The sequence below is a fragment of the Microbacterium sp. Mcb102 genome, from assembly GCF_024519805.1.
Classification (GTDB): domain Bacteria; phylum Actinomycetota; class Actinomycetes; order Actinomycetales; family Microbacteriaceae; genus Microbacterium.
The window spans coordinates 112349-169889 of sequence record NZ_JALJRG010000002.1; the positions used below are offsets into that span (position 1 = coordinate 112349).

Sequence of the window (57541 nt, forward strand, 5' to 3'; positions counted from 1 at the left end):
TTGACGGTGTGCGGGGTCGCGGAGCCCTTGGGGACGCCTGCGGCCTTCTTGATGAGCTCCGCCGCCGGCGGGGTCTTCAGGACGAAGGTGAAGCTGCGGTCCTCGTAGACGGTGATCTCGACGGGGATGACGTTGCCGCGCTGCGACTCGGTCGCGGCGTTGTACGCCTTGCAGAACTCCATGATGTTGACGCCATGCTGACCGAGCGCGGGGCCGATCGGCGGCGCCGGGTTGGCTGCACCGGCGTTGATCTGAAGCTTGATCAGGCCGGTCACCTTCTTCTTCGGTGCCATTCTCTTTCCTTTCATCGAATCGGATGCCGGAGCATCCGCTTCTCCCACAGATCCGGCGTTTCCGGATCGTGGTCGTCTCTGCGCACGCCGTAGCGGCACACAAACCACACAAGTCTACCTGATGCTGCCGCACAGCACGAACGCCGCGTCATGCCGAGCCGAGGAGCCAAGACACGCCGCAATCGCCCGACGTGCTGCGGCGTGTTCTGGCCCCTCGCAAGAAGGGAGCGAACGCAAGAACGGCCGCCCCGAAAGGGACGGCCGCTCTCAGGATGTGTGTCAGACCATCTTGGTGACCTGGTCGAACGACAGCTCGACCGGGGTCTCACGCTCGAAGAGCGAGACGAGGACCGTGAGCTTGCCGCTCTCGGGCTTGATCTCGCTGATCGAACCGGGAAGACCCGCGAACGAGCCCTCCTTGATCGTGATGGTCTCGCCGACCTCGAAGTCGACCTCGGCCGGCAGCGGACGAGCGACGGCGACGCCGCCCTTCGACGCGATGTTCTTGGCCGTGGGGACGTCCTTGACCTCGACGAGCGACTTCAGCATGTTGAAGGCCTCTTCGAAGCGCAGCGGCGTCGGGTTGTGGGCGTTGCCCACGAAGCCGGTGACACCCGGGGTGTGACGCACGACCGACCAGGTGTCTTCCGTGAGCTCCATGCGCACCAGCACGTAGCCGGGGATGCGCACGCGGGTGACCATCTTGCGCTGGCCGTTCTTGATCTCGACCACGTCTTCCATCGGGACCTCGATCTGGTAGATCTCGTCCTCGACCTCGAGCGTCGACTTGCGCTGCTCGATGTTCGCCTTCACCTTGCGCTCGAAGCCGGCGTAGGAGTGGATGACATACCACTTGCCCGGGAGCATGCGGAGGTCCATGCGGAAGGCCTCGTACGGGTCTTCCTCGGCGTCCTCGTCAACTTCATCGGCGGAGGAGTCCTCGTCGCCCTGCACGTCGTCCGCACCGAGCTCGGGGCCGTCGTACGGGGTGACCTCGTCGGCCGCAGCCGCGTCGAGGTCGGCGGCCTCTTCGGCCACAGATTCGTTGAGGACCTCAGCGGCAGCCTCAGACTCAGCCGCTTCGTCCAGGTTCAGAGCGTCGTTCACGATCGCGTCCGCCTCCGGGTCGTCGATGTCGATGTCGATGTCAGCCGTGTCATCCTCTTCGCCGTCCTCGTCTTCGACGTGAACCGCGATGTGCTCGGCCGGGGTGGCCGAGAGCTCTTCCTCAGCGAGGACGTTGCCCTCCTGGGCTTCGTCTTCCTCGCTGGACTGCTCTGCGGCGGTCGCCCAGTCGGCGTCGTCGGAATATCGTTCAGACACGTTGTTTCTTCTCCATAGCTGCGGCGCGAGCCGCGGGGGTCATCAGCCAGGGATTCCGAACACCCAGTGCGTCAAGAACGCGAACAGCGTGTCCAAGCCGTAGACGATGCCCATGACGATCAGAACGAAGACGAGCACCACCAGGGTGAACTTGAACAGCTCCTTGCGAGTCGGGGTGACGACCTTGCGGAGCTCGGCGATGACCTGGCGGATGAACAGGGCGATACCCCCGAAGAACCGTGAGAAGGGGTTGCCCTTCTTCTCGCGGGTGGCGCCGGCCGCGACGACCTCGCCGCGCGGTTCGTCCTGATCCATCCTGAATGTACCTTTCGTGTGTCAGCGTTGCGCTGACGCGCAGGGCGGACAGGAATCGAACCTGCAACCTGCGGTTTTGGAGACCGCTGCTCTGCCAATTGAGCTACCGCCCTAGAGACCGGGAGGTCTCGGGGTTCTCTCTCCACTCTGCCACCGTGACTGTGATCGGGAGACCCCAGGCATGGCGAAAGAATGCAGAGAACAACTGCCCCACAAGCATACGGCATCGATCCGGTGGCGCCGAACCGGGATCGCGAAGGCGTGTTCTTGTTAGGCTCAGCGAGCGTATGCAGGAGGAGGGAGCGCCGGTGAGCGCTGAGGTGCAGCAGTTCCAGGTGGATCTGCGCGGAGTGGTCGATCTGCTCAGCAGACACATCTACTCCAGTCCACGGGTGTACCTGCGGGAACTCCTGCAGAACGCCCGCGACGCGATCACTGCACGCCGCGAGGTCGACGGCGGCGGCGGACGCATCCGGATCACCCCGCTGACCGCGGAGAACGGCGAGTTCGTCCTGCGCGACGACGGCGTGGGCCTGACGGTCACCGAGGTGGCCGATCTGCTGGCCACCGTCGGGCGCAGCTCCAAGCGCGACATCTTCGACCTCCCGCGCAGCGACTACCTCGGTCAGTTCGGCATCGGTCTGCTCAGCTGCTTCATGGTCGCCGACACCATCGTCATCCGCTCCCGCAGCGCCCGGGGCGGCGCCTCGGTCGAGTGGACGGGAAGCGCCGACGGAACGTTCCAGGTGGCGGAGATCGACGAGGAGCTCCCCATCGGCACCAGCGTGCACCTCGTGCCGCGCTTCGACGCCGACGATCTGCTGCGTCCCACCGCCGTGCACGAGCTCGCGACGACGTTCGGCGAGTTCCTGCCCGTGCGGGTCACGATCGACACCGCCGGCGGCGACATCGACATCACCAGGGACGCGCCGTTCCTCGACGCCACCCAGGACCCGGAGTCCGCCGTGCAGTACGGGCGCGACCTCCTCGGAGCGAGTCCGCTCGACGTGATCGAGCTGAGCGAGCCCGCCACCGGCACCCGCGGCCTCGCCTACGTGCTGCCCTACGCTCCGCCGCCGGGCGCACGTCAGGCGACGCGCATGTATCTGGGACGGATGCTGCTCTCCGAGCGCGTCGACGACGTCCTCCCCGAATGGGCGTTCTTCGTCCGCGCCGTGGTCGACTCCACCGGGCTCGCCCCCACCGCGAGCAGGGAGTCGCTCGTCGACGACGCGGCGCTCGAGCGGGTCCGCGCGCAGCTCGGCGCCGGCATCCGCCGTTGGGTCCTGGAGCTGGGGCTGAGCGAGCCGCATCGCCTCGCTCAGTTCGTCGCCGTGCACGAGGTCGGACTCAAGTCCCTCGTACGCCACGACGAGGAGCTGGCACACTTCATCTCCCGCTGGCTGACGGTCGAGACCACGCACGGCACGGTGCGGGTCGGCGACCTCGTCGAGCGATACCCGCACATCCGCTATGCGCAGACCGTCGACGAGTTCCGTCAGGTGGCCGGCATCTCCCCCGCCGGAGAGGTGCTCGTCAACGGTGGATACCTGTACGACGCCGACCTGATCCGGATGCTGCCCGACCTGTACCCGCACGTCACCGTCGAGCAGGTCGACGTCACCGGAGAGCTCGACCGCCTCGATCCGCCCCCACTCGACGACCGCGACGCCGCCGTGGCGCTGGAGACGCGCGCGGGCGCCGTGCTCGCCGCATCCGACTGCTCCGTGGTCGTGCGCTCGATCGACCGCGCCGATCTCGCCGGGCTCTACGTCGCCGACCCGGAGGTGCTGCGCGCGATCGACCGCGGCCGCACCAAGGGTGTCACCGGCGCACTGTGGGGCGGCGTGCTGGACCGCATCGACAAGACCCTGTCCGCGGCCCGCGACGACGACCTCCGCGCGCGCCTGTGCCTGAACTGGTCGAACCGGGTGGTCCGCGCCCTGGTGCGCGTGCAGGACGACGCCGTCTTCGCCCGCACCGTGCAGCTCCTGTACATCCAGGCGCTGCTCGCCGGACACCATCCGCTCGCCGACGCCGATCGTGCGCTGATGACCAGCGCGCTCGCCGACCTCGTCTCCCTCTCAGCCGGCATCGAAGGGGACCAGATCCCCTTCGGCGACGTCCGCTGACACATCCCACCGAAGGGTTCCCCATGGCACGTCCGAAGAAGCGCTTCCAGCAGCTGATCGAGGAGATCGACCGCACCCCGTGGGGGCCCGCCGAGCAGGCCCTGGTCTCGGAGGCGGTGGCGCTGGCCGTGGAGATCGGCGACGAGCGACTCGAGTACGAGGCGCGGATGCGGCAGACGGCCTCGGCGAACATGGGCGGCGCGACCGATGTGATGCTGAACTCGTTCGCCTGGTGCCTCGCGCACCACGAGGCCGACCCGCAGCGGTTCCCCGCCGACCTCGACAACGGCGGCGCCGACCTGATGTGGCAGTTCAAGTGGATGGCGGCGTCTCTGCGCTCCTCGCCGGCGTTCTCCCAGGACCAGATCGCCGCCGTGCTCGACGACATGGAGAAGCACTACCGCGCCGGTGGCCTCGGCCTGAGCGGTGTGCTCACCGCCCGTTTCGAGGACGCCTGGGATGCCGGACGCATGGACGAAGCCGAGACGCTGCGGGTGCAGCTGGAAGCCACACCGCGCGACGACCACAGCCACTGCGACGCCTGCGGTCGGAGCCAGATCGCGGGCTTCTTCGCGGACACCGACCGCGACGCGGAGGCCATCGTCCTGGTGGAAGAGATGATCGAGGGCGGCTTCTCCTGCGGAGAGGAGCCTGAGCACGCCCTCTCCCGCGTGCTCCTCCCCTACCTCCGCGCCGGGCGCTTCGACGAGGCGAAGACCGCGCACCTGCGCAGTTACCGGTTGGCCAAGGACAACCCCGACAACCTGCGCATCGTCGCCAACAACATCGTCTTCGCGGCGCTCACCGGGAACGAGGCCCGTGCGCTCGCACTCGTCGAGAAGCACATCGCCTGGCTCGCCCACGACGGGCTGAACGTCGACGCGCACTTCGCCGCCCTCGCCGCCCTCGCCGTCGCGCTCGACCGCGTCACGGCTGCCGGCCACGGCGACACCCCGGTACGCGGAGCGGATTCGCCGGCGCTCGTGCCGTTCTTCGGCGAGCATGAGGGCCGCTGGAGCGCCGCCCAACTCGCGGCGTCCGCCTGGACGGCCGCAGACCGCATCGCCACCGCGTTCGACGAGCGCGACGGCACCGACGGCCACGCACGCAGCCTGGGGCGCATGCGTGCGCTCTCCGACGAGCAGTACGACGTGCCGATCCGCTCGGATGCGTTCGTGGCCCCTGCCCCCTCGACAGCTCCGGTGGACGCCGACGGGTGGTTCGAGCGCGCCATGCAGCTCGCCCAGTTCGGTGCGGAGCACGAGACCCTCGACGCCCTCCCCCGCGCCCTCGAGGTCGAGGACCCGTACAAGCGCGCCCAGCTGCTCTCCATGCGCCTCGGGATCCTCATCGCCCTCGAACGCGCCGACGAAGCCCTGGAGCTGCTTCCCCAGCGCATCGCCGCGCTCCGCGCCGCCGGGCGCGATGAGCAGGCCGCGCTGGAGGAACGTCTGGGCCTCGCAACCTTCGGGATCGACACACCAGAGGCGACGGCCGACCTCGAGGACGCGATCGCCGACGCCGCGTCGCTGCCCGCCTGGTCGCGCGGCGACCTGGCCCTCAGCCGCGCCGCACTTCACCTGCAGGCCGGGGAGGCGGACGCCGCGCTGGACCTCGCCGAGCTCGCCGCGCGCTCCTTCGCGGAGGCGGAGGACACGCGGCTCGCGAACACGACGACTCTGGTGGCGATCTCGGCCGTGCTGCGCAAGGGCGACATGGAGGCGGCGACCGCATTGCTCGACCGTTTCCTCTCGCAGGACGACCTCAGCACCGGGCATCGCGCGCAGGCCCTGCAGACCAGGGCTCGCGTGCGCGGCGGCGGCAACAGCTATGCCGAGGGCGCTGCCGACGCCGACGAGGTATGCCGGCTGCTCGCGGAACTGGGCGCGACCCGCGCTCTCGGCGATGCGCACCTGCTCGCCGGGGCGCTCTGGGAAGACGCGGACGAACCGGAGAAGGCCGTCTCCCGCTACCGTCTCGCCGCGCACATCGCAAGCGAAGGCGACGGCGACTCGACCGGCGTGGACTTCCGACTCGCCAGGGTCATGCTGCGCGCCGGCGACGCCGAAGAGGCCGCAGAGCTGTTCGGCGACGTCCTGCAGCGCGAGGAGGAAGCGGAAGTGGCCGCCGGCTCGCGCGCGATGACCGCCTCGATGCTGGCACGGTCACTGAGCGCGGCCGGTGAGTTCGGCCAGGCCGTCGGTGCTCACAGCTACGCCTCCGAGCTCTTCGGACAGGCAGAGGAACACGCCGACCAGGCGATGTCCATGACCGAGCAGGCCAAGATCCTCGCCCGCTTCGACGAGCACGACGACGCGATCGAACTGCTCGAGTCCGCCGCCGAAACCGTGCGGCGCGCACCCGAGGCCGTGGGGGCGCTGAGCGAAGTGCTGCACAGCCTCGGCCAGGCGTACGGCGGACGCGGCGACGAACGCGCGTTCGCGCTCTTCGACGAGGTCGCCGCCCTCGCACAGCAGCACGAGGCCGAGTGGCTCCTCGCCGACGTCACCGATTCCCGCGGACGTGCGTTGGCCGAGCTCGGCCGGATCGACGAAGCGGTTGCCGCCGCCCTCACCGCGGCCGACGGGTTCGCCGCGCTCGGCGACCTCGGCTCGGCCGGCGGCTCCGAGCTCTTCGCCGCCCGCGTGCTGGCAGGGAACGGCCGCGCAGCCGATGCCGTACCCCTCTACCGCAGCACCATCGACCACGCCGCCGACCACCCTCCGCTGCTCCAGGTCGCAGCCCTCGAGCTCGGCAACGTGCTCGAGTCGCTCGGGCGGCACGGTGAGGCGGCCGAGGTGCGGGCCCTCGTGCAGAGCTGACCTGCGGGTCAGAAGAGCTGGCGCCAGTTGGCCTTCGCGAGGTCGAGGAGCTCGTCGCCGCGGCCGGACATCACCGTGCGGATCGCATAGAGCGCGAACCCCTTGACCTGCGCGGCCTCGATCGCCGGCGGCATGGAGAGTTCCTGCCGCTCGGTGACGACGTCGAGCAGGGCCGGGCCGTCGTGCGCGAGCACCTCGCGGACAGCATCAGGGAGGTCTTCGCTGCGTTCCACACGACGCGCGAAGATCCCCATGGCTTCGGCGATCGCGGCGAAGCTCGGGTTCTCCAGCCCGGTGCCGTACGTGACGAAGCCCGCCGCCTTCATCTCGAGCTCGACGAAGTTCAGCGAGGAGTTGTTGACCACGATCGTCTTCACCGGCAGTTTGTTCTGCGTGAGCGTGAGGAGCTCGCCGAGCATCATCGCGAGCCCGCCGTCGCCGGCCAGCGCGACCACCTGACGGTCGGGATGCGCGACCTGCGCGCCGATGCCGTGCATCAGGGCGTTCGCCATCGAGCCGTGTGTGAAGGAGCCGATCAGGCGACGCTGCTCCGTCATCGAGAGGTAGCGCGCCGCCCACACGGTCGGTGATCCCACGTCGGCGGTGAAGATCGCGTCGTCGGCAGCATGCTCGTCCAGGAGTCGGGCCAGGTACTGGGGGTGGATGGGGCGCTTTCCCTTGGCGGGGACGGCGAGCTCGTCGAGCTTCTTCCTCGTCTTGCGGTAGTGCGCGATCGCGTCATCGAGATGGCCGCGGTCGTCCTTCCTCGCCACTCGCGGCAGCAGCGCGTCGGCCGTCGCACGCACGTCGCCGACCAGCCCCAGATCGAGCGGATGCCGTTTGCCGAGCTGCGCGCCGCGGATGTCGACCTGGATGGTCTTGGCGTGGTCCGGGTAGAACTGCTCATACGGGAAGTCGCTGCCCAGCACCAGCAGGGCGTCGGCGGCCTCCATGGCGCGGAAGCCGGAGGCGAAGCCCAGCAGGCCCGTCATCCCGACATCGAAGGGGTTGTCGTACTCGATGAACTCCTTGCCGCGGAGCGCGTGCACGATGGGAGCGCCCAACTTGTCGGCGAGGGCGATGACCTCGTCGTGCGCACCCTCGACACCGGCACCGGCGAGGATCGTCACGTTCTTCGCGGCGTTCAGCAGAGTGGCTGCCCTCTCGAGCTCTGCCGGGTTGGGTACCACCACAGGCAGCGCGCGCTCGATCACGACGGCGCGGTCGTCGGCGATGTCGGCGAGGGCGACGTCGCCCGGGATCACGAGCACCGCGACGCCGCGCTCCTCGATGGCCGCGCGCATGGCGATCTCGAGCAGTCTCGGCATCTGCTTCGGGTCGGCGACGTACTCGACGTAGACGCTGCACTCGCGGAAGAGCTCCTGCGGATGCGTCTCCTGGAAGTACCCGGTGCCGATCTCGGTGGTGGGGATATGCGCGGCGATCGCGAGCACGGGCACGCGCGAGCGGTTGGCGTCGTAGAGGCCGTTGATGAGGTGCAGGTTGCCCGGACCACACGAGCCGGCGACGACCGCGAGCTCTCCCGTGGTGGCGGCATCCGCGGCGGCCGCGAAGGCGGCGGATTCTTCGTGCCGCACGTGCACCCAGCGGATCGTGCCGTCTTTGCGCAGCGCGTCCGTGAAGCCGTTCAGCGAGTCGCCCGGGATGCCGTAAACGCGGTCGATCCCGTTGGCGTGCAGAGTCTTGACGATGTTCTCAGCGACGTTGGCCATGCTTCGACCCTACGCCCGAGCAGCGACGGCGGCTCGGGCGTTGACAGGAGGACGCACCACCTCTCCGAGGTCGCACGAAAGGAAGGAGATCTCACGGTGTGAAGGAGTGGATGCGGCATCCGCTCCTTCATTCCGCGAGATCTCCTTCCGGGCGCGAGCCCCCGACCTGCTCGCGTCAGCCGATGCGGATCAGCTTCTTGTTGACGAACTCGTCGGCGGCCAGGTGGCCCAGCTCACGGGCCGTGCCGCTGCGCTTGACGCCACCGAAAGGCAGCTCGGGGCTGTCGGCCAGCACGAGGTTGACATAGACCATGCCCGCCTCGATCTTGTCGGCGACGCGCTCGGCCTGTTCGGCATCCGTCGTGAAGACGTAGGAGCCGAGGCCGAAGGTGGTGTCGTTCGCGAGCTGGACCGCCGCGTCCTCGTCCGCCACACGGTAGACGACGGCTGCGGGACCGAAGAGCTCCTCGCGGTACACGTTCATCTCGGGCGTCACGTCGGTGAGCACGGTCGGCGCGAAGAACGCTCCGTCGCGGGTGCCGCCGGTGAGCAGCGTCGCGCCCTGCTCGACGGCCTGATCGATCTGCTTCTGCAGGTTCTCGGCCGCGGCTTCGGAGGCCACCGGTCCGAGGACCGTGTCGTCGAGCGTCGGATCCGTCGCCTCGACGGCGGCCATCTTCTCCGTGAACTTCTCGACGAACGCGTCGTACAGCCCGTCGACGATGATGAAACGCTTGGCGCCGTTGCACGCCTGACCGTTGTTGTCGAGGCGCGCGTCGACGCCGGCCTGCACCGTCGCGTCGAGGTCGTCTGTCGAGAGCACGATGAACGGGTCGGACCCGCCCAGCTCGAGGGCGACCTTCTTGAGGTTGCGACCGGCGATCTCGGCGACGGCGGCCCCGGCACGCTCGGACCCGGTGAGCGAGACGCCCTGCACGCGCGGGTCGGCGATCATCGTCGCGATCTGCTCGTTCGTGGCGAGCACGTTCTGGTAGGCACCCTTCGGGAAGCCGGCATCGTGGTAGATCGCCTCGATCGCGGACGAGGACTCCGGGCACTGCGGCGCGGGCTTGAGCAGGATCGTGTTGCCCACGATCAGGTTCGGAGCCGCGAAGCGCACGATCTGGTACGCCGGGAAGTTCCACGGCATGATGCCGACGAGCGGGCCGAGCGAGGAGCGGCGGATGATGGCCGACCCCTCCCCCAGGATCGCGATCGGCTGGTCGGCCATGATCGACTCCGCCTGGTCGGCGTAGTACTCGGCGATGTCGGCGGCGAAGTCGACCTCCCCGAGGGCGGCCTCGCGGGGCTTGCCCATCTCGCGCACGAAGATGTCGGCGAGCTCCTCCCGACGCTCGCGGTGCAGCTCGGCCGCGCGGCGGACGAGGGCTGCACGCTCAGCGACGGTCGACGAACGGGACCACTCGCGGTGGGCCTCGTCGGCGGCGGCGACCGCCTCCTCGATCTGAGCGTCGGTGAAGGTGTCGAAGGACGCCAGCGTCTCTCCGGTGGCGGGGTTGATGACGGCGTAGTCGGTCATGTTCTCTCCTCCTCTGGCTGCTCGGTCAGGAGACCGGGATCAGCGTGTACTTGGTGGACAGGTACTCGTGGATGCCCTCGAACCCGCCCTCGCGTCCGACGCCGGACTGCTTCACTCCGCCGAAGGGTGCGGCGGCGTTGGAGACGACGCCCACGTTGAGACCCATCATGCCCGTCTCGAGCTTGTCGATCATCCGCTGGCCGCGCTGCAGGTTCTCGGTGAACACGTACGAGACGAGCCCGTACTCGGTGTCGTTCGCCAGGTGTACGGCCTCGTCCTCGGTCTCGAAGGTCGCGATCGCGAGCACCGGGCCGAAGATCTCCTCGCGGAGGATCGCGCTGCCGGCGACGACGTCGGTGAGCACGGTGGGCTCGTAGAACGTGCCGGTGCCCTCGACGGCCTTGCCACCGGCGAGCAGAGTCGCACCGCGACCGACGGCCTCGTCGACGAGCTCGCCCGCCTTGGCGACGGCATCCGCGTCGATGAGCGGTCCGATCGCCACACCTTCCTCGGTACCGCGACCGATCTTCATGCCGTTGACGCGCTCGGTGACACGCTTGGCGAACTCACCCGCGACGTCCTTGTGCACGATGAAGCGGTTGGCTGCGGTGCAGGCCTGGCCGATGTTGCGGAACTTCGCGGCGAGCGCGCCCTCCACGGCCTTGTCCAGGTCGGCGTCGTCGAACACCACGAACGGCGCGTTGCCGCCGAGCTCCATCGACACCCGCAGCACGCCCTCGGCCGCCTGGGCGATGAGCTTGCGCCCCACCTCGGTCGATCCGGTGAAGGAGAGCTTGCGCAGCCGCGGGTCGGCGATGATCGGCGCCGACAGCGCGCTGGACTTCGACGTCTGCACGACGTTGACGACGCCCGCCGGGAGCCCTGCCTTCTCGAGCAGCGAGACGAAGAAGATCGTCGTCAAGGGAGTCAGCGCCGGGGGCTTGATGACGACCGTGCACCCGGCCGCGAGTGCCGGAGCGATCTTGCGGGTGGCCATCGCGAAGGGGAAGTTCCATGGCGTCACGAAGAACGACGGTCCGACCGGACGCTGCGACACGACCATGTGGCCGGTGCCCTCGGGGTTGATGCCGTAGCGACCGCTGATGCGCACGGCCTCCTCGCTGAACCAGCGCAGGAACTCGCCGCCGTAGACGACCTCGCCACGGGCCTCGGCGAGGGGCTTGCCCATCTCGAGCGTCATGAGCAGCGCCAGGTCCTCCTTGTGCTCCTGCACGAGGTCGAACGCCGTGCGGAGGATCTCGCTGCGCACGCGCGGGGCGGTGGCCGCCCACTCGTCCTGAGCGGCGACCGCGGCGTCGAGGGCACGGATGCCGTCGGCCGGCGTCGCGTCGGCGATCGTCCGGATCACCGTGCCGGTCGCCGGGTCCTGCACGTCGAAGGTGCCGCCGGTCTCGCCGTCGATCCACTGCCCGCCGATGAAGAGGCCGGTGGGGATGCTGTCGAGGAGCGCCTGTTCGGTCTGAGTGCTCATGATTCTCTTTCTGTGAGGAGGGCTATGCGCGCTTGCGTCGGCTGGGCGGTGCGTCGATGCCCAGCGTCTCGCCGCGGAAGAAGGCGGGCCGGCGGACCGCGTTCCAGATCATGACCGCGATGCCGACGACGATGATCAGCATCCCGAGGATGAAGACGATGCCGACCCCGCCGATCTGCGATCCGGAACCGTATTCCGGGTCCATCGAGTCGATCAGCGTCGTGAAGAACAGCACCGCGAGGATCGCGCCACCGACGAGCGGGAAGAGGAACGTGAAGAAGACGTTCCTCGTCGAGTCGAACCACTGCTTGCGGAAGTACCACACGCACGCGAACGCGGTGATCCCGTAGTAGAAGCAGATCATCATGCCGAGCGTGAGGATCGTGTCCCACAGCGTGTCTTCGCTGACGACGCGCATGACGGCGTAGAACGCGGAGGCCACGATCGCCGAGATGATGGTCGCGTACCCCGGCGTGAAGAAGCGGGGGCTGACCTTCGCGAACGCCTTCGGCAGGGCACCGTAGTGCCCCATGGCCAGCAGTGTGCGCGCCGGGCCCACGAACGTGGACTGCAGCGACGACGCGGAGCTGGTCAGAACGGCCAGCGACACCAGGAACGCGAGCGGCCCCAGGATCGGGCCGGAGAGGTGGAAGAACACGTTCTCCTGGATGTCCGCGTTGCCGAGCCCCAGCGCCCCGGTGCCGACGCCGGCGAACATGATCATCGCGACCGCGAGCAGCAGGTACAGCGACACGATCGTGAGCACCGTGACGGTGGCCGCGCGACCCGGTGTCCTCTCCGGATCCTTGGTCTCCTCGTTCATGGTGAGGGTGACATCCCAGCCCCAGAAGATGAAGATCGAGAGCGAGAGGCCCGCGGCGACCGCGCTGAAGGAGGAGATCGCGAACGGGTTGAACCAGTTCAGGTCGAACGGCTGGTAGTCGAAGCCGTTGCCGTTCACCGCCTGCACGATGGCCGCGACGGCGAAGAACACCAGCACCAGGATCTGGAAGCTGACGAGCCAGTACTGCAGCTTCTGCGTCGTCTGCATATCGCGATACGAGATCCACGTCGCACCGAGCATGAACAGCAGGCAGACACCGATGTTGATCCAGGTGACACCGGCGAGGTCGCCGATCTCCGGGTTCCCGGTGATCTGCGACAGCAGCAGGAAGAGGAAGTCGACCGCGACCCCGGCGAGGTTCGACAGCACCAGGATCGTCGCGACGACCAGACCCCAGCCGGCCATCCAGCCGACCCACGGTCCGAACGCTCGGGCCGCCCAGGTGAACGACGTGCCGGAGTCCGGCATCCGATTGTTGAGCTCGCGGTAGCCGAAGGCGACGAGGAGCATCGGGATGAAGCCGACGAGGATGATGGCCGGGATCTGCGCCCCGACCTCGGATGCCGTGGGGCCGACGGCGGCGGTGAAGGTGTACGCGGGGGCGATGCACGAGATGCCGATCACGACCGCGCCGATCAGGCCGACCGTTCCGGCGCTCAGGCCCTTGGTGGAGATGCCGGTCGTGACACCGGATTCGGGCTCCGTCGCCCGGTTCGTGCTGCTCATCAGCGGTCTCCTGCTTCGTTGCGGGTACGCGGGACGACGATCATGGGAACGGGCAGTTCGTGCAGCATCTTCGCTGCCGTGGAGCCCAGGAACAGACGACGCGGTTGCGCCAGCCGGCTGGAGCCGACCAGGACGACCTCGCCGGGAAGCCAGGAGAGATGGGCGACGGCGTCTTCGACCGAGTCGCCCGGTGCCCTCTCGACCGCGGCCGTGCGACCGTCCGGCAGCAACTCGGCGGCGACGGCGAGCACCTCCTGACCGTGGGTGTCGCCGACCGTGCGGATCGCTCCGGTGTCGAGTCCGGGGGGAACGTCGAACGGAACGAGGGATACGAGCCGGAGGTCGACACCGCTGTCTCCGGCGAGCGCGACGGCCTCGTCGAGGAGGGCGTCGGCACCGGGTCGGGATCCGACGGCGACCGTCACGCGCGGCAGGACGTGATCGTCCTGCTGGGCGGCGCCCACGGGCGCGAGCGCCACCGGAATGGTCGACGAGTGCAGCAGCTCGGAGGCGACGCTGCCGAGACGGTGGCGTCCGAAGATGCCGCCCCCGGCCGCGCCGATCACGATCACCCTGGCGCCGAATTCCTCGCCGGCGGCGATCAGGCCCTCGGCGAACGATTCGGAGAAGCGCACGTGACCGCTGCGGGTCAGCTCCTGCGGGAGCCGGACCACGGCGTCTTTGAGCCACTGCCGCGCCTGCGCCTTGATGTGCTCCTCGTACGCGCGCTCCGGTGGGACTGCCGCGCTGCGCGTGCCCTCGTTCGGCAGCACGATCACCAGGTGCAGGGTCGCACCGAGGCTGCGAGCGAGCCGGGCGCCGAGTGCCGCGGCATCCGCTCCCGCGTCCGTCGCCGTGTATCCGACGACGACCGAGCCGGTCATCAGCTGCCGCTCTCGACAGCGCCGGCGTCGCGACTCGCGTCGACGATGTTCGATGCGACGAGGTGGCCCATGCGGATCGCCCCGTCGACGTGCTGGTACCCGGCGCCGGCCATGTCGCTGCACGCGAAGTGGATCGGGCCGACCGCCGTGCGGAGGTCCGCGCCGTAGCGGTGCAGGCCCCCCATATCGAAGCTCGCGGCGTAGGCGCCGCGCGTCCACTCCTCGCTGCCCCAGTCGCTCTCGTAGTAGACGACCGGGTTCTTGGCCTCGGGTCCGTAGTAGTGCGACAGCGACTCGAGGATGCGCTCCTTGCGCTCCTCGGCCGACAGCTCGAACACGCCGTCGGCGTTGGCGTCGGAGACGAAGCCGACCAGGGTGCCGCGCTCGTCGCCGTGGTTGGTGTTGTCATAAGCCTCGTGCGAGAGCTCGTACGGGCTGAAGGCGGTGCCGCTGAGGCCCTGCTCGCGCCAGAACGGCCGGTCGTACACGGCGTGCACCTTGATGACGAAGCCCATCGACAGGTGTTGGTGCAGCTGATGCTGTCGGCGCGGCAGCGGAGGGTCGAACGCGATGCGGCTGTAGAGCACCGGCGCGTGCGCGAGGATCGCGTGGCGGGCGCGCACCGTGTGCTGATCGGTGGTGGCGACGACACCCGTGTCGGACCATTCGAGGCCGCGCACTGGCTGGTTCAGCAGCACGTCGTCGCCCAGGCGCTCAGCGAGGCGCAGCGGAACCTGCTGCAGACCGCCGACCACTCGCTTGTCGAGGATGAAGTCGGCGTCGACGAGGTTCGAGTAGGAACCTGCGGACGCGGCCATCAGCAGCGACTGCAGCAGTGAGAAGGCGTGAGTGGGCTTGGTGAGCATCGCGGAACCGGTGGCGAAGGCCAGGTTGCGCACGGCCTCGTCGTCGTCGGTCTGCGAGCGCAGCCAGGCGTCCCAGGTGATCGTGTCCCAGTCCTCGGCGCTGGGGTGGGCCCAGGGACGGTCCGGGTCGATCTCGGCGACCAGTGCGTCGAGGATCTCGGTGACCCTGGCGATCTCGGCCTCGGTCTCCGGCGCCACCGGGAACATCTCGCCCGTGAAGCGGTGTGCCTTCCCGTCGGGGCCGACATAGACGCTGTCGCCTTCGCGGTAGCGGCTGTAGGTCTCGAGCCCCAGCTCCTCGATCGTGTCCTTGAGCGCGTCCTGGTCGGGCGACACCCACTGGCCGCCGATCTCGAGCATGGCGCCCTCGATCACGTCGGTCCACAGGCGCCCGCCGACGCGGTCACGGGCCTCCAGCACGGCGACCGAGAGGCCGGCCTTGCGGAGGTCGTTCGCCGCCGTGAGCCCTGCGGCTCCGGCACCGATGATCAGTACGTCGCGTGTGATCTCAGCCATCTGCAACTCCTTCGTTGGGTGAAACAGTGCCGGTCGCGACCCGAAATCCCCCGATCGGGGTCGCGACCGGACAGGGGTGTCAGGCCGCGGCGAGCGCCGCAGCGACGATGTCGAGTCCTTCGTTCAGCAGATCGTCGCCGATCGAGAGCGGGGGAAGGAAGCGGATGACGTTCCCGTAGGTTCCGCAGGTGAGGACGACGACGCCCTGGGCGATGCACGCCTTCGCGACGGCGGCCGTGAGAGCGGCATCCGGGGCCTGCGTCTCGGGGTCGACGAACTCAGCGGCGATCATCGCACCGTGGCCGCGCACGTCGCCGACGCGCGGGTCGTTCTGCTGGATCGCGGTGAGACGCTGCGTGAGGGTCGCCCCGATCTCACGGGCACGCTCGATCACGCCGTCGTTCTCGAACACATCGATCGAGGCGAGGGCGGCGGCGCAGGCGATCGGGTTGCCGCCGTAGGTACCTCCGAGGCCGCCGGAGTGCGAGGCGTCCATGATCTCGGCGCGACCGGTGACGGCCGCGAGCGGGAGACCGCCGGCGATGCCCTTGGCCGTGGTGATCAGGTCGGGCTCGATGCCGAAGATCTCGCTCGCGAACATGTGCCCGGTGCGGGCGAATCCGGTCTGCACCTCGTCCGCGATGAAGACGACGCCGTTCGCGCGGCACCAGTCGACGATCGCCGGCAGGAAACCGTCGGCCGGGACGATGAAGCCGCCCTCGCCCTGGATCGGCTCGATGATGACCGCGGCGAGGTTGTCGGCGCCGATCTGCTTCTCGAGCTGGAGGATGACGCGGGCCGCGGCCTCGTTTCCGTCGAGCCCATCGCGGAACGGGTACGACATCGGAGCGCGGTACACCTCCGGGGCGAACGGACCGAAGCCGCTCTTGTACGGCATCGACTTGGCGGTGAGCGCCATGGTCAGGTTCGTGCGGCCGTGGTAGCCGTGATCGAAGGCGACGACCGCCTGACGTCCGGTGTGCTTGCGGGCGATCTTGATCGCGTTCTCGACGGCCTCCGCACCCGAGTTGAACAGGGCACTCTTCTTCGCGAAGTCGCCGGGGGTGACGCGGTTGAGGGCCTCGGCGACGCCGACGTACGACTCGTAGGGCGAGATCATGAAGCAGGTGTGCGTGAACTGCGCGGCCTGCGCGGCTACGGCTGCGGCGACCTTGGGGTGCGCGTTGCCGACCGTGGTCACGGCGATACCGGAGCCGAGGTCGATGAGCGAGTTGCCGTCCGCGTCGACGATCACTCCGCCGCCGGCTGCCACGGCCGCGATCGGCACGGTGTGCCCCACACCGGCCGCGACGGCATCCGCCTTGCGCGCGAGGATCTCGGCCGAGCGAGGTCCGGGGAGGTCCGTGACCAGGCGACGCTCCTGCGGGAGGTCGGGTCCGCCGAGAGGGACTGCGGGGGCTGCGGTGTCGAGGAGTGCCATGTTCGCGAGCGTACGGCGGCAACGGAGGCCGCCGCACTAGACAACTTGTACAATCTAGGCGAAGGGTTCGCCCGACTGTACAGCGGAAAGGTTCCTCATGGCCGCCACCGAACCGGAGCAGCCGACTCTGCGGGCGCTGCTGCGCCGTCGGGACCTCGGGCTCGCACTCGTACCGCTCGAGGAGGACCTGCCCGAGGGTGCTCTCGACCGCCCGCTGCGTTGGGTGCACAGTTCCGACCTCGCAGACCCGACCCCCTTCCTCTCCGAGGACCTGGCATTGCTGACCACGGGTACGCAGTTCGACCGGGCGATCGATATCGACACCTACGTGGGACGCCTCGCCGACCGGGGCGTCCTCGGGCTCGGCTTCGGCACCGAGGTCCATCGATCGGGCATTCCGGAGGAGCTCGTCGCCTCGTGCGCCACACACGGGATGCCACTGTTCGCGGTGCCGTATCGCACGCCGTTCATCGCTGTGGCCCGCGCCCACTCCGAGGCGATCGCCGCTCAGGCGTACGCCCGGCGCTCCTGGGCGCTCGACACCCAGCGCGCCCTCGCCCTCGCAGCTCTCCGCCCCAGCGGGCTCGAGGCGACCATCGCGGAACTCGGACGACGCCTCGACGTCTGGGCGGGGATGTTCGATGCCGCGGGCGCGGTCGTCGCCGCCCACCCGCGCGACCGCCTCCATGCCGAGCTACTCGACGCCCTGAGCGGGCGGGTGATGGAGATCCTCACGCGCGGATTGGAAGCGAGTCAGTCGCTCACCCTCGGCGAGCACGCGTTCATGCTGTTCACCGTGGGCCGCGGAGGGCATCTGCGAGGGGTGATCGCGCTGGCACTCGATGCGCTCGATCCCGAAGCCCGGTCGGTCGTGACGTCGGTGATCGCGATGGCAGGTCTCGCGATGGAGCAGAGCGAGCAGCTCGCACGGAGCCGGCGGCGCCTGCACGCCCAGCTCCTCGGCTCCCTGCTCGCCGACGATCCCACGCTGGCGAGGAGAGTGCTCGGCGGCCTGCCCCCCGCTCCGGTGATCGTGGCCGTCGCCGCGGATGCCCCGGCCGGTCCGCTGGGCGAATGGTGGGAGCGGCATCGCTCCGAGCACGGCACTCCCGTCTTCCTCGCCGAATCCGAGGACGGCGTGACCATGTGCGTCTCCGCCGGCGAGGAAGCACTGCTCGACGAGGTCGCCACGCGCTTCGGCATCCGCATCGGCGTCTCCGATCCCGACGGGTACGACTCGTTCGCCCGGGCGCACGCGCAAGCACTGACGGCTCTTCGCCAGCAGGGAACGCACGGGGCGGCACGATACTCCGAGACGGTGGGCTCCAGCATCCTCACCGCGCTGGCGACCGATGAGGCCCGCCTGGTCGCGGAGTCACGTCTCGCGCCGCTGCGCGAGCACGATGCCCGCACCGGCGCCGAGCTGGAGCGCTCGTTGCGCACCTGGCTGGAGCACGATGCCAAGGCGGAATCCGCGGCGACGGCACTCGGCGTGCATCGGCACACCCTGCGGTCCCGCATCGCTCAGGCCGGAGGCCTGCTCGACATCGACCTCTCGACTTTTCCCGCACGGGCTGAACTGTGGACCCTCCTGCAGACGGCACGGGACTGACTTCGCGCGACTCGCGGACGACCAACGAGGGGCGGGTGGCCTGCCCGCCCCTCGCTGCCCGAACAGCTCCCCACAGCCATCCGTTCGTCCGTGGACCGCTCCCACAGCCGTCCACGTCCCCCGGACGGCGCCCCCGCCATCCGCAACCCCGGACAGCCGTCCGCGCAGCTCCCACAGCCACCCGCACAGCCCCGCAACCGCTCGGACGGCTCCCCCGGCCACCCACGCAGTCCCCATCACCGGGCGAACGCCCCCATCGTCGTTCGCTCCGCCCTCCACCCCTCGCGCCCGAAGTCCCACGGCGTCGCTGTGCATCGCAATGCTCACCGTCTCGTCCCTTCGCCTGACTCCAGATCGTCCTCTGCCACCCTCACTCAGAAGACAGCAGCGCTCTAGGGCCCTTCGTCCCTCGGCCTCCCGCCGGGAGGATCCGCGTCCGCGCGTCAGCCTTCGTCGTGCATCCGCGAGAGCTCGAAGACCGCCGCCTGCGTCCGATGGGTGAAACCCAGCTTCCCGAGCATCGAGGTGACGTAGTTCTTGACCGTCTTCTCGGCGAGACCGAGCCGGTCCGCGATCTGACGGTTCGTCAGGGCGTCGGCGATGAGAGCGAGGATCTGCCGTTCGCGCATGGTCAAGGACGCGAACCGGGGATCAGCGGAATCAGCCGACCCCGAGGCGACCTGGCCCGTCGCCCGACGCACCGTGGCGGGATCGAGCAGCCGACGTCCGGCAGCGACGGCACGCACCGCTTCGGGAAGGTCCGCAGCGCGCACCGTCTTGAGCAGATGCCCGTCCGCCCCCGCCATCACGGCCGCGATCACCGCGTCGTCGTCGTCGTAGGCCGTGAGGATCAGGCACCGCATCCCCGGATGCTTCTGCCGGATCGCCCGGCACAGGTCGATTCCGCTGCCGTCCGGCAGGTGCACATCGAGGACCACGACATCGGGAAGAGTGGCCGCGATCCGCCTCGTCGCCTCCCGGTAGCCCCCCGCCTCACCGACGACATCGAGATCCGGGGTGGCCTGGATCACAGCGGCGACACCCCTGCGCACCATCTCATGGTCGTCGACCAGGAACACTGAGGTCATGCCCGCACTCTCCCGTTCCTGCCTGCTCGCCCGCCCGGTCTGCCCAGGCACGTCTCTCGCACCGTAACGGGCGTTTCGCGGCCTCGGCCGGGACCATGGTCCCCGCTCGATCGGGAAAGCGGGCCTCCGGCAGCGGGAGTCCTGCCGGCGACGCGCCTGCCATATACCGGCTGAGCGTTGCAGACGGGTCGGTCTCCGGGGAAGGTGGAGGGATGCAGGACAGATGCCGACAGACGCATATTACGCCCGGCCCCCAGCAGGACGACGGGGACGACGCTCCCGTGACACGCGCACCTCGGCTCCTCGCCACCCGCCGCCAGCTCCGCGGTCTCGTCGACTTCTCGCCGGACGCGTCGGACCAACTCGACGCCGACAGGATTCTCACACGCATCGTCCGAGCTGCCGCCGACCTCATCCAAGCCCGATACGGCGCGCTGATCGTGATCGACGCGGCCGGCGCTGTCGAGCGATTCATCCACGTGGGCATCGACCAGCGAAGTGCGGCCGCGATCGCCGATCCGCCCGAGCCGGGGACCCTGTTCCGCGCGGTGGTCGACAGCGGACGCACGATCCGTCTGAACCAGATGAGCGATGACCCTCGGTCCGCGGGTTTCCCCCCGCATCACCCTGCCATGGAGGGGTTCCTCGGGGTCCCGGTCCGAAGCCACGGCGAGGTGTGCGGCGTCCTCGTGCTGTCGAATCGGCGAACCGGTGTCTTCACGCTCGAGGATGAGGAGCTCATCGAGTCGATGGCCGCGACCGCGGGAATCACCATCCACAACGCCCGCGCGGCCGAAGAGGCTCGTCGCCAGCAGCGACTGAATCGAGCGCTCTCGGACGTGAGCGCCGTGCTCCTGACCCCTCAGCGCGAGGACATCCTCGACGTCATGGCCGAGCGCGTCACTCACGTGGTCGCCTGCGACCTGGTGACGATCGTCGTCCACGTGGATGCCGACCGTCTCCGCATCGACGCTGCCCGCGGACCGCTGTCCGCCGCATACGAACACGGGGTCCTCCCGGCGGCGAGCTCGGTCGCCGCGCACGCCATCGCCAGCGGAAGGGTGGTGAGCGGAAGCCTCACCGATGAGGACACCCACGCCAGCCTGGCCGGAGACCAGGATGCCGCAGGGCCCACGGTGGCCGTCCCCCTGGTGGCTGCCGGGCATGCGATCGGGGCGCTGTGCGTCACGCGAGTGGCATCCGGCAGCGACTTCTCCCCGAGCGAGATCGACGCGATCTCCGATTTCGTCGCCCAGGCGGGTCTCGCGACCTCACTCGCCTGGGCTCGAGAGGATCGGCAGCACCTCGACATCATCGAAGAGCGCAACCGCATCGCCCGCGACCTGCATGACAACGTCATCCAGCGGCTGTTCGCGACGGGGATGAGCCTGCAGGCGTTCGCTGCCACCGACCCCGCCCACGCCGAAGAACTCGAGCAGCACGTCGCGGAGATCGACGCGGCCATCACCGACATCCGCTCCGGGATATTCTCGCTCCGCACGCGCCGGGTGAAGAGAAAAGACCGTCCTGTGCGCCGGCGCGCGCTCGACGTGATCACCGAACTCACTCCCGCGCTGCCGTCCGCGCCGACGATCACCTTCGTGGGGCCGGTCGATCCGGTCGTCACCGGGAAGCTCGCGGATGACGTCATCGCCGTCATCCGCGAGGCGCTCGCCAACGTCGCCCACCATGCCCAGGCCAGCACCTGCGCCGTCACGGTCGCCGTCTCGGAGAGCGAGGTCATCGTCTCGGTGCAGGACGACGGTGACGGGATCGCGGAGTCCCTCGGCGACCCCGGAGGGACCGAGAACCTCGCCGAACGTGCGGCGCTGCATGGCGGCACCTTCACACTGGATCAGCGGACGGAGCGCGGAACCACGGCACGCTGGAGCGTCCCCCGCACCGTGCTGTCCGACGAGGGCCCTCCTCCGACGGGGCGTCGCCGCAGTGACGGCGGCACCCGGCACGAACTGCCGCGCGGCACCTCGTCGGAGTGAGCATCCGCTGCGGTCGGGGCCGACCGCTCACACGGTGCACGAGGGTCGGCAGTGCGACATCACGTAAGCCATGAAGTCCGTCATGAATCCGGAGATGCCCTGATCCCTCACGGCCGGGTCGGTACTCCTGATCGCGGGCGCCCATGTCGCGGAGAATGCGGGAGAGACGGTGAGGAACTGCGCGGCGACGGCCGCCATCGCGTCGGCCTGCGCCTGTGTGGACACAGTGATGCCGAGCTCGGCGATCAGTTCGGGGTGCGCATCGGCGAGGGCTCCGCGTCCCGTCATGACAAGGAGCAGCAGCTCCAGGTCGGTCGACGACGCGAGGCGAGGATCGAGGTCGGCCTCGTCGCCCGCGGCCTGCACCCCGGCGCTCGTCGCAGCCGCAGCTTCGGGCGCGGAGTAGCCGGTGGCGCCATGAGCCGATGACACACCTGTCAGTGACAGGGTGAGTGCCACGACGGCGGACGTGAAGAAAGCGGTCTTCTTGCGGGCGAGCATGGGTTTTCCTCCGGATCGTCGGTGATGCGGAGAAAGTACCACAGGAGTGAAATGTAAAACAGTACTCGATCTGCACCAGAGCCGATCACGGAGATCATCCGCCCGTCGGGCTCGTACGCTCTCCATCCCGATCGCGACCGGTCAGAAGCCGTCGACAGCGGCTGACATCGGCCTCGCTCTGCGAGACCAGCGCATCGATCCCCTCGAAGTGCAGCGTCGGGCGCATATGGGCGACGAGCGTCACCGCCAGCGTCCGACCGTACAGATCGAGGTTCACATCATGCAGATGCACCTCGACCCGCCTTTCCCGGTCGCCTGCGAAAGTCGGATTCGTCCCGACGCTCACGCTCGCCTGCCAGACCTCCGGGTCATCGTCGATACGCGTCCACGCTGCGTAGATCCCATCGGCGGGCAGGTCGCTGTGGTCCAGCGCCAGGTTCGCCGTCGGGAAGCCGAGCTCGCGCCCCCGACCATCACCGGGCACGACCACGCCGACGATGGTCGTGAGCGGCGGAGTACTCACACGCTCTCGGAGCCCGCGATGGACCGATAGCGGCTCTGGTGGAAGACGAGCGGCTCGACGTCCTCGAACAGGGTGATGTCGGCGATCTCGTACAACGCGATCTCGTGATCACCACCGTCGAACGTGCTGCGCAGGCGGCAGGTGAGCCAGAGCGCCGCATCCGACATGAGCACCGCCCCACCCTCGGTTCGGTGCCACTCGTGGCCACCGAACCGGTCGCCTTCGCGGGCGGAGAGCGAGCGGCTCAGAGGCTCGTGGTGCGCGGCGAGCACGCTCATACCGAGTTCGGGTACCGCCCTCAGCACGGGCCACGTCTTCGACGTACGCGCTGCGCTGATCGCGACGAGCGCGGGCTCGAGCGAGATCGAGGTGAAGGAGTTGACCGCCATCCCGACAGCACGGTCATCGACATGCGCGGCGAGGGCTACGACGCCGGTCGGATACACCGAGAACGCCCGGCGGAGGGCGAGGTCGCGCGGCAGGGCGTCGGTCACGGCAGTCGTCATTTCGGCTTCCTTTCGTTAGTCAACTTTGACTAGTACTCATAATAGACAAGTTTGATCATGCAAACAATAAAAATGTGGACACCAGCCGTTAGCATGAGGGGCATGTCGACCACCCGCCTCGTCGTCCTCGGCGCCGTGAAGCAGTTCCAGCCCGTGCACGGTTACTTCCTCCGCCGCGAGCTCAAGACGTGGCACGTCGACGAATGGGCGCACATCCAGCCCGGCTCGATCTACAACGCCCTGCGCGCCCTCGAGGTCGACGGCTACATCGCCGAGAGCGGCACCGAAGCCGAGGGCAAGCGCCCGGCACGCACGACCTACCGCATCACTCCGGCCGGCGAGGTCGAGCTCCAGCGCATGCTGCGCGAGAACCTCTGGAACGTCGCAGCCTTCGACACCCAGGCCATCATGACCGTGGCCTCGTTCATGTTCGTGCTGAGCCGCCAGGAGGTGATCGCCGGCCTCGAGCACCGCCTCATCAAGAGCGACGCGATCATCACCCAGAACGGCTTCGACGTGCAGGACACTCTGCGCTCCGAGACGACACCGAAGTACGTGCGGGAGATCTTCGACCTGTCCACCGCCCGCCTCACCGCCGAGAAGCAGTGGCTGCTCGACCTGCTGGAGCGCCTGCGCGGGGGTGAGTACACGTTCGCCGGCGAGGCGGAAGAGGTCGCATCGCCCGCCACGCCCCCTTCGCAGTAGCGGCTCAGCGCGAGTCGACGAACGCCGCGATCGATCCGGGCGTCAACTGCGGCGTGGTCGCCCCGCGGTGCTGAGCCACGACGGCTCCTGCCGCGCAGGCTCTGACCAGGGCGTCCTCGATCGCCATTCCCTGGGCGAGCGCCGCGGCGAGCGCACCGCAGAAGGCATCGCCGGCTCCCGTCGTGTCCACCGGATCGATCCGGAAGGCGGCGACGTGCACGGGATCGCTTCCCGAGCGATGGAGCGTCACTCCCCCGGCACCCTGCGTGAGAACGACCGTCTGCGCACCGGCCGCATGGAGTCGGTCGACGCCGCCGAGTTCGACGCACTCGGTCTCGTTCACGACGAGAACATCGACGTCGGCGAGCATCCCGATCGTCGCGGCATGCGCGGGGGCGGCGTTGAGGATCGTCAGTGCGCCGGCAGCGCGCCCCGCACGCAACCCTGCGGCCACGCTCTCGACGGGCACCTCCAGCTGCGCGAGCACGACCCCGGCTCCTGCGATCCCGCCGACCGCGTCTTCCGGGGTGAGATCGGCGTTGGCACCCGCCGCGACGACGATACTGTTGTCCCCGCCGTCGAGGGCGAGCACGTGCGCCACTCCGGTCGGAGCGGTGGCGCTGCGGCGGAGGGCCGCCACGACTCCGGCCTCCGTCAGCGTCTGCTGCAGCACGTCGGCGGCCTCATCGTCTCCGACGACCGCGCAGAACCTCGTGGGCGCCCCGCTGCGGGCGGACGCCACGGCCTGATTCAGTCCCTTGCCGCCGGAGAAGCGTCCGCCGGCTCGTCCGAGGAGCGTCTCGCCGACGCGTGGGGGGCGCGAGACCTCGACCACGAGGTCGAGGTTCGCGCTCCCCACGACGGCGACACCGGTGAGGGTGTCAGACACGCGACATCGTCCGTCGGTACTGCGATCCGGTGTGCGAATCGGCGAGCGCCGCGGTCGGCGTGCCGATCAGGCGCTCGCGCAGTGACTGCGGCTCCGACGACGGCTCGACGATCGCGCCGCGCTCCTTGAGGATCGGCAGCACGTGCTCGATGAAGTCGACGGTCGACGCCGGCGGGATCACGGGGGCGAAGAGGAATCCGTCGAGGTCGGCGCCGTCGGCGAGCTCGATCATGCGGTCAGCCACCTGCTCGGGGGTGCCCACGATCGGGCGGGCGCCGACACCGTGCGCGTGCCAGTCTCCGAGCACGTCGCCGACGGTCTTGTCGGCGAAACGGGCGACCTGGGTCTGCGACAGCTCGGTGCTGAGCTCGGACATCGGCGTGTTCGGCGCGTACGCCGACAGGTCGAGGCCGGTGAACCAGGCGTAGGAGGCGACGGTGACGTCGGGGTTCTGCGCGTCGGCGACCTCGGCGTACTTGCGCCGCGCCTCTTCCTCCGTGCTGCCGACGATCGCGGCGAACGCCGACATGATCTTGACCTCGTCGGCTCCGCGGCCGTTCTTCACGGCCTCCTCCCGGATCGCCGAGGAGTGCGCGCGGAGCTGCTCGACCGAGCCGCTGCCGACGAAGATCGCCTCGCCGTGCTTGCCTCCGAACTCCCGGCCGGCGGGCGACGCCCCGGCCTGGAACAGCACCGGGGTGCCCTGCGGCGAGCGCGAGGTGTTGCCGTAGCCGTGCGAACGGAAGTAGGGGCCGTCATGCGCGATGCGGTGCACCTTGGAGGGGTCAGCGAAACGGCCGGACTTGTCGCGCTCCAGCGCCCCTTCCTCCCACGCCTGCTCCCACAGCTTGTAGACGACCTGCATGAAGTCGTCGGCCATCAGGTAGCGCTCGTCATGACCGACCATCGGCACCCCGAAGCCCTGCACCGCGGTGTCGGCCGTGCCCGTGGTGACCACGTTCCAGCCGATGCGTCCGCCGGAGAGGATGTCGAGTGTCGCCATGCGGCGCGCGAACGAGTAGGGCGGCTCGAGGAGGGTCGAGCCGGTGGCGACGAGACCCAGCCGCGTGGTCTCGGGGATCAGGGCGGCGAGGATGATCGCCGGGTCGAGGCGGGGCAGATCGAGCCCTTCGACGGAGCAGATGTCGGGGCGTTCGCCCGCGACGTCGGCCCAGCCCCAGGCATCCGCGAGGAACAGGAAGTCGAACCCGGCGTCTTCGACCATGCGTGCGGTGTCGCGCCAGTACTCCAGCTTGTCGAACAGGTAGCGCCCGTTGTCGGGGTGACGCCAGGTGGCGGTGCCGGAGTCGTTCGCCTGGGCGTTCTCGAAGAGGCCGAGGCGCAGCTGCTTGACGGTGTTCTGATCGGTCATGTGCGGGTGCCTTCCTTGTGGGTGGTTCTGGTCGTTCTCGAGTGGTTCCGGGCACGCCGGAGGAACCCCGGGGCGGGTGGAGCGCCCGCCCCGGGATCCGGATGCCGTGTCAGCCCTTGGCCGTGACCTCGCCGTCGCTCCACCAGAGCACGCGCTTGCGCACCAGGGCGAGGACGATGATCAGCAGCACACCGAGCAGGCACAGCAGGGCGATGCTGGCCCAGGTGACCGGCAGGTTCGCCTGGGCGGCGGAGGTGGTGACGAGCGAGCCGAGACCGGCCTGCTGTCCCGCTGCCACGAACTCGGCGACCGCGGCGCCGACGACGGCGAGCGGCAGGGCGATGCGGAGCCCGGCGAACACATAGGGCATGCTGCCGGGGAATCGCAGTTCCCGGAAGATCTCCCACCGCGAGGCATGCAGCGTCTTGAAGACGTCGAGCGCCTTCTGGTCGACGTCGCGCAGACCCGCCAGCGAGTTCACGAGCATCGGGAAGAAGACCACGAGCCCCGTCACGATGAACTTCGGCACCATGCCGAACCCGAAGGCCACGACCAGCGCCGGGGCGATCGCCACGATCGGGGTCACCATCACGATGATCACGAGCGGCATCACGGCCTGCTCGATGATCTGGAACTCGGCCATGACCACGGCCAGCAGGAAACCGGCGAGGATGCCGGCGGAGGCTCCGACCACCACTTCGAGCAGCGTGACGAGGAAGTTCGACCAGTACATGCCGGCGTCGTCGACGAGGCTGCCGCCGATCGCCTCCAGCGTCGGGAGCACGTACGGGTTGGTCCAGGCCACGACCTGCCAGAGCAGCGCGGCGATCACGAACGTGATCAGGGTGGGTCCCCACGACCCCCAGCGCAGCCAGGGCGGAACGCCACGGCGCGGCTGGGCCTTCAGACGGGCGGTCGCGAGGGTCGCGGTCGTGTCTCTCATCGTCAGCTCAGACATGGGCCTTCTCCGTCTGCGCGCGCAGCGCATCGCGCACGACTGCTTCCATCTCGCGGAACTCCTCCGTGGCATACGACTGCTCGTCGCGCGGCCGCGGCAGGTTCACGTCGATCACCTGGGCGATGCGCCCGGGGTGGGCGGCCATCACCACGATGCGGTCGGAGAGCATGATCGCCTCCGGCACCGAGTGCGTGACGAACATGACGGCCTTGCGGTTGGACTGCCAGAACTCCAGCAGGGCGATGCGCTGCAGGTCACGATTCATCTCGTCGAGCGCCGAGAACGGCTCGTCCATCAGCATGATGGCCGGGTCGAACACGAATGCCCTGGCGATCGCGGCACGCTGCTGCATGCCGCCGGACAGCTGCCCTGGGTACTTCGTCATCGCCTGCCCGAGTCCGAACGTCGACAGCAGTTCCGCGGGATCGCGGAGAGCGCGCCCGGTGTTCGCCTTGGCGTTGATGCGCACCGGCAGTTCGACGTTCTCGCGCACGGTCTTCCACGGCAGCAGTGCGGGGGACTGCGGCACGAGGCCGATCTTCTTGTCTCGGGACGCTGCCGTGACGCTCTCGCCGTCGATCGTGACGGTGCCCGAGTCGGCGTCGAGGAGACCGGCGACCACCTTGAGCAGCGTGGACTTGCCGCAGCCGCTCGGACCGATCACCGACACGAATTCGCCCATGCCGATCGTGAGACTCACATCGTCGAGCACGGTGACCTTCGCGCCGTCGACGCCGAAGGACTTCGAGACGTTCCTGACTTCGACGCCTGCTCCCTGTGCGACCGACATCACTCGGCCTGCCAGATCAGGGTGTCGCCGTCGTAGAGGTCGGCGACGAGATCGGCGTCCATCATGTCGGCGATCGCGGGCAGGTCCTTGACGTCGCCGTACTTCTCGACGAGCGCGTACTCCGGCTCCCACATCGACTCGTTCTGCACACCGGGGTTGCCACCGGCGCTCTCGCGGACCCAGGCCGACTCCACCTCCCAGGTGCGGGCCAGCTGGTCGCGCGGGAACGCGGCGCCCTGGTTGTTGTCCTCGGCCAGCTTCGCGAGCTTGTCGATGCAGGCATCCGACTCGTCGAGGCAGTACTGCAGCGCCTTGAGGCTCGCCCGCATGAAGTCGGCGGCGACCTCGCGGTGCTCGTCGAGGAAGCGGGAGTTGACCTCCATCACGTTGTACGTGCCCTCGACGCCGAGGTCGGCCGGGAGGAACTCGCTGAACGGCAGGTCCTGCGCCTTGAGCGACTGCGGCTGGTTCGAGGCATAGCCGACGATCGCATCGACCTGCTCGCGCACCACGACCGTCGGGTCGTAGTTGGTCATCTTGACCATCTCGACCTTCGAGACATCGACGCCGGCCTCGTCGAGCATGGCCGAGGCGATCGGGGTCAGGTTGATGAAGTACCCGAGCGATCCACCTTCGAGGTCCTTGAGGCTCTCGAGCTTCTCGTTACCGAAGATGGAGAACGGCGGAGTGGTGCCGTAGGTGGCGACGGCCGTGAGGTTCTTGCTGTTCGCCGCGGCCAGCATCACGTCGGATGCGGAGCCGAGCGCCGTGAACTGCGCCTGACCGGATGCCACGAGCTGCTGCCCGTTCGCACCGGAGGCGTTGATCTCGACATCGAGGCAGAGGTCGTCGAAATAGCCCAGCTCCTCGGCGAGGAACACGTCGAGCTGTCCGGCGCTGGCGGAGTAGCCGTAGCCGGAGATGTAGGTGATGGTGCCGGCATCCTGATTCCGCTTGCAGGCGTCGGTGTCGCTCGCACTCGTGGGGGCGGTATCGCCGCCTGGCGTCTGCGCGGAGCATGCTCCGAGCGTCAGCGTGGCGGCGAGAACGCACGTCAGGGTGGCAGTGATGCGGAATCGGGTTTCCGCAGAGGAAGTAGCCATGAGGGTCCCTTCTCGGCCGTTCGTCATTGATGGCTCGTCGAAAGTAACATAGTCAAGATTGACTAAGCAAGATGAAACTAACTTTTGACGAAACAGCGGGGACTCTCTGAACTCACTGCGGCGCGTGCGCCTCCAGGAACTCGTACACATCAGTCGTGTCAACCCCGGGGAACGCGCCGGTCGGCAGCGTCGCGAGCAGCGTGCGCGGCGTCTTCACGTTCGGCCAGGAGTTCTCCCGCCAGCGGTCTTCCAACTCGGCGGGAGCCCGGCGGCAGCACACCTCGACCGAGTGCTTCGAGACGCCGCGGTGCGGGGTGTCCCTCCCCACGAACCACTTGGTGTCGTCGAAGCGCACACCAACGCTCACCGAGTGCAGCCCCTCGCTCGAGGACTCGACCCGCGCCGTGCACCAGTACGTGCCGTTGCCGGTGTCGGTGTACTGGTAGTACGGGTTGAAGCGGTCGTCCTCGTCGAAAACCACGCGCGAGGTCCACCGGCGGCAGCACATCTGCCCCTCGATGGCCCCGAGGCGGTCGGTCGGGAAGTTCACGTCGTCGTTCTCGTACGCCTTGGTGATCGTGCCCGACTCATGCACTTTGAGGAAGTGCACCGGAATGTCGAGGTGCCGCGTCGCAAGGTTGGTGAAGCGGTGCGCGGCGGTCTCGTACGACACCGAGTACGCATCGCGCAGGTCTTCGATCGAGATCGCCCGCCGCTGCTTGGCATCCTTCAGCGCCGGGACGACATGCGCCTCCGGGATGAGGAGCGCACCGGTCAGATAGTTGGTCTCGACGCGCTGACGCAGGAACTCGGCATAGCTGCGCGGCTCGGAGTGCCCGAGGATGCGGCTCGACAGCGCCTGCAGCACCGCGGTGCGGGCATCACCCTTCGCGGGCACGCTGCTCGACAGGTACAGCCGGCCGTTCGCGAGGTCGGCGACGCTGCGGGTGGTCTGCGGCAGGTCTGGCGCGTAGTGCAGGGTGAAGCCGAGGTAGGCCGCGATCTCGGATGCGGTGCGCTGCGTCAGAGGGCCGCCGGGGTGGCCGACCGCGGCGAGGATCTCGGCGGCCTTGGCCTCGAGGTCGGCGAAGTGGTTGTCCTGCCTGCGCATCAGGTGCCGCAGCTCGACGTTCGCCCGCCTGGCCTCCTCGGGCGTCGCGGCCCGCTCGTCCTTGAGCCGATCGATCTCCCCGTGCAGCGCGAGCAGGGCCTTCAGCGCATCCGTCGGCAGACTCTTCGCGATACGGAACGGCTCGATGCCCAGGGCCTGGAACGTCTGCCCCTTCATCGCGCGCTCCAGGGCGATCTCGATCGCGCTGCGTTCGTCGAGCGGCTCCCCTTCGAGCAGCGCGTCGAGCGTCACACCGAGCGCGCGGGCGATCGCCTGCAGCTGCGTGAGCTTGGGTTCGCGCTTGCCGGTCTCGATCATCGACATCTGGCTCGGCGCCCGATCGACGGCGGAGGCCAGGTCGTCGAGGGTCATGCCCTTCGCCGTGCGAAGCCGGCGGATTCGACGACCGATCGTGAGGGCGTCGGTCTCTTCTGCAGCTGCGTCGATGCTCATGCGGCAGATTCTGTCACAGAAACAGAATTTCGAGCGATCTTCTCTCCGGTATCGGTCGTTCGACGTCCCGAACTTCACGCACAGTGGAACCACGCCACACCGGCACCGCAGCCGGATCCACCGAGGAGACACCATGACGAACACCGCCAACACCCCGACGCCCCGCCCCGCCGGTCTGCGAGCCGGCGACCAGGTTCAGACGGCCGCCGAGCTCCAGGAGATCTGGGACACCGATCCCCGCTGGGACGGCGTCGAGCGCACCTACTCCGCCGAAGATGTCATCCGCATCCGCGGCTCGGTCCGAGAGGACTCCACGCTCGCGCACCGCGGTGCAGAGAACCTCTGGAACCTCCTGCACACCGAGGACTACGTCCGTGCGCTCGGCGCCTACACCGGAGGCCAGGCCGTGCAGCAGGTGCGGGCGGGGCTCAAGGCGATCTACCTCTCCGGATGGCAGGTCGCCGCCGACGGCAACCTCGCAGGTCACACCTACCCCGACCAGTCGCTGTACCCCGCGAACTCGGTCCCGGCGGTCGTGCGCCGTATCAACAACGCGCTCATCCGCCAGGACCAGCTGGAGCACGCAGAAGGCGAGACCACGCAGGACTGGCTCGCCCCGATCGTCGCCGACGCCGAGGCCGGCTTCGGCGGACCGCTCAACGCCTACGAGCTCGCGCAGTCGCTCATCCAGTCGGGCGCCGCCGGCATCCACTGGGAGGACCAGCTGGCCAGCGAGAAGAAGTGCGGCCACCTCGGCGGCAAGGTGCTCGTGCCCACCCAGCAGCACATCCGCACCCTGAACGCCGCCCGCCTGGCCGCCGACGTCGCCGGGGTGCCGACCGTCATCATCGCCCGCACGGATGCTCTCGCCGCCGACCTGCTCACCAGCGACGTCGACGAACGCGACCAGCAGTTCACCACCGGCGAGCGCACGACGGAGGGGTTCTACCGGATCCGCCCGGGTCTGGAATCGGTCATCAGCCGCGGCCTCGCCTTCGCCCCCTACGCCGACCTGCTGTGGGTCGAGACGGGGGAGCCCGACATCACGCTGGCACGCGAGTTCGCCGCCGCCATCCACGCGGAGTTCCCCGGCAAGCTCCTGGCCTACAACTGCTCACCGAGCTTCAACTGGAAGAAGCACCTGTCGGACGCCGAGATCGCGACGTTCCAGCAGGAGTTGGCAGACCTGGGCTACAAGTTCCAGTTCATCACCCTGGCCGGCTTCCATGCTCTGAACCACTCGATGTTCGATCTCGCCCGCGGCTACGCCGATCGCGCCATGAGCGCCTACGTCGAGCTGCAGGAAGCCGAGTTCGCCGCCGAGACCCACGGCTACACCGCCACCAAGCACCAGCGCGAGGCGGGCACCGGATACTTCGACGTCATCTCCACTGCGCTCAACCCCGACAGCGCGACCCTCGCCCTCGCCGGCTCCACCGAAGCCGCGCAGTTCCACTGATCCCCACGCCCCCTCCGCGCGCGTGGCCCCTCTTGTCGCATCGTTCGACACCAACTGAAGGACTCACGATCATGACCACTCCCACCGCTCCCCCGACCACGGCTCCGATCCAGACGACTCAGCAGGGCCCGGCGATCGAAGTCACCGGACCCATCCGCGACCGCTACGAGGAGATCCTCACCCCCGAGGCCATCGCCTTCCTCACCGAGCTGCACCACCGGTTCGCCTCCCGCCGGCACGACCGGCTGGCCGACCGCATGCGGCGCCGCTTCGAGATCGGCAACGGGCACGACCCGCGCTTCCGCGAAGACACGGCACACATCCGTGACGACCGCGACTGGCGGGTCGCCGGTGCCGGTCCCGGTCTCGAGGACCGCCGCGTCGAGATCACCGGGCCGACCGATCCGAAGATGACGATCAACGCCCTCAACTCCGGGGCCCGCGTGTGGCTCGCCGACCAGGAGGATGCCACGAGCCCGACCTGGAAGAACGTGATCGAGGGGCAGCTGTCGCTGCGAGATGCGATCCGCGGCGAGCTGTCATTCACCTCCCCGGAAGGGAAGGAGTACCGGGTCACGGCCGAGCGCACGCCCACGATCGTGATGCGTCCGCGCGGGTGGCACCTGCCCGAGAAGCACATCGCCTTCATCGACCGCGCCGGTCGTCGCACGTCGACGTCCGGTTCCCTCGTCGACTTCGGCCTCTACTTCCTGCACAACGCGCAGGCACTGATCGACGGCGGCCGCGGCCCCTACTTCTACATCGCCAAGCTCGAGTCGAGCGAGGAAGCGAAGCTGTGGGACGACGTCTTCTCGTTCAGCGAGGAGTACATCGGCATCCCGCACGGCACTATCCGCGCGACGGTGCTGATCGAGACCCTGCCGGCCGCGTTCGAGATGGACGAGATCCTGTACGAGCTGCGCGACCACTGCGCGGGGTTGAACGCCGGCCGCTGGGACTACATCTTCTCGATCATCAAGAACTACCGCGGCCGTGGAGCACGCTTCGTGCTTCCCGACCGCAGCGAGGTGACGATGACGGTGCCGTTCATGCGGGCGTACACCGACCTGCTCGTGCAGACCTGCCACAAGCGCGGAGCCTTCGCGATCGGCGGCATGAGCGCGTTCATCCCCAACCGCCGCGACCCCGAGGTGACGGCCCGCGCGATCGAGAAGGTGACGGCCGACAAGAAGCGCGAGGCGGGCGACGGCTTCGACGGCACCTGGGTCGCCCACCCCGACCTGATCCCCACTGCTCAGGCGGAGTTCGACGCGGTGCTGGGCGACCGCCCCAACCAGGTCGACCGCCAGCGCGACGACGTGCACGTCGAGGCCCGTGATCTGCTCGACCTGCACATCGGTCGGCCGATCACGGCGCAGGGTGTGCGGGACAACGTCTCGGTCGCCATCCGCTACCTGGAGGCCTGGCTGCGCGGACTCGGCGCGGTCGCGATCGACAATCTGATGGAGGATGCCGCGACGGCCGAGATCAGCCGCTCGCAGGTGTGGCAGTGGATCCACCAGGACCGCACCACGCAGGACGGCACCCCCATCACCGCGGAGTACATCGAGGGGCTGATCACGCAGGTGCTGGCGCAGGCCACCCGCAGCCACGGCGACCGCTTCGACGATGCCGCGGAGATCTTCCGCGAGGTCGCTCTGCAGGAGGAGTTCCCCACCTTCCTCACGCTGGGCGCGTACAGCCGGTTCCTGGTCGACGAGGACTGAGCGCGCGGACGAGCCCCCGGACGGCGGCGGATGCCGCGGTCCGGGGGCTCTTCCGCGTCCGGAGCCGGCGCCTGCAGGCAGGCGTAGCCTGGAGACATGACCGACGTCTGGGCGGACATCGCCACCGAGTTCCTGCACTTCTACCCTCGCGGCCGCCGGCTGCTCGCGGTCGCCGGAGCGGATGCCGATCGCTCACGACGGGCGGCTGACGACCTCGCAGCGGCGCTGACGAAGGCGGGGCAACAGGTCATCCGCGAGCACTCGGCCGAGGGCGATGAATCCGGTGTGCGTGCGGTGGTCACCACGTTCCGCGAAGACCCCACCAACGACGGAATCCTGCTCGTCTCGGGGCCGGCCGGTCTGCTCGGCGAGCGCACGAGGGGCATGTGGAACTACGCGGTGTGGCAGCTGGCCGGCGACGAGCCACCGCACACGGTCGCCGGGTCGATCGTCGACGTGAGCGACCCCGAGCATCCGGTGCGGCGGTTCGCCGACTACTGCTCGCTGCCGGCCTCGTACGGAGCCTGATCCACCAGACTGCTCAGCGCGTATCGCCCGGTTCGGCGTCGAGGCGCGCGCGGACCTCGTCGTCCAGCACCAGGTCGGCAGCACCCAGCGCCTCTTCCAGCTGCGCGAGAGACGACACCCCGACGACGGGGATCACGGGAACCTCGGCGCCGAGAAGCCACGCGAGCGCGATCTGATTCGGCGTCGCACCGATCTCGGCCGCGATCTCGTGCAGCAGCGCACGGCGGGCGTGGCTGGTCGGGTGATCGACCCCGCCCCACAGCGGCTTGTCGAGTCGCGCGATCCCGCCCTGGTGCAGCGGGGAGTACACGGTGATGGCGAGCTGCGGACGTTCGGTGGTACCCGTGGATGCGGCGTAGTCGAGCAGGTCGGGTGTGACGAAGTTGTTTCGTCCGATGCGCGGCGCGGGGTACAGGTAGCTGTACTGCTGCTGCACGACGCCGTAGGGAGCGATGCCCTGGCGCTGTGCCTCCTGCCGCGCCTCGACCACGCGCCAGGTCGGCACGTTGGAGATGCCGGTGATCCCGACGAGCCCCGCTGCCTGGAGCTCCCCGAAGGCACCGACCGTCTCGGCGAGAGCCACATCGCGGTCGTCCACGTGGCCGTAGAGGACGTCGATGTGGTCGATACCGAGGTGGCGGGCGCTCTCCGGCGCCTGCCGGCGGATGACCTCGGCCGAGAGTCCCTCGAAGTTCGTCGGCGGGGTGTTCGACAGCGGCTTCGAGGGATCTTTCTGCGCGGCACCGAGCTTGGTGGCGATGCGGAGAGCCTCGCGGTTGCCGCGGTCGCCCATCCAGCGCGCGAGCAGGTCTTCGCTGTCGCGGCCGTCGCCGCCCGCCCAGAGGCTGTAGTTGTTGGCGGTGTCGATGAACGTGCCGCCCGACTCGACGAAACGGTCGAGGATCGCGCGTGAGGTGGCCTCGTCGGTGCGGGTGCCGAAGTTCATCGCTCCCAGGCACAGGGTCGAGACGTCGAAGGAGGTGCGGCCATCGGAGAGGGTGCGGTATTGCATGGTGGTCCTTTCTCGGGGGGATGACTCCACGGTAGGAACAGATCGGCTCGGGGATACACTCCAATCACGATGCAGAACACCAGACCGATTCTCGCGTGGGAGACGCTCCTCGACCTCGAGGCCGAGGGTACCGGCGCTCGACCACCGCTGCGGGACCGCGTGGAGAACGCACTGCGCCGCGCGATCGACGAGGGACGACTCTCCCCCGGCGCCGCCGTACCGCCCAGCCGTGCTCTCGCGGAGACGCTCGGAGTCTCCCGGTGGGTCGTGACCGAGGCGTACGGACAGCTGGTGGCCGAGGGTGTGTTGGAGGCGAGGACCGGTTCGGCCACGCGTGTGGCTGAACGCGGCGGCGGCGCATCGTGGCAGACGTCGTCCGCCTCGCCGGCGCTCATCGCCGCACCCGCTGTGCGCGCACGGCACGACCTCCGACCCGGTATCCCTGATCTGCGTGCGACTCCGCGCTCGCGCTGGTCCGCTGCCCTGCGCGCCGCCGTCGCCACGCTCCCCGACCACGACCTCGCCGCCGCTCACCCGTTCGGCTACGCAGCGGCGCGCGACGCGGTCGCCGCGTACCTCTCCCGGTCTCGGCACGCCGTCGCCGACGCGGGTCGGATCACGATCACCCACGGCGCGACCGACGGCATGGGAATGCTCGCCCGTGAACTGCACAGCAGCGGCCACCGGGCGATTCTCGTGGAGGACCCGAGTTGGCCGCGGCTGCGCACCGTCGCGGAGGAGAACGGGTTGCACCCGGTTCCGGTACCCGTGGACGGCGACGGCGTCGACACCGGAAAGCTGGTCGCGCTCGCGTCGACCACCGGAGCCAGGGTCGCGCTCGTCACCCCCGCCCATCAGTTCCCCCTGGGCGCGGCACTCACACCCGCCCGCCGCGAGGAGCTCGTGCGCTGGGCACGGGAGCACGACGCCCTGGTGATCGAAGACGACTACGACGCCGAGTTCCGCTACGACCGCCGACCCGTCCCCGCCCTGCAGCGCCTCGCGCCGGACCGCGTCGCGCTCATCGGCTCGCTGTCGAAGTCCGTGTCGCCCGCGCTGGGGCTCGGATGGATGCTGCTCCCGCCGGACGTCGCTCCCCCGGTCTCGACGGCTCAACCCTCGCTGATCGATCAGGCCGCCCTCGCGGAGTTCATCACGCGCGGAGATCTCGAACGGCACCTGCGATCGTCTCGCACTCGGTTCCGTCGCCGGCGGCAGCGCCTGCTCGATGCGCTGGAACGCGTCCTGCCCGAGCTGAGCGTGACCGGCATCGCCGCAGGCATGCACCTGGTGCTCCCGCTTCCGCCGGGATCATCCGCGACAGACATCACCGCAGCGGGCACTGCGGTCGGCCTGGCGCTCACTCCACTGGCCCGATACGAGGTCGGCGACCGGCATCCGGAATCCCTGGTGCTCGGCTACGGCAATCTCGACGACACTCTCGTCGACGAGGCGGTCTCCCGCCTGGCGACCCTTCTCGGAGTGCGCTGAGGGCCGCGTCCCTCCTCAGCGGAACGACGCCGCGACCGAGTTGCGGTGATAGTCGAACACGATGCTCGTGCGAGTGGAGGCGACGCTGCTCTGGGCCGAGAGATGCTCGAGCACGAACTCGCGCATCTCGGACGAGTCGGCGACCGCGATGTGCAGCAGGAAGTCGTCGTCACCTCCGAGGAAGAAGACCTGGATCACCTGCGGCAGCACCCGCACACGGTCCGCGAACTCCACGATGCTCTCGCGCCGTCCGCTCGGGCGCAGCGTGACGCCGATCACGGCCTGGAGCCCGGCTCCGAGCATCCGCTCGTCCACACTCGCATGGAACCCCGTGATCACGCCGCGGTCGACGAGAGCCCGCAGCCGGGTGTGCGCGGTCGAGGGCGCGACGCCGAGGCGACCGGCGAGCTCGGCGTTGGTCATACGCCCGTCGGCCGTCATCAGCTGCACGATCCGCGCGTCGATCGCGTCGAGGGCGGGCGCCCGAACAGTGTTCGGCTCCGAGGCTCCTGAAGTCGTCTCCATACGAAGCATTATTCACGATGGCGCGTCTCCACGAATCATCTTCAGTGATTCTGTTGTTCCATCGATGTTTCTGCGATCCTGGTGCCGCACCGCATCAACCCAGGAGGATCAATGAAGATCGGCGTCCCCACCGAGGTCAAGAACAACGAGAACCGCGTGTCCCTCACGCCCGCCGGCGCCGACCGGCTGGTGCACGAGGGACATCGGGTGCTCGTGCAGTCCGGCGCGGGCCTCGGCTCGCGCATCACGGACGATGACTACCGCGCAGCCGGCGCCGAGATCGTGGCGACCGCCGCCGAGGCCTGGGGCGACGCCGACCTCGTCATCAAGGTCAAGGAGCCGATCGCGCAGGAGTACGGGTTCCTGCGCGAGGACCTCACCCTCTTCACCTACCTGCACCTCGCCGCTGACCGCGCCCTGACCACGGCGCTCGTGGAGGCCGGGACCACCGCCGTGGCCTACGAGACCGTGCAGCTGCCCGACCGCAGCCTGCCGCTGCTCGTGCCGATGAGCGAGATCGCCGGGCGGCTCTCGGTCGTGATGGGCTCGCACTCGCTGCTGCGCTCGCAAGGAGGACGCGGGATGCTGCTGGGCGGTATCGCCGGCACTCCGCGCGCCAAGACCGTCGTGATCGGAGGCGGCGTCGCCGGAGAGCACGCCGCCGCGAACGCGCTCGGTCTCGGATCGAAGGTGACCGTGGTCGACGTCTCGCTGCCGCGTCTGCGCGAACTCGAGCACCGCTACGGCGGAGCGCTGGAGACCCGCGCCTCGAGTCGCTACGACATCGCCGAAGAGCTCAAGGCCGCCGACCTCGTGATCGGCTCCGTGCTCATCCCCGGTGCCGCGGCCCCCAAGCTCGTGACAGACGACATGGTCGCCGCGATGAAGCCCGGCTCCGTGCTCGTCGACATCGCGATCGACCAGGGCGGATGCTTCGAGGGCTCGCGTCCGACCACGCACGACGACCCCACGTTCGCCGTCCACGACTCGATCTATTACTGCGTCGCGAACATGCCTGGCGCGGTTCCCGAGACCGCGACCCGCGCACTGACGAACGCGACCCTCCCCTACGTCTCGGCGATCGCCGGCAAGGGCTGGGAGCGCGCGGCCTCCGAAGACGCGGCGCTGGCCGCGGGTCTGAACGTGCAGGGCGGACGCATCACGCTCCCGGCCGTCGCCCAGGCGCACGGGCTCGCCGCCCGCTGACCTTCCGAACCCGAAAGAACCTCGGATCTTGGCGATATCCCACACCGCTCCCACCGCATCGAGCCGAGTACGCTCGTAGTCGTGACCGAACGCGCTCCTCTCTCCCGCAAGCTGTCCGCCATCGCCGAGTCCGCGACCCTCAAGGTCGACGCCAAGGCCAAGGCCCTCAAGGCCGAAGGCAAGGACGTCATCTCGTACGCCGCCGGCGAGCCCGACTTCGCGACGCCGCAGTTCATCGTGGATGCCGCAGCCGAGGCGCTGGCCGACCCGGCGAGCTACCGGTACACGCCCGCTCCGGGTCTTCCGGCACTGCGCGAGGCGATCGCCGCGAAGACGCTGCGCGACTCCGGCCTCGAGGTCTCCCCCAGCCAGGTCATCGTCACCAACGGCGGCAAGCAGTCCGTCTACCAGGCCTTCCAGGCCGTGGTGAACCCGGGCGATGAGGTCCTGCTGCCCGCGCCGTACTGGACCACCTACCCCGAAGCCATCCGCCTCGCTGACGGCACCCCGGTCGAGGTCTTCGCCGGCGCCGATCAGGAGTACAAGGTCACGGTCGCGCAGCTCGAGGCCGCTCGTACCGCCCGCACCACCGCGCTCGTGTTCGTGTCGCCCTCGAACCCGACCGGATCGGTCTACACGTCCGAGGAGACCCGCGCCATCGGCGAGTGGGCACTCGAGCACGGCATCTGGATCATCAGCGACGAGATCTACCAGAACCTCACCTACGAGGGCGTCAAGGCCACCTCGATCGTCGAGGCCGTGCCCGAGGTCGCCGGGCAGACGATCCTCGTCAACGGCGTCGCCAAGACCTACGCCATGACCGGCTGGCGCGTGGGCTGGATGGTGGGACCGGCCGACGCCATCAAGGTCGCCGGCAACCTGCAGTCGCACCTCACCAGCAACGTGAACAACGTCGCCCAGAAGGCTGCCATCGCCGCCCTCAACGGACCGCAGGACGAGGCCGAACAGTTCCGCCAGGCATTCGACCGCCGTCGCCAGCTCATCGTGTCGGAGCTGTCGAAGATCGACGGCCTCGTGGTTCCGAACCCGCTCGGCGCGTTCTACGTGTACCCCGACGTGCAGGGTCTGCTCGGTCGCACCTGGGGCGGCGTGACGCCGACCACCTCGCTCGAGCTCGCCGACCTCATCCTCGACCAGGCCGAGGTCGCGGTCGTTCCCGGCGAGGCCTTCGGCCCCTCGGGCTACATCCGCATGTCGTACGCCCTCGGCGACGACCAGCTGCTCGAGGGCGTGCAGCGCCTGCAGCGCCTGTTCGCCTGACCCCGCTCGTACCGAAGGCCCCCTCCTGTCGACAGACGGGAGGGGGCCTTCGGGTTTCGCGGCGTGATCAGTCCTCGGGCTGGAAGCCGATCAGCCAGCGGATGCCGTAGCGGTCGACGAGCGTGCCGTCGAAGTCTCCCCACGGGCGCTTCTGCAGGGCGTCGATCACTCGGCCGTCGGCCGCGAGCTTGTCGTACCAGCCGGTGAGGGTCAGCGCATCCGCCGTGCCGAGGAGTGAGAGGAACATGCCGCTCATCTGCACGGCGTCGTCGTCGGCTCCGGCATCGGCGCCGGCGAGCTCGACCGGCCCGCTCAGCTGGCCGTGCGCGACGGCATCGCCGGGTCCGTCACGCCGGCCCGCCGTGGCGTAGTCGAGCAGCTGCAGTTCACCGCCGAACACCGAGCGGTAGTGACGCAGCGCCTCTGCGGCGTTGCCGGGAAACAGCAGGTACGGGATCAGTCCGCTCATGCCGCGAGTGTAGCCGCGACCGACGACGCCCCACAGGACGATCGCCCTACAGGTCGACGCCGACCAGCACCGGCTCCGGCTGCAGCACGAGACCGAACTCGGCGTGGACCCGGCTCTGGATGAACCGCGCGAGCTCGGCGACCTCGCCCGCGGTCGCGCCGCCGCGGTTCGTGAGCGCCAGCGCATGCTTGGTCGAGACCGAAGCGCGCGAGCGCGGAAGCTTGAACCCCTTGCGGATGCCCGCCTGCTCGATCAGCCAGGCTGCGCTGACCTTCACGTCGGAGACGGTCGTCGGCTTCGACAGCGGCACCTGCCCGTCGTAGGACGCGAGCGGGATCACGGTCACGGCATCCAGATCGGGCGCCACCGGCCAGCGCGGGCACTCCGGCGGCAGTGCGCCTGCCACCGCGGCCGTCACGATCGCGTTCTGGAAGAACGAGCCGACGCCGTGGGTGTCGGGGTCGGCGTCGTCGAGCAGCATGCCCTTCGACGCGCGGGTCGAGAGGATGCGCTCGCGCACCCAGCTCAGCGGAACCGGTGTCTCATCGGTCAGCCCGAGCGCCCGACGCAGCTGCTCGCCGCGCACCACGCGCTCACCGGCGATCGCCAGGTCGACGGTGACGGAGAGGATCACGGCACGTCGCAGCGGCACGCTGCCGTGGTGGTGCTTGAGGACGGAGGTGCGGAAACCCAATCCGAGCTCGGCCGCGGGAACGGTCGAGACCACGCCGGTCGACTCGTCGATCAACTCGACCTCGACCAGCGTCTCCTGGATCTCCTGTCCGTATGCGCCGATGTTCTGCACGGGGGACGCGCCGACCGTGCCGGGGATCCCGCTCATGGCCTCGAGGCCGGCGTAGCCGTGCGCGACCGCATAGGCGACCAGGTCGTCCCAGGAGTGCCCGGCCTGCGCGCGCAGACGGATGCGACCCGGGTGCGGCGAAGGAATCTCTTCGATCCCCTCGGTGCGCACCCGGATGACGGTGCCCTCGAAGGGCTCATCGCCGACGAAGAGGTTGGAGCCGCCCCCGAGGACGAACCACTCGTCGCCGCGCGCCCAGGTGTCGCGCAGCGCCTCGATCAGACCGGCGGTCGTCGTCGCCTCCTGCATCCGCTCGGGCGCGGCGCCCGTGCGCAGCGTGGTCAGCTCGGCCAGGCGGACCGGCTCGATCTCCCGCATCAGAGCGTCCTCATCAGACGGCGACGCGCAGCTGCGCCTTGACGAGCACCGTGGTCTCGCCGAACGTGACCTTGAGGTCGATGCGCGCGACCTCTTCATCGACCGCGCCGACCGTGGCGACGACGGTGATGTCGGCACCATCGACCGGGTCGACGACGACCGGCTTGGTGAAGCGCACCCCGTAGTCGAGGATCTTCGCGGCCGGGTCGAGGGCGGCGACGACCACCGACGAGGCGATGCCCATCGTCAGCATGCCGTGCGCGAGCACGCCGGGAAGCCCGACGGATGCGGCGACATCGTCACGGTAGTGGATGGGGTTGAAATCTCCGGACGCTCCCGCGTAGCGCACGAGCGACTCGCGGGTGAGATGCACGGTGCGCTCGGCGACCACGTCTCCGACGGTGTAGCCCATCAGGCGGCCTTCCCTTCGTCCGTGCTCTCGGCGCCCACCAGCAGCACACTCGTCGCCGTGACGACATGGTCGCCCGCAGCGTCGGTGATCGCGGCCTCGCTGGTGATCATGGCGTTGCCGCCCATCATCCGGATGCCGGTGACGCGCAGCTGCGCGGTGAGCTCATCGCCCGCCACGATCGGTCGCGTGTAGGTGAAGCGCTGCTCGGCGTGGATCGTGCGGGCGAGCACGATGCCGGAGTCCTCCTGCGCCAGCAGCTGCTGGAGCGTGAGGTCCTGGATGACCATCGCGAAGGTCGGCGGCGCCACGACGTCGGAGAAGCCGGCCGCGCGGGCCGCTTCGATGTCGGTGTGCTGCGGAGCATCGGCGAAGACGGCGCGCGCGAACTCGCGCACCTTCTCGCGGCCGACGAGGTAGGGGGCCGTCGGCGGGAACTCCCGGCCGACCAGTTCTTGGTTCACTGCCACCCCTCGATCCTACCGAGGCCCGGCCGACGTTCAGCCGACATGGCAGGCGCAGGAGCGCTCAGGCCGCCCGCGCCGACATGGCCGATCCGAGCAGGACCATCCTCATGCTGCGCTCCGCGGCGTCGCGCAGCAGGGCCTCGCCGTGCTCGACGGCCTGTTCGAGAGGCATCGGCACGGTGATGATCGAGGCGATCGCGTCGATGCCGATGTCGTGCACGGTCGGGGCGCCGACCCCGAGAGACCCGGCGATGCCGAGCACCGGGACGCCGGCGACCCGGGCCCGCATCGCGATCTCGGCCGGCACCTTGCCCCGCGGGGTCTGGAAGTCGATGGCACCTTCGGCGGTGATGACGAGGTCGGCCACCGCCATCAGCTCGTCGAGCGGTTCCGGCAGCAGACCGCTGTCGAGCAGCACCTCGAAGCGCGGGGCGAGACGCGCACCGAGCACCGCGGCCAGCCCAGCCCCGAGTCCGCCGGATGCTCCCGTGCCGCCGCCGGTGCGCACGTCCATCGCCGCGCCGAACGGGCTCTGTTCCTCGAGCAGACCAGCCCAGACGTCCAGGGCGGTCGCGAGCTCGTCCACCTGCTCCGGCGTCGCTCCCTTCTGCGGGCCGAACACCCGTGCCACACCGCGCGGCCCGCACAGCACGTTGTGGATGTTGCACGCGAGCACGATCTCGATCTCTCCGATGCGAGGGTGCAACCCTGCGAGATCGAGGCCCGCCGCATCTCGAAGGTGTCGACCGCCCGCGGCGAGGGGCACGCCGTCGCGATCGAGAATGCGTACGCCGAGCGCTTCGAGCGCCCCGGCACCGCCGTCGCTCGTACCGGAGTCGCCGCAGCCGACCACGATCCGCTCGACCCCGGCGTCCAGAGCCGCCGCGATCAGCTCGCCGACTCCGCGAGTGGTGGTCTCGCCGGGGTCGCGGCGGTCACGCGGCACGAGTCGCAGTCCGGCGGCGGATGCCATCTCGACGACGGCCGTGCCCGCCGCGCGTCCTCCGAGCCGTGCCCAGTGCGCATCGACCGGGTCGCCGACGGGACCGGTGACCCGTGCCGCGATGAGCTCCCCTCCGGTGGCGGCGGCGAGCGCGGCGGCGGTACCTTCCCCGCCATCCGGCACCGGGTACTCGTCGACCTGCACGCCGGGGATGACCCGACGCACGCCGGCGGCGATCGCCTGGGCGACGGCCTCGGCGCTCAGGCTCTCCTTGAATCCGCTCGGTGCGACCAGGATGCGCTGCGGGGTGTGGATCGACATGGTTCCTCCTTCTGCGCCCGAACGGGCGACGAATGCCCGGTGGTGCGGGCACGACGAGCACCGGTGCACCGGCGGCGCACACGGAGTGAAGCGGGTGTTACGGGGCGGATGCCGCGGATCAGAGCAGCAGCGGCAGCCCCATCAGCGGCCAGATCCACAGCGCGAAGACCGCGACGAGCGCGAACATCGCGGGCGCCAGCAGCGCCGAGAGCCGACGGAGATCGGGTGGAGTGAAGCCGCCACTGACGATGTCGGGGTCGGCGAACATCGCGACCGGTTTTGCCGAGCTGGGAAGCGTGTGGCAGAAACCGGCCGCGGCGGTCGAGGCGAAGGCCGCAGCCATCGGGGAGACGCCGAGGGCAGGAGCGAGCGCGATCACGACGGGGATGATCGCGGCGGAGCGCGCCGACCGTGACGGGATCAGCAGGTGAGCCGCGGTCGAGATCGCGATGACCACGAGCACGAAGGCGACGGCCCCGGCAGCACCGAGTCCACGCAGCGGGGCGAGCGCCGAGGAGCTCAGCCAGGCCGCGGCTCCCGTGGTGGTGAGCGCGGATGCCAGCGCCAGTGTCGCGGCGAGGAACAGCAGCAGCGACCACGGCACCCGCTTGATCGCGGCGGGGAAGGTCAGGCACCCGATCCTCGGCGTCACGGCGGCGACGGCTCCGAGGAGCGCGACCAGGGCCGGCGACAGGTGGTGCAGCGGCTCGGTGGCCCAGAGCAGGATCACACCGCCCAGCAGCACGGCTGCCCGCCGCTCCAGGATGCTGAGGGGCCCGGTCACTGCGGTCGATGCGGACCGGCCGATCTCTGCGGCATCCATGCGCAGGGGGGTTGCGCGGTCGGCACGGCGGGTGAAGCGCCAGAGGATGATCTCGCAGGCCAGGTGCGAGGAGAAGATCGCCAACGGCAGCCCGAGCCAGAGCCAGCTCAGGAAGGTGAACCCCGCCTCGCCTGCTGCCCGCAGGAGCTGGTCCGTGACGATGTGCGCTCCCGCGCCGAGCAGGGATCCGACGGCCGAGAGCAGCACCACGGTCGGCATCAGCAGGGCGAGGGCGCGGACCACCCGCTCGCGTCCGGGAAGCGCGACCGAGACCGCGGTGTACACCGGTACGGCGAGCGCCGCACGCCCGGACGTCGCGGGCACGGCGAAGGCGGTGAGCGTGAGCGCGACCGTCGTGAGGTGGAAGAGGCTCCGAGGTCCCCGTGCGAACCGCAGCAGATGGGAGGCGCCGCGCAGGGCGAGGCCCGAGGACGACACGGCGGAGGCGATCACGAAGGCGCCGATGAGCAGCCAGATGGTCTCGTCGCCGAGCGAGGCGAAGAAGTCGCTCGCCGGCAGCACCCCGGTGACGATCAAGGCGATCGCCGCGAGGAAGGCGACGAGCGTGTCGTCGAGCCGCGTCGAGGTCCAGGCCCACACGGCGAGCAGGAAGACGGTGAGGGTCACCGCGATCGGCAAGGTCGGCGCGCTGTCTCCGGATGACCGCGTCAGCGCGGCCAGGACCATCCCGGCCCCGGCGACCAGCACGAGTCCGAGTGCGACCAGGCGGAGGATGCTCGCGCGTCCGAGTCGAGGGCGCTCGGATCGGCGTCCGACGGGCAGCCCCTGTCGCTCGGGCGGCATCGTCGCGAAGCGCGTGCGCTCGACCGTCGTCGTCTCGGCCGCCGGGCTCGTGGTGTCGGTGTGATCACTCATCGGAATCGGTATCCCGCCCCGCGCACGGTCTCGATGCGGTCGACACCGATCTTGCCGCGCAGAGCGCGCACGTACACGTCGACCACGTTGGAGGCCGGATCGAAGTCCATCCCCCAGACATGCCCGATCAGCTGGTCGCGTGACAGCACCTGACCGGCGTTCTGCAGGAACACCTCGAGCAGGGCGAACTCCCGCGAGGTGAGCTCGCGCATGTCTCCGTCGACCGTGACCGTGCGGGCCCGCACATCGACGCGCACGTCATCATGGGTGAGAACGGGGCCCGCCGCACGACCCTCGCCGTCACCGATCCGCAGCCGCACGCGCGCGATGAGCTCGGCGAACTGGAACGGCTTGGTGACGTAGTCGTTCGCCCCACCCTCCAGGCCCCGCACGGTGTCGATGACCGAGTCGCGCGCGGTGAGGATGATCACGGGGGTCGAGACGCCCTCACCGCGAAGGTTCGCCAGCACATCGAAGCCATCCATGCCGCCGAGCCCGATATCGAGCAGCACGAGGTCGAACATGCCGCTGCGAGCCATCAGCAGCGCGGTGTGCCCGTCGGCCGCCTCGGCGGTCTCGTAGCCAGCCGCTCGCAGGCCCCGGCGGACGAACGAGGTGATGTGCGGGTCGTCTTCGGCGATGAGGATGCTGCGCATCTCACTCGCTCCTCTCTGCCGCGGCGTCGAGCCGCGCGGTAGTGGGTGCCGGAAGGTCGATGCCGAAGGTGGCGCCCTCGCCGAACACGCTGTCGACCCAGGCCGAACCGCCGTGTCCGTCGGTGATCGCCCGCACGATCGCGAGTCCGAGCCCCGACCCGCGACGCGCACCGGTGCTGTCGCCACGGGCGAAGCGTTCGAAGATGCGCTCGGCATCCGCGGCGGCCACGCCGGGACCGGAGTCGCGCACCCACAACCGCAGCCGGCGCTCTGTCCCGTCGCCGTCGAAGCGCGAGCCGATGAGAATGCGGTCGCCCACCTCGGTGACCTGCACCGCGTTCGCCGCGAGCTGGAGCACCGCCTGCGTGACCCGCTGAGGATCGAGAGCCGCCGTACCCTCCGCCACCTCCATGAGCTGCCACCGACGATCGCCGAGGTTCTGTGCCTTGGCCTCGATGTCGAGGGTGAGGGCAGCGATGTCGCAGTTCGCGACCCGCACGAAGTCGGGCTGCTCCGCACGGGCGAGCACGAGGAGGTCGGTGACGATCCGACTCATCCGGTCGAGCTCGTCGCTCACGAGTCGCAGGGTCGCCGCGCGCTCCTCGGGATCTTCGCTGAGCAGCTCCAGCTGCCCGCGCACGATCGTGATCGGGGTGCGCAGCTCATGCCCTGCGTCGTCGACGAACCGCTGCTGCGTGGCGTGCACGGCTTCGAGACGGTCGAGCATCTGGTTGAAGGTCGTGGCCACGGCGGCGATGTCGTCAGTCCCCTCGACCGGCACTCGCGCGGTGAGATCGTGCTCGCCGATATCGCGGGCCACCCGGTAGACCTCACGCACGGGCGCGAGGATCTGGCCGGCCACGAGCCAGGCGACGCCGGAGCTGAGCAGGATGCCGATCAGCGCCACCCACGCGATAGTGGCGAAACCGGCATCGACCTGCGACCTGGCTTCCTGCGTGTACTGCACGATCAGGACCGCGCCGTCGCGATCACCGGTCGTGAAGTCCAGGCGGCCCCAACGCAACGGGCCCGCGTCCGGGGAGTCCATCGCACCGGAGGCCGCGGTCTCGCCGAGCAGCGCGGTCACGAGCTCCTCCCCGCCGGGCACGGCCGAGAGCGTGGAGGGATCCGTCGCCTCCACACGGCCGTTCGCGACCGCGACCACCGCCCCGTCGACGGTGGCGATGACGACCTCGTCCTCGTGCACGGACTGTCGGTCGACGTACTCGCCGACCAGCTCCTCAGCCGTGGTGTGGCCGCTTGCCGCGGCATCCTCCGCGAATCGGGAGAACTCGGCGGCCTCCTGTTCGATCTCGGCGTTGGCCGACTGCTCCACCCCCGCAAGGAAGATGCTGCGGCCGATCATCCCGACGGCGAGGAGCGTGATGGCGGTGCTGAGGATGATCCACAGCGTGATCCGCCAGCGGGCGGGCAGGGTGCGCCGGCGCAGTGTGCGCAGCGGAGCACCGGAGGCGGCGTGCCCCTGCGGCACCACGCGCGTCTCCGAACGAGCCGGAACGACGGGCTCGCCGAGGTCGAGAGGCAGGGTGGGGGCGTCAGTCATCGTCGCCGCCGCCGTCATCATCGTCGTCGTCACCGGCCGGTGGGGCCGGCGCGGGTGCAGGCGCCGGCGGCGGTGCGGGCGCCGGAGCAGGAACGACGGGAGCCGGTGCGGGCGCAGGTGCAGGTTTCTCACTCGGCACCGGCGTCGCGAGCTGCACCGACACCGGTTCGGACGGGAGCTGCGGCGAGGGCGGCATCTGTGCGAGCACCACACTCCCCACGGCGAAGGCGACCGGGATCGCGATCAGCGCGCCGGTGATGAGAAGGCGTCGGGGGGTGGTCATGACCCCATGATGCCCGTCGATCATGATGCCCACATGAGCCGTGGATGAAGATCCCTTCATCCACGCTTTCTCAGCCGCGCTTGCGCCCGCGGACGGCCTTGATCGCCATCTGCACCGCGATCACGACGAGGTATGCCGCGAACAGCATGTTGCCCAGCGTCGGGTCGACGATGGTCGCCAGCCACGCTCCGAGCGCAGTCGTCGTACAGGCGGAGACGCCGATGAGGGCCGCCGCGAGCATGTCGACGTTGCGGTTGCGGAGGTTGCCGACCGTGCCGGAGATCGCCGTCGGGATCATCATCAGCAGCGAGGTGCCCTTGGCGACGAGGTCGCTCGTACCGAACGCCAGCGTCAGCACCGGGACGACGATCACGCCGCCGCCGACGCCGATCAGCCCGGCGAGGATTCCCGTGCCGACGCCCACCCCGACGAGCGCGATGCCCGTCAGCCAGGAGAGTTCGAAGGCGGCGTCCCGCGAGGGGATTACGAGGAACAGGCTGACGATCACCACGACGAGGAAGCCGACGAAGCCCCACCGCAGCGCGGTCTGCGAGATGCGCGGCAGCAGGCGGGTGCCGATCTGCGCACCCACCACGGCGCCCGCCGCCAGGATGATGGCGGGGATCCAGGCCACCGAACCGGTCGCGGCGTAAGAGATGACGCCGACGCTGGCGGTGGGCACGATCGCCGCGAGCGAGGTGCCCGCCGCGAGGCGCTGGTCGAAGTGCAGCAGGAGCACCAGCAGCGGGACGATCACCGTGCCGCCGCCGACGCCGAAGAGTCCGGAGAGGAGACCGGCGAGAAGGCCGATCCCGATGAACGCTGCGTAGGCGCGAGGCCCTCGCGCGGGGGCCTGTACGTCACTCACCGGATCAGCCTACTCGCGGCCTCCTCCCCTCTCGAACCCACCGTCTCGGACTCAGACCTCCGAGTCGGCCTTGATGGGCACCGAGATCGACTCCGTCAGCGCCTGCTCGTACCGACGCTGCCGTCGACGCAGCCACAGCCCGCCGACGATGAGGAGCGCGAGCACCCCGTAGGCGATCGCCGCGAACGGCTGCAGGACCAGCGTGCTCAGATCGCCCTGGCTCAGCTGCAGCGCCTTGCGCAGCTGCTCCTCGGCCATCGGCCCCAGGATCATCCCGACCACCAGCGGCGCCACGGGGTAGCCGTACCGCCGCATGAAGTAGCCGAGGATGCCGACGATCAACAGGATCACGATGTCGGTCGGCGAGCTGTGCAGCGCGTACGCCCCGAAGACCGCGAACAGCAGGATGCCCGCGTACAGGTACGGCCGCGGGATCTGCAGCAGCTTCACCCACATGCCCACGAGCGGCAGGTTGAGCACGATCAGGATGACGTTGCCGATGTACAGGCTCGCGATGAGAGCCCACACCAGGTTCGACTGGCTCTCGAACAGCAGCGGCCCCGGCTGGATGCCGTACGACTGGAACGCCGTGAGGATGATCGCGGCGGTCGCCGTCGTCGGAAGGCCGAGCGTGAGCAGCGGCACCAGCACACCGGCGGCGGCCGCGTTGTTCGCCGACTCGGGGCCTGCGACGCCCTCGATCGCACCGCGTCCGAACTCGTCGCGGTGCTTCGACAGCTTGCGCTCGGTCGCGTACGACAGGAACGTGGCGACATCCGCGCCGCCGGCTGGGATGGTGCCGATCGGGAAGCCGATCGCGGTCCCCCGAAGCCACGGCTTCCACGAACGGCGCCAGTCGGCCTTGGTCATCCAGGAGCGCCATCCGCGGGTCACGGGGATCACATCGACGCCGCCGTGTCGCAGCCGCGCGGCGATGTAGAACGTCTCCCCGACCGCGAACAGACCGACGGCGACCAGGACGATGTCCACGCCGTCGGACAGTGCCGGGAGCCCGAGCGTGTAGCGCTGCTGCCCCGAGAGCCAGTCGGTGCCGACGAGCCCGAGGAACAAGCCGACCCCGAGCGAGAGCATGCCGCGCGAGATCGAGCTGCCGATCAGTGCGCCGACCGTGATGAATGCGATCACGATGAGGGCCACGTAGTCCGCGGGACCGAGGTTCACCGCGAACCGCGCGAGCAGCGGCGCCAGCAGCGTCAGCCCGAGCGTCGCCAGGGTGCCGGCGATGAACGATCCGATGGCCGCGGTGGCGAGCGCGGCCGCGCCGCGCCCCATCCTGGCCATCTTGTTGCCCTCGATCGCCGTGACTATCGACGCCGACTCCCCTGGGGTGTTGAGGAGGATGCTCGTCGTCGAGCCGCCGTACATGCCGCCGTAGTAGATGCCGGCGAAGGTGATCAGCGCCGCGGCGGGATCGAGCGTGTAGGTGAGGGGCAGCAGCAGCGCCACCGTCATCGCGGGGCCGATGCCCGGCAGCACGCCGACCGCGGTGCCGACGAAGACGCCGAGGAAGGCGAATGCCAGGTACTGCGGCTGCAGCGCCGTCGCGAATCCCTCCAGGAGCAGGGTCCAGCTGTCCATCAGAACATCCTTCCGAGCCAGCCGAGAGCAGGACCCCACGGCAGCGACAGTCCGAGCAGACCGCCGAAGACGATCTGGATCACGAGGGCCACGGCGATGCCGATGAGGAACGCCATCCACCACCGCTTGGCGGCCAGCGACCAGGCGACTCCGCCGAACAGCAGGGCGGCCGCGGGGGCCCATCCCAGCGGCTCGATCAGGAGGAGGTGCGCGACGACGAGTCCCGCGAGCTTGGCGAGGGTGACCCAGTCGGTCGGGAGGCTCTGATCGATGTCTTCCGCCTCCTCGGCCCCGCCGCGTTCCCCGCGCAGCACGCCGATGAGGACGGCGACCGCGGAGGCGAGCAGGATGACCGAGACGAAGATCGGGAAGACCGTGGGACCTGCCTTCATGCCGACCGGGACGTGGATCAGGAAGATGCCGACCACGGCGAAGACGCCGAGGGCGACCATGATGCCGGCGAACACGAGCTCGCCGAGGGGGACGGAGGGAGCACGGCGTGCGAGCCGGCCGTCATGGCCGTCTCGCACGCCCCGCTCCTCGGTCCCCGACGATGCGGGGACCGTCATGTCACTGCACCAGCCCGATGTTCTTCAGAGTCGCGGTGACCTCTTCGATGTCCCCGGTGAGGAAGTCGTCGAACTCCGCGCCGACCAGGAACGCATCGGCCCAGCCCTTGGTCTCCAACTGATCGGTCCAGGCTTCGGACTCGTGCAACTCGGTGATCACACGCACCAGCTCGTCCTTCTCCCCGTCCGAGATGCCCCCGGGCGCGATCACGCCGCGCCAGTTGGTGAGCACCACGTCGTAGCCCTCCTCGGTGATGGTCGGCACGTCCGGAAGCTGGGGGACCGGCTCCTCGCTCGAGACCGCCAGCGCACGAAGGTCGCCGCTCTCGACGTGCTGGGCGAACTCGCCGACGCCGGAGATGCCCGCAGCGACCTTGCCGCCGATGAGCAGCGGAACCGCCTCTCCCCCGCCGGAATTCGGGGTGTAGTTCAGCTTCTCCGCGATCTCCGCACCGTCGAGGCCCGCCTCCTCGAGCATCAGCCCGGCGAGGATGTGATCGGCCCCTCCCGCCGAGCCGCCCGTGATCGTGACCGACTGCCCGTTGTCGGCGATGTCCTCCACCAGATCCTCGAGGGTGTCGTACTTCGAATCGGCCGGGACGACCACGACGAGCGGCTCATCCGTGAGGCGGGCGATCGGCGTCGTGTCCTCGATCCGCACCGCCGAGGCGTTCGTCTCGACGGCGCCGACCATCACGAGTCCCATGACCATGAGGGTGTTCGGGTCCTTCTCGTTCGCGAGCTGCGCCAGGCCGACGGTTCCGCCGGCGCCGCCGACGTTGGTCACGGGCGCCGAGCCGACGATGTCCTCCTCGGTGAGCACCTGCGACAGGGCACGGCCGGTCTGGTCCCACCCTCCGCCGGGGTCCGCGGGGACGACGATCGAGACGTCGGTGACGGCCGCGACCTCGGTCTCACCGCCGCCGCCGTCGTTCGCCGCGCTGCCTCCGGCGCATGAGGTGAGGGTGAATGCGGCCACTGCCGCGAGTGCGGTCAGGGTGGCGATGCGTGCGTTGTTCATGTGCGCTCCTCCTTGAGCGTTCGTGCTGCTGTCCGTCCACCCTGTGAGGACGGATGGCCGCGCTCAAGCTTCGGAAACCATTGGTCGGAGTTTCGGAACTATTGGTCGGAGACGGTGTCGTCCCCCGCTCGCGAGGCCGGGGACGACGCGTGAGAATGGGGAGGTGGTGGCCTCGAAGATGACGCTCCGCGTGCAGCTCCTCGTGCTGCAGGCGCTGATCGTGTTCCTGGTGACCCTGGCGACCGGCATCGTGGCCGGCGCGTTCCAGGAGCAGGCGCTCCGCGAGGCCTACAAGGACCGGATGCAGGCCGTGGCCCAGTCGGTGGCCGCACTGCCGACCGTCCTCGACGCCTTCGACGATGCGGAGCCCTCGACCACCATCCAGCCGATCGCCGAGGTCATCCGCGAGGCATCCGACCTCGCGTACGTCGTCGTGGCCGACGAGGACGGCATCCGCTACTCGCACCCGAATCCGGAGCGCATCGGGGAGAAGGTGTCCACCGACCCGTCGATCCCCCTCTCCGGCGAGGTCTACGTGGGCACGCAGACCGGAACACTCGGCACGTCCTGGCGGGTCAAGGTCCCGATCCGCGACGACGACGGCACCGTCATCGGCACCGCGTCGGTCGGGATCCTCGAATCGGAGCTCAACGAGGAGTTCACCGCGAACCTGGTCTGGCTGATCTCGGCGATGCTCGCGGCCGCGGTGTTCGGGGTGTTCGGTTCGGCATGGGTGACGTCGATCATCCGTCGTCGGATCTACGGGCTCGAGCCCCATCAGATCGCCGCGCTCGTGAAGAACCAGGAGACCACACTGCACGGGCTCAGCGAAGGCGTGATCTCGGTGGACGGAGCGGGACGGATCACCCTGGTCAACGACGCGGCCGCGCGCTTCCTCGGCCGGGATGCCGCCGACCTCGACGGTGCCTCGGCCGCGGAGGTGCTAGGCGACGAATTGACGACCGTGCTCCGCGAGGGCGAGGCGGCCGGGAGGCCCGTGATCGTCGGCTCGCACGTGCTCGTCGCCCGGAGCACCGGCAGCGACGCGGACGGCGGCGAGATCGGGGCGACTCTGCTGCTCCGGGATCACACGGAGCTCCACGACGTCGTCCGCCGCGTCGAGGCCGCGGATGCGATCATCGCGTTCCGTCAGCGCTTCGGCGTTCCCAAGGGGCTCAGCGCCGAGACGCTCGATCGCGTGGTCGCGGCACTTGCGGCCCGCCCCGATGCCTCGGCGACCGAGATCGGGGATGACCTCGACATCTCCCGGGTCAGCGCGCGACGCTACCTCGAGCACCTCGCGAGCGCCGGTCGAGCGATCCGCACGCTCGACTATTCGACGAAGGGTCGGCCGAGCACGCGGTACCGGCTGCACGGCGCGGTCTGACCTGTTCCGGGCCCTGGGACTCGGTGCCGTTGTGTGCGACACTGGATCGCATTCGACGACGACGTCGGCATCCCGGATCGAAGGAGATCTCATGGTTCGCAGCGCCTACCCCGATGTGGAGATCCCCGAGGTCTCCATCCACGAGTTCCTCTTCGGCGGGCTCGACGAGACCGAGCTCGACTCGATCGCACTGATCGACGGGGTGAGCGGAGCGACCACCAGCTACCGGCAGCTCGTCGGGCAGATCGACCTCTTCGCGGGAGCCCTCGCCGCCCGCGGGGTGGGCGTGGGGACCACGGTCGGCGTGCTGTGCCCGAACATCCCCGCGTTCGCGACGGTGTTCCACGGCATCCTCCGCGCGGGGGCGACCGCGACGACCATCAACTCCCTCTACACCGCGGACGAGATCGCGAATCAGCTCACCGATGCGGGGGCGACGTGGCTCGTGACCGTCTCACCGCTGCTCCCCGGGGCTCTGGCGGCTGCGGAGAAGCTCGGCTTCGCGGCCGATCACGTGATCGTCCTCGACGGAGTGGAGGGCCATCCATCGCTGCCGGCGCTGCTGGGCGAGGGGCATCCCGCACCCGAGGTGTCGTTCGATCCCGCGACGCACCTGGCCGTCCTGCCCTACTCCTCCGGCACGACCGGACGACCGAAGGGCGTGATGCTCACGCATCGGAACCTCGTGGCCAACGTGTCGCAGTGCCGACCCGTTCTCGGCGTCGGCGCGAGCGACCGCCTCCTCGCGGTGCTTCCCTTCTTCCACATCTACGGGATGACCGTGCTGCTGAACTTCGCGCTCCGCCAGCGCGCGGGACTCGTCACGATGCCGAAGTTCGATCTGCCCGAGTTCCTCCGCATCATCGCCGAGCATCGGACGACCTGGGTGTTCGTCGCGCCCCCGATCGCGGTCGCACTGGCGAAGCATCCGATCGTCGACCAGTACGATCTCTCGCCGGTGAAGGTCATCTTCTCCGGAGCCGCTCCGCTCGACGGCGCGCTGGCGTCGGCGGTGGCGAGCCGGCTCGACTGCATCGTCACCCAGGGGTATGGGATGACCGAGACCAGCCCCGCCGTGAACCTCACCTCCGAGACGCGCGACGACATCGACCGCTCCGCCATCGGCCCACTCGTGCCCAACACCGAGGCACGACTGGTCGATCCGGAATCGGGCGAGGACGTGCCGGTGCCCGCCGAGGGCGCCAGCGAGCCGGGAGAGCTGTGGGTGCGCGGGCCGCAGGTCATGGTCGGATACCTCAATCGCCCCGATGCCACCGCCGAGATGCTCGACGCCGACGGCTGGCTGCACACCGGCGATGTCGCGACCGTCACCCCCGACGGCATCTATCGCATCGTCGACCGGCTCAAGGAGCTCATCAAGTACAAGGGGTACCAGGTCGCCCCCGCCGTGCTGGAGGCGGTGCTGCTCGAACACCCCGCCATCGCCGACGCCGCCGTGATCGGCGCCCTCGACGACGACGGCCAGGAGGTGCCGAAGGCGTTCGTGGTGCGGCAGCCGGATACTGACCTCGACGCGGATGCGGTCATGGCGCACGTCGCCGCCCATGTCGCCCCGCACGAGAAGGTGCGACAGGTCGAATTCATCGAGGTGATCCCGAAGTCGAGCTCCGGGAAGATCCTCCGCAAGGATCTGCGGGTCCGCTGACGCCGGTCGGCGCCCACCCGGGCGCCGACCTCGCTCAGTCCGCGTCGAAGAGGTCGGCGTACGTCTGCAGGGACACCGGCTTGACGGGCAGCTGGGCGGCGAAGCGACCGGCGTCGGAGACCGTTCCCCCGCGCGCCGCCGCGACCGCACCGGCCACGGTCGTCTCGCAGTACCGACCCTGGCAGGGCCCCATGCCCGTCCGGCAGCTCAGCTTGACCGCATCCACGGTGTCGGCATGCCGGTTCGCCTGCAGGAATCCGTCGATGTCCGATCGCGGGATCCCTTCGCACCGACAGACCGTCGTCGCCGGGGAGGCGAGCGCCGTGAGGCCGGGTCGCTCGGGCGCGAACATCCGCTGCACGACCGCGGCGAACCGTCGGGAGCGGCGCAGGTCCCGTTCGATCGCGCGAGCACGGATGGCGTCGACGGGCCTGCCGAGACCGGCGGCGATCGCCGCCGCAGCCGCGGCCCCCTCCGCCCGTGACTGCTCGGCCCCGGAGACACCGGTAGGCTCGCCCGCGACGAAGACCCCTGGCAGGCCCGTCTCGAAGTTCCCGTCGACGTCCACCAGCCATCCGCCGGCAGCGGAGTCCCATCGCACCGGGCATCCGAGCTGACGCGCGAGCTCGGTGGAGGCCTGGAACCCGTACCCGAGGACGACGGTCCGCGCCGGGACCTCGCGCTCGGGTCCGCGCACGCGCCACGCCCGGTCGGCCTTCGCCAGTCGGATGCCGCTCACACCACCGTCGCCGACGATCGCCGTGGGGACCGTCGACGTCGTGATGCGCACTCCGTGCCGCACGAGGGTCAGCACGCAGCCTGCCAGCTCGGCCAGCAGGCGCACGTGCCCGGGCACGGCCGGAGCGGCGAGGAACAGCTCGCGCACGGAGGGCAGTCCGCGGGCGAAGACCACCTCCGTCACCTCAGCCCCCGAACGGACCAGCTGGGCAGCCACGATCAGCATCAGCGGATGCGAACCCGCCAGCACGACCGGACCCGCTGCCCGCAAATGCTGTGCCTTCAGGAGCCCCTGTGCCGCGCCGGCCATCAGCACGCCAGGCATCGTCCATCCGGGGATCGCCACCGGCATGTCGTAGGCGCCGGTGGCGACGAGCAGCCTCCGCGTGTGCGCGCGCCGCGAACCCTGAGGGCCCGTGACCAGCACCTCGAAATCGTCGCGCCCGGTCGAGCGCGCATCGAGCACGCCGAACACGGTCGACTCGAACCACCAGTCGATGCCGGTCGCCGCGGCGGCATCCGCGAGCAGATCCGCCGCCCAGGGATACCCGACCGGAGACCGCACCGGCTCGTCGAACTCGGTCGGCGGCTGACGGAAGATCTGTCCCCCCGCCGCGCGCTGCTCGTCGATCACGAGCGTCCGGAGACCCTGCGCATGCGCCTGCAGCGCCGCGGCCAGACCGGCCGGTCCTGCCCCGACGATCGCGAGGTCGTAGAGGTCGGCGCTCATGCGTCGGTCCGCACGTTCATGCCGTCGCGGACGGTGGTCAGACAGGTCCGCGTCATCGGCACGCCGTCGACCGTGATCGCGCACTCGAAGCAGGTGCCCATGTTGCACAGCGGCGCGCGCTGCTCGCCGCCCCGCCGAGCGAAGCACCGCTCGCCCTCGGCCAGCATCGCCGCCGCCACGGTCTCCCCCGCCGCAGCGCGCACGGACCGACCGTCCACGACGAAGGACACATCCAGTCGCCGCGGCACCGCGCGATCGGCGAGGGGCTGGTCGTTCATGCCATGACTCCGAATCTGTCCGGGGCGTAGGGCCGCAGGTCGATGTGGGGTGTGCGACCGGCGGCCAGGTCGCAGAGGGAACGGGCGAAGCTCGGCCCGAGTGTGAAGGCCGATCCGCCGGTGGCCACGAACATCCCCGGGCATCCGGGCACCTCTCCCACGAGTGGCAGCTGATCCGGCGTGACCGTCGTGGTCCCCGCCCAGGACCGCACGATGGGCAGTCGGGCTGTGCCCGGCACCACGCCGATCGCCGCGCGGGCGTTGCCCACGATGGACTCCGGGAGAAGGCGAGGACGCGTCTCCAGGTCCGGGGAGCCCGCGCGGCGGCTGAGTGCCGCGGGCCACCCCCCGCCGATCAGCACCGTGCCGTCCTTCGTCTGCTTGAGCGAGAGCTTGGCGCCGGCGTGCTGGATCAGGTGTCCGATGAAGGGCTCGACCGGCGCGCTCACGCTCATCATGAGAGCCAGCGGGATGGTCGGCAGGTCCGCCCCGGCGAGGGCACCCACGTCCGTGGTCCACACCCCCGCGGCGATCATCACCGTGTCGGCGTGGATGCTCAACGTCGAGTCCGGACCGGCGGCGGTCACCTTCCAGCCGCGCGCGTCGCGCTCGAGCCCGGTCACACGGGTGTGCGTGCGGACTTCTGCGCCGAGCTTCACGGCACCCCGCACCAGAGCAGGCCCCGCGGTGCGCGTCTCGGCCTTGCCCTCGATCGGGCAGAAGGCGGCGGCGAGCACCGACTCCGACAGGTAGGGCGCGATGCGCCGCGCCTCATCACCGTCGAGGAGGGTGACATCCAGCCCCCACTCCTGCTCGAGACCGACCTTGCGTTCGAGCACCGCGACCTGCTCCGCCGTCTCCGCGAGCATGAAGCCGCCGCGCTGCACGACGCCGACCGATTCGCCCAGCTCATCTCCCAGCCGCGTCCAG

The 57541-nt window shown here is 69.5% G+C and carries 51 protein-coding genes and 1 tRNA gene (2 of these 52 cut by a window edge); 13 read left to right on the forward strand and 39 right to left on the reverse strand.

What is annotated here, in order from left to right; genetic code table 11:
• From rplK to OC372_RS06730, 4 genes are all read right to left on the reverse strand, one after another.
• Positions 1–293, reverse strand: the 5' portion of a protein-coding gene (rplK, locus tag OC372_RS06715) for a 50S ribosomal protein L11 (RefSeq protein WP_017829145.1). It extends 139 nt beyond the left edge of the window; 293 of the gene's 432 nt are visible here — the first part of the coding sequence; it begins with the start codon at positions 291–293; the stop codon falls past the left edge of the window.
• Between the two features lie 279 nt (positions 294–572).
• A complete protein-coding gene (gene nusG / locus OC372_RS06720) occupies positions 573–1616 on the reverse strand; it encodes a transcription termination/antitermination protein NusG (RefSeq protein ID WP_105710394.1) in 1044 nt (347 codons plus the stop codon).
• Positions 1617–1658: 42 nt separating this feature from the next.
• Positions 1659–1931: a preprotein translocase subunit SecE gene (gene secE / locus OC372_RS06725; RefSeq protein ID WP_029260992.1), complete on the reverse strand. Its 273-nt coding sequence runs from the start codon at positions 1929–1931 to the stop codon at positions 1659–1661.
• 40 nt (positions 1932–1971) lie between these two features.
• Positions 1972–2044, reverse strand: a tRNA-Trp gene (locus tag OC372_RS06730).
• 195 nt (positions 2045–2239) lie between these two features.
• On the opposite strand from OC372_RS06730, the gene OC372_RS06735 reads away from it, so the two are divergent.
• A complete protein-coding gene (locus OC372_RS06735) occupies positions 2240–4063 on the forward strand; it encodes an HSP90 family protein (protein WP_181156239.1) in 1824 nt (607 codons plus the stop codon).
• A 23-nt stretch (positions 4064–4086) separates the two neighbouring features.
• Complete coding sequence (locus OC372_RS06740) at positions 4087–6885, forward strand: hypothetical protein (protein ID WP_262001302.1); 2799 nt, start codon at positions 4087–4089, stop codon at positions 6883–6885.
• 8 nt (positions 6886–6893) lie between these two features.
• Here the strand turns inward: OC372_RS06740 and poxB are convergent, their stop codons facing one another.
• The 7 genes from poxB to gabT all read right to left on the reverse strand — a co-directional run bounded on the left by poxB (position 6894) and on the right by gabT (position 16927).
• The gene (gene poxB / locus OC372_RS06745; protein WP_262001303.1) at positions 6894–8618 is read right to left on the reverse strand and encodes a ubiquinone-dependent pyruvate dehydrogenase; all 1725 of its coding nucleotides are present in this window, start codon (positions 8616–8618) and stop codon (positions 6894–6896) included.
• Positions 8619–8793: 175 nt separating this feature from the next.
• Positions 8794–10158 (reverse strand): NAD-dependent succinate-semialdehyde dehydrogenase, encoded by a 1365-nt coding sequence (locus OC372_RS06750; protein ID WP_105710398.1) that lies wholly within the window; start codon positions 10156–10158, stop codon positions 8794–8796.
• Between the two features lie 25 nt (positions 10159–10183).
• Positions 10184–11650: an NAD-dependent succinate-semialdehyde dehydrogenase gene (locus tag OC372_RS06755; RefSeq protein WP_105710399.1), complete on the reverse strand. Its 1467-nt coding sequence runs from the start codon at positions 11648–11650 to the stop codon at positions 10184–10186.
• A 22-nt stretch (positions 11651–11672) separates the two neighbouring features.
• Complete coding sequence (locus OC372_RS06760) at positions 11673–13220, reverse strand: APC family permease (RefSeq protein ID WP_105710400.1); 1548 nt, start codon at positions 13218–13220, stop codon at positions 11673–11675.
• Positions 13220–14104, reverse strand: coding sequence for a universal stress protein (locus tag OC372_RS06765; protein ID WP_262001304.1), 885 nt, complete (start codon positions 14102–14104; stop codon positions 13220–13222). The genes OC372_RS06760 and OC372_RS06765 overlap by 1 nt, the downstream gene beginning before the upstream one ends.
• Positions 14104–15486, reverse strand: coding sequence for a flavin monoamine oxidase family protein (locus tag OC372_RS06770; RefSeq protein ID WP_262001305.1), 1383 nt, complete (start codon positions 15484–15486; stop codon positions 14104–14106). Before OC372_RS06770 ends, OC372_RS06765 begins: the two co-directional genes overlap by 1 nt.
• A gap of 79 nt (positions 15487–15565) precedes the next feature.
• The gene (gene gabT / locus OC372_RS06775; protein ID WP_029260983.1) at positions 15566–16927 is read right to left on the reverse strand and encodes a 4-aminobutyrate--2-oxoglutarate transaminase; all 1362 of its coding nucleotides are present in this window, start codon (positions 16925–16927) and stop codon (positions 15566–15568) included.
• Between the two features lie 97 nt (positions 16928–17024).
• Between gabT and OC372_RS06780 the strand changes: the two genes are divergently transcribed.
• Positions 17025–18539: a PucR family transcriptional regulator gene (locus OC372_RS06780; RefSeq protein ID WP_105710403.1), complete on the forward strand. Its 1515-nt coding sequence runs from the start codon at positions 17025–17027 to the stop codon at positions 18537–18539.
• A gap of 443 nt (positions 18540–18982) precedes the next feature.
• Here the strand turns inward: OC372_RS06780 and OC372_RS06785 are convergent, their stop codons facing one another.
• On the reverse strand, positions 18983–19627 hold the full coding sequence (locus OC372_RS06785) for a response regulator (RefSeq protein ID WP_029260981.1): 645 nt from the start codon (positions 19625–19627) through the stop codon (positions 18983–18985).
• Positions 19628–19908: 281 nt separating this feature from the next.
• Here OC372_RS06785 and OC372_RS06790 point away from each other — a divergent pair, with 281 nt between their 5' ends.
• Positions 19909–21624 (forward strand): GAF domain-containing protein, encoded by a 1716-nt coding sequence (locus OC372_RS06790; protein WP_262001306.1) that lies wholly within the window; start codon positions 19909–19911, stop codon positions 21622–21624.
• 27 nt (positions 21625–21651) lie between these two features.
• On the opposite strand, the gene OC372_RS06795 is transcribed toward OC372_RS06790, so the two are convergent.
• The 3 genes from OC372_RS06795 to OC372_RS06805 all read right to left on the reverse strand — a co-directional run bounded on the left by OC372_RS06795 (position 21652) and on the right by OC372_RS06805 (position 23154).
• Complete coding sequence (locus OC372_RS06795) at positions 21652–22125, reverse strand: hypothetical protein (protein ID WP_262001307.1); 474 nt, start codon at positions 22123–22125, stop codon at positions 21652–21654.
• Positions 22126–22219: 94 nt separating this feature from the next.
• Complete coding sequence (locus OC372_RS06800; protein WP_262001308.1) at positions 22220–22648, reverse strand: riboflavin kinase; 429 nt, start codon at positions 22646–22648, stop codon at positions 22220–22222.
• On the reverse strand, positions 22645–23154 hold the full coding sequence (locus OC372_RS06805) for a flavin reductase family protein (RefSeq protein WP_105710407.1): 510 nt from the start codon (positions 23152–23154) through the stop codon (positions 22645–22647). The genes OC372_RS06800 and OC372_RS06805 overlap by 4 nt, the downstream gene beginning before the upstream one ends.
• 102 nt (positions 23155–23256) lie before the next feature.
• Between OC372_RS06805 and OC372_RS06810 the strand changes: the two genes are divergently transcribed.
• Complete coding sequence (locus OC372_RS06810; protein ID WP_262001309.1) at positions 23257–23859, forward strand: PadR family transcriptional regulator; 603 nt, start codon at positions 23257–23259, stop codon at positions 23857–23859.
• Between the two features lie 4 nt (positions 23860–23863).
• Here the strand turns inward: OC372_RS06810 and OC372_RS06815 are convergent, their stop codons facing one another.
• The 6 genes from OC372_RS06815 to OC372_RS06840 form a co-directional block, all read right to left on the reverse strand.
• Entirely contained in the window at positions 23864–24748 is an 885-nt protein-coding gene (locus OC372_RS06815; protein WP_262001310.1) for a ribokinase, read from the reverse strand.
• Positions 24741–26120, reverse strand: a complete 1380-nt coding sequence (locus OC372_RS06820) for an NtaA/DmoA family FMN-dependent monooxygenase (protein WP_262001311.1) — start codon at positions 26118–26120, stop codon at positions 24741–24743. The genes OC372_RS06815 and OC372_RS06820 overlap by 8 nt, the downstream gene beginning before the upstream one ends.
• 109 nt (positions 26121–26229) lie before the next feature.
• Complete coding sequence (locus tag OC372_RS06825) at positions 26230–27078, reverse strand: ABC transporter permease (RefSeq protein WP_262001312.1); 849 nt, start codon at positions 27076–27078, stop codon at positions 26230–26232.
• Positions 27071–27868, reverse strand: coding sequence for an ABC transporter ATP-binding protein (locus OC372_RS06830; RefSeq protein WP_262001313.1), 798 nt, complete (start codon positions 27866–27868; stop codon positions 27071–27073). The genes OC372_RS06825 and OC372_RS06830 overlap by 8 nt, the downstream gene beginning before the upstream one ends.
• Positions 27868–28971: an ABC transporter substrate-binding protein gene (locus tag OC372_RS06835; protein ID WP_262001314.1), complete on the reverse strand. Its 1104-nt coding sequence runs from the start codon at positions 28969–28971 to the stop codon at positions 27868–27870. Before OC372_RS06835 ends, OC372_RS06830 begins: the two co-directional genes overlap by 1 nt.
• Before the next feature lie 112 nt (positions 28972–29083).
• Positions 29084–30535: a helix-turn-helix domain-containing protein gene (locus OC372_RS06840; RefSeq protein ID WP_262001315.1), complete on the reverse strand. Its 1452-nt coding sequence runs from the start codon at positions 30533–30535 to the stop codon at positions 29084–29086.
• A gap of 133 nt (positions 30536–30668) precedes the next feature.
• Here OC372_RS06840 and aceA point away from each other — a divergent pair, with 133 nt between their 5' ends.
• From aceA to OC372_RS06855, 3 genes are all read left to right on the forward strand, one after another.
• On the forward strand, positions 30669–31994 hold the full coding sequence (gene aceA, locus OC372_RS06845; RefSeq protein ID WP_262001316.1) for an isocitrate lyase: 1326 nt from the start codon (positions 30669–30671) through the stop codon (positions 31992–31994).
• Positions 31995–32065: 71 nt separating this feature from the next.
• Positions 32066–33721: a malate synthase A gene (gene aceB / locus OC372_RS06850; RefSeq protein WP_262001317.1), complete on the forward strand. Its 1656-nt coding sequence runs from the start codon at positions 32066–32068 to the stop codon at positions 33719–33721.
• A gap of 96 nt (positions 33722–33817) precedes the next feature.
• A complete protein-coding gene (locus tag OC372_RS06855; protein WP_262001318.1) occupies positions 33818–34249 on the forward strand; it encodes a hypothetical protein in 432 nt (143 codons plus the stop codon).
• A 13-nt stretch (positions 34250–34262) separates the two neighbouring features.
• On the opposite strand, the gene OC372_RS06860 is transcribed toward OC372_RS06855, so the two are convergent.
• Entirely contained in the window at positions 34263–35261 is a 999-nt protein-coding gene (locus OC372_RS06860) for an aldo/keto reductase (protein ID WP_262001319.1), read from the reverse strand.
• A 69-nt stretch (positions 35262–35330) separates the two neighbouring features.
• On the opposite strand from OC372_RS06860, the gene OC372_RS06865 reads away from it, so the two are divergent.
• Positions 35331–36752: a PLP-dependent aminotransferase family protein gene (locus tag OC372_RS06865; RefSeq protein ID WP_262001320.1), complete on the forward strand. Its 1422-nt coding sequence runs from the start codon at positions 35331–35333 to the stop codon at positions 36750–36752.
• A 15-nt stretch (positions 36753–36767) separates the two neighbouring features.
• Here OC372_RS06865 and OC372_RS06870 read toward each other — a convergent pair whose 3' ends face one another.
• On the reverse strand, positions 36768–37286 hold the full coding sequence (locus OC372_RS06870) for an Lrp/AsnC family transcriptional regulator (RefSeq protein ID WP_136041027.1): 519 nt from the start codon (positions 37284–37286) through the stop codon (positions 36768–36770).
• 102 nt (positions 37287–37388) lie between these two features.
• Between OC372_RS06870 and ald the strand changes: the two genes are divergently transcribed.
• Entirely contained in the window at positions 37389–38483 is a 1095-nt protein-coding gene (gene ald, locus OC372_RS06875) for an alanine dehydrogenase (RefSeq protein WP_029260963.1), read from the forward strand.
• An 81-nt stretch (positions 38484–38564) separates the two neighbouring features.
• Complete coding sequence (locus OC372_RS06880; protein ID WP_262001321.1) at positions 38565–39764, forward strand: pyridoxal phosphate-dependent aminotransferase; 1200 nt, start codon at positions 38565–38567, stop codon at positions 39762–39764.
• 67 nt (positions 39765–39831) lie between these two features.
• Here OC372_RS06880 and OC372_RS06885 read toward each other — a convergent pair whose 3' ends face one another.
• The 13 genes from OC372_RS06885 to OC372_RS06945 all read right to left on the reverse strand — a co-directional run bounded on the left by OC372_RS06885 (position 39832) and on the right by OC372_RS06945 (position 51812).
• Positions 39832–40233, reverse strand: coding sequence for a VOC family protein (locus tag OC372_RS06885; RefSeq protein ID WP_029260961.1), 402 nt, complete (start codon positions 40231–40233; stop codon positions 39832–39834).
• A gap of 46 nt (positions 40234–40279) precedes the next feature.
• The gene (locus OC372_RS06890) at positions 40280–41413 is read right to left on the reverse strand and encodes a UDP-N-acetylmuramate dehydrogenase (RefSeq protein WP_105710421.1); all 1134 of its coding nucleotides are present in this window, start codon (positions 41411–41413) and stop codon (positions 40280–40282) included.
• Between the two features lie 13 nt (positions 41414–41426).
• A complete protein-coding gene (locus OC372_RS06895) occupies positions 41427–41825 on the reverse strand; it encodes a MaoC/PaaZ C-terminal domain-containing protein (protein WP_105710422.1) in 399 nt (132 codons plus the stop codon).
• Positions 41825–42292 carry a MaoC family dehydratase N-terminal domain-containing protein gene (locus OC372_RS06900; protein ID WP_262001322.1) on the reverse strand — a complete coding sequence of 156 codons (468 nt, stop codon included), beginning with the start codon at positions 42290–42292 and terminating at the stop codon, positions 41825–41827. The genes OC372_RS06895 and OC372_RS06900 overlap by 1 nt, the downstream gene beginning before the upstream one ends.
• Positions 42293–42350: 58 nt before the next feature.
• On the reverse strand, positions 42351–43553 hold the full coding sequence (locus OC372_RS06905) for a glycerate kinase (protein ID WP_105710423.1): 1203 nt from the start codon (positions 43551–43553) through the stop codon (positions 42351–42353).
• 118 nt (positions 43554–43671) lie between these two features.
• Positions 43672–45252, reverse strand: a complete 1581-nt coding sequence (locus OC372_RS06910) for an SLC13 family permease (RefSeq protein WP_262001323.1) — start codon at positions 45250–45252, stop codon at positions 43672–43674.
• The gene (locus OC372_RS06915; protein ID WP_029260955.1) at positions 45249–45908 is read right to left on the reverse strand and encodes a response regulator transcription factor; all 660 of its coding nucleotides are present in this window, start codon (positions 45906–45908) and stop codon (positions 45249–45251) included. The genes OC372_RS06910 and OC372_RS06915 overlap by 4 nt, the downstream gene beginning before the upstream one ends.
• Position 45909: 1 nt before the next feature.
• A complete protein-coding gene (locus OC372_RS06920; protein ID WP_262001324.1) occupies positions 45910–47472 on the reverse strand; it encodes a sensor histidine kinase in 1563 nt (520 codons plus the stop codon).
• Positions 47465–47755 (reverse strand): hypothetical protein, encoded by a 291-nt coding sequence (locus OC372_RS06925; RefSeq protein WP_262001325.1) that lies wholly within the window; start codon positions 47753–47755, stop codon positions 47465–47467. Before OC372_RS06925 ends, OC372_RS06920 begins: the two co-directional genes overlap by 8 nt.
• 70 nt (positions 47756–47825) lie before the next feature.
• Complete coding sequence (locus OC372_RS06930) at positions 47826–48623, reverse strand: sulfite exporter TauE/SafE family protein (protein WP_262001326.1); 798 nt, start codon at positions 48621–48623, stop codon at positions 47826–47828.
• A 51-nt stretch (positions 48624–48674) separates the two neighbouring features.
• Complete coding sequence (locus OC372_RS06935) at positions 48675–50222, reverse strand: tripartite tricarboxylate transporter permease (protein WP_262001327.1); 1548 nt, start codon at positions 50220–50222, stop codon at positions 48675–48677.
• A complete protein-coding gene (locus OC372_RS06940; RefSeq protein ID WP_105710591.1) occupies positions 50222–50752 on the reverse strand; it encodes a tripartite tricarboxylate transporter TctB family protein in 531 nt (176 codons plus the stop codon). Before OC372_RS06940 ends, OC372_RS06935 begins: the two co-directional genes overlap by 1 nt.
• Positions 50753–50792: 40 nt before the next feature.
• Positions 50793–51812 (reverse strand): Bug family tripartite tricarboxylate transporter substrate binding protein, encoded by a 1020-nt coding sequence (locus OC372_RS06945; RefSeq protein ID WP_262001328.1) that lies wholly within the window; start codon positions 51810–51812, stop codon positions 50793–50795.
• A 163-nt stretch (positions 51813–51975) separates the two neighbouring features.
• On the opposite strand from OC372_RS06945, the gene OC372_RS06950 reads away from it, so the two are divergent.
• Positions 51976–53199: a PAS domain-containing protein gene (locus tag OC372_RS06950; RefSeq protein WP_231481659.1), complete on the forward strand. Its 1224-nt coding sequence runs from the start codon at positions 51976–51978 to the stop codon at positions 53197–53199.
• Between the two features lie 91 nt (positions 53200–53290).
• Positions 53291–54865 carry an AMP-binding protein gene (locus OC372_RS06955; RefSeq protein ID WP_262001329.1) on the forward strand — a complete coding sequence of 525 codons (1575 nt, stop codon included), beginning with the start codon at positions 53291–53293 and terminating at the stop codon, positions 54863–54865.
• Between the two features lie 34 nt (positions 54866–54899).
• Here the strand turns inward: OC372_RS06955 and OC372_RS06960 are convergent, their stop codons facing one another.
• The 3 genes in view from OC372_RS06960 to OC372_RS06970 are tightly spaced (each overlapping or abutting the next) and all read right to left on the reverse strand, a layout consistent with a single transcriptional unit that may run on beyond the window.
• Entirely contained in the window at positions 54900–56333 is a 1434-nt protein-coding gene (locus tag OC372_RS06960; RefSeq protein ID WP_262001330.1) for an FAD-dependent oxidoreductase, read from the reverse strand.
• Positions 56330–56611, reverse strand: a complete 282-nt coding sequence (locus OC372_RS06965) for a 2Fe-2S iron-sulfur cluster-binding protein (protein WP_105710431.1) — start codon at positions 56609–56611, stop codon at positions 56330–56332. The genes OC372_RS06960 and OC372_RS06965 overlap by 4 nt, the downstream gene beginning before the upstream one ends.
• Positions 56608–57541 carry the 3' portion of an NAD(P)/FAD-dependent oxidoreductase gene (locus tag OC372_RS06970; RefSeq protein ID WP_262001574.1) on the reverse strand. The gene runs 239 nt beyond the window's last position, so 934 of the gene's 1173 nt are visible here — the last part of the coding sequence; its start codon lies off the right edge, out of view — the gene reads right to left on this strand; it ends in the stop codon at positions 56608–56610. The genes OC372_RS06965 and OC372_RS06970 overlap by 4 nt, the downstream gene beginning before the upstream one ends.

Bases quoted from the DNA above. Each gene is read 5' to 3' on its own strand.
- OC372_RS06810 (WP_262001309.1), top strand. From the start codon at position 23,257: ATGTCGACCACCCGCCTCGTCGTCCTCGGCGCCGTGAAGCAGTTCCAG.
- OC372_RS06935 (WP_262001327.1), bottom strand. From the start codon at position 50,222: ATGGACAGCTGGACCCTGCTCCTGGAGGGATTCGCGACGGCGCTGCAG.
- OC372_RS06750 (WP_105710398.1), bottom strand. From the start codon at position 10,158: ATGACCGACTACGCCGTCATCAACCCCGCCACCGGAGAGACGCTGGCG.
- OC372_RS06820 (WP_262001311.1), bottom strand. From the start codon at position 26,120: ATGACCGATCAGAACACCGTCAAGCAGCTGCGCCTCGGCCTCTTCGAG.
- OC372_RS06910 (WP_262001323.1), bottom strand. From the start codon at position 45,252: ATGAGTGATCACACCGACACCACGAGCCCGGCGGCCGAGACGACGACG.
- OC372_RS06965 (WP_105710431.1), bottom strand. From the start codon at position 56,611: ATGAACGACCAGCCCCTCGCCGATCGCGCGGTGCCGCGGCGACTGGAT.
- OC372_RS06925 (WP_262001325.1), bottom strand. From the start codon at position 47,755: ATGACCACCCCCCGACGCCTTCTCATCACCGGCGCGCTGATCGCGATC.
- gabT (WP_029260983.1), bottom strand. From the start codon at position 16,927: ATGGCACTCCTCGACACCGCAGCCCCCGCAGTCCCTCTCGGCGGACCC.
- OC372_RS06825 (WP_262001312.1), bottom strand. From the start codon at position 27,078: ATGTCTGAGCTGACGATGAGAGACACGACCGCGACCCTCGCGACCGCC.
- ald (WP_029260963.1), top strand. From the start codon at position 37,389: ATGAAGATCGGCGTCCCCACCGAGGTCAAGAACAACGAGAACCGCGTG.
- OC372_RS06795 (WP_262001307.1), bottom strand. From the start codon at position 22,125: ATGCTCGCCCGCAAGAAGACCGCTTTCTTCACGTCCGCCGTCGTGGCA.
- OC372_RS06830 (WP_262001313.1), bottom strand. From the start codon at position 27,868: ATGTCGGTCGCACAGGGAGCAGGCGTCGAAGTCAGGAACGTCTCGAAG.
- OC372_RS06860 (WP_262001319.1), bottom strand. From the start codon at position 35,261: ATGCAATACCGCACCCTCTCCGATGGCCGCACCTCCTTCGACGTCTCG.
- OC372_RS06955 (WP_262001329.1), top strand. From the start codon at position 53,291: ATGGTTCGCAGCGCCTACCCCGATGTGGAGATCCCCGAGGTCTCCATC.
- aceB (WP_262001317.1), top strand. From the start codon at position 32,066: ATGACCACTCCCACCGCTCCCCCGACCACGGCTCCGATCCAGACGACT.
- OC372_RS06780 (WP_105710403.1), top strand. From the start codon at position 17,025: ATGGCCGCCACCGAACCGGAGCAGCCGACTCTGCGGGCGCTGCTGCGC.
- aceA (WP_262001316.1), top strand. From the start codon at position 30,669: ATGACGAACACCGCCAACACCCCGACGCCCCGCCCCGCCGGTCTGCGA.
- OC372_RS06770 (WP_262001305.1), bottom strand. From the start codon at position 15,486: ATGGCTGAGATCACACGCGACGTACTGATCATCGGTGCCGGAGCCGCA.
- OC372_RS06870 (WP_136041027.1), bottom strand. From the start codon at position 37,286: ATGCTTCGTATGGAGACGACTTCAGGAGCCTCGGAGCCGAACACTGTT.
- OC372_RS06760 (WP_105710400.1), bottom strand. From the start codon at position 13,220: ATGAGCAGCACGAACCGGGCGACGGAGCCCGAATCCGGTGTCACGACC.
- OC372_RS06840 (WP_262001315.1), bottom strand. From the start codon at position 30,535: ATGAGCATCGACGCAGCTGCAGAAGAGACCGACGCCCTCACGATCGGT.
- OC372_RS06805 (WP_105710407.1), bottom strand. From the start codon at position 23,154: ATGACGACTGCCGTGACCGACGCCCTGCCGCGCGACCTCGCCCTCCGC.
- OC372_RS06855 (WP_262001318.1), top strand. From the start codon at position 33,818: ATGACCGACGTCTGGGCGGACATCGCCACCGAGTTCCTGCACTTCTAC.
- OC372_RS06890 (WP_105710421.1), bottom strand. From the start codon at position 41,413: ATGCGGGAGATCGAGCCGGTCCGCCTGGCCGAGCTGACCACGCTGCGC.
- OC372_RS06740 (WP_262001302.1), top strand. From the start codon at position 4,087: ATGGCACGTCCGAAGAAGCGCTTCCAGCAGCTGATCGAGGAGATCGAC.
- OC372_RS06905 (WP_105710423.1), bottom strand. From the start codon at position 43,553: ATGTCGATCCACACCCCGCAGCGCATCCTGGTCGCACCGAGCGGATTC.
- poxB (WP_262001303.1), bottom strand. From the start codon at position 8,618: ATGGCCAACGTCGCTGAGAACATCGTCAAGACTCTGCACGCCAACGGG.
- OC372_RS06835 (WP_262001314.1), bottom strand. From the start codon at position 28,971: ATGGCTACTTCCTCTGCGGAAACCCGATTCCGCATCACTGCCACCCTG.
- OC372_RS06915 (WP_029260955.1), bottom strand. From the start codon at position 45,908: ATGCGCAGCATCCTCATCGCCGAAGACGACCCGCACATCACCTCGTTC.
- OC372_RS06895 (WP_105710422.1), bottom strand. From the start codon at position 41,825: ATGGGCTACACCGTCGGAGACGTGGTCGCCGAGCGCACCGTGCATCTC.
- OC372_RS06755 (WP_105710399.1), bottom strand. From the start codon at position 11,650: ATGAGCACTCAGACCGAACAGGCGCTCCTCGACAGCATCCCCACCGGC.
- secE (WP_029260992.1), bottom strand. From the start codon at position 1,931: ATGGATCAGGACGAACCGCGCGGCGAGGTCGTCGCGGCCGGCGCCACC.
- OC372_RS06765 (WP_262001304.1), bottom strand. From the start codon at position 14,104: ATGACCGGCTCGGTCGTCGTCGGATACACGGCGACGGACGCGGGAGCG.
- OC372_RS06920 (WP_262001324.1), bottom strand. From the start codon at position 47,472: ATGACTGACGCCCCCACCCTGCCTCTCGACCTCGGCGAGCCCGTCGTT.
- OC372_RS06785 (WP_029260981.1), bottom strand. From the start codon at position 19,627: ATGACCTCAGTGTTCCTGGTCGACGACCATGAGATGGTGCGCAGGGGT.
- OC372_RS06945 (WP_262001328.1), bottom strand. From the start codon at position 51,812: ATGAACAACGCACGCATCGCCACCCTGACCGCACTCGCGGCAGTGGCC.
- OC372_RS06960 (WP_262001330.1), bottom strand. From the start codon at position 56,333: ATGAGCGCCGACCTCTACGACCTCGCGATCGTCGGGGCAGGACCGGCC.
- OC372_RS06865 (WP_262001320.1), top strand. From the start codon at position 35,331: ATGCAGAACACCAGACCGATTCTCGCGTGGGAGACGCTCCTCGACCTC.
- OC372_RS06885 (WP_029260961.1), bottom strand. From the start codon at position 40,233: ATGAGCGGACTGATCCCGTACCTGCTGTTTCCCGGCAACGCCGCAGAG.